Annotated in this window: 63 protein-coding genes and 3 tRNA genes (1 of these 66 cut by a window edge); 56 read left to right on the forward strand and 10 right to left on the reverse strand. The window is 71.4% G+C overall.

Going from position 1 to position 54,607, the window contains the following annotated elements; genetic code table 11:
• Positions 1–2,438, reverse strand: a 2,438-nt coding sequence (locus KIK08_RS06720) for an ATP-binding protein (RefSeq protein ID WP_214402134.1), incomplete at its 3' end; no start/stop codon positions are given.
• A gap of 20 nt (positions 2,439–2,458) precedes the next feature.
• Entirely contained in the window at positions 2,459–2,722 is a 264-nt protein-coding gene (locus tag KIK08_RS06725) for a hypothetical protein (RefSeq protein WP_214402135.1), read from the reverse strand.
• Positions 2,723–3,482: 760 nt separating this feature from the next.
• On the opposite strand from KIK08_RS06725, the gene rpsR reads away from it, so the two are divergent.
• The 11 genes from rpsR (at position 3,483) to rplA (ending at position 7,823) form a co-directional block, all read left to right on the forward strand.
• Positions 3,483–3,728 carry a 30S ribosomal protein S18 gene (gene rpsR / locus KIK08_RS06730; protein WP_214402194.1) on the forward strand — a complete coding sequence of 82 codons (246 nt, stop codon included), beginning with the start codon at positions 3,483–3,485 and terminating at the stop codon, positions 3,726–3,728.
• A 53-nt stretch (positions 3,729–3,781) separates the two neighbouring features.
• Positions 3,782–3,857: transfer RNA gene (locus tag KIK08_RS06735), tRNA-Thr, on the forward strand.
• A gap of 25 nt (positions 3,858–3,882) precedes the next feature.
• Positions 3,883–3,955, forward strand: a tRNA-Met gene (locus KIK08_RS06740).
• Between the two features lie 46 nt (positions 3,956–4,001).
• A complete protein-coding gene (rpmG, locus tag KIK08_RS06745) occupies positions 4,002–4,169 on the forward strand; it encodes a 50S ribosomal protein L33 (RefSeq protein WP_214402136.1) in 168 nt (55 codons plus the stop codon).
• 2 nt (positions 4,170–4,171) lie between these two features.
• Positions 4,172–4,618 (forward strand): FAS1-like dehydratase domain-containing protein, encoded by a 447-nt coding sequence (locus KIK08_RS06750; protein ID WP_214402137.1) that lies wholly within the window; start codon positions 4,172–4,174, stop codon positions 4,616–4,618.
• Positions 4,615–5,040, forward strand: coding sequence for a MaoC/PaaZ C-terminal domain-containing protein (locus KIK08_RS06755; RefSeq protein WP_214402138.1), 426 nt, complete (start codon positions 4,615–4,617; stop codon positions 5,038–5,040). The genes KIK08_RS06750 and KIK08_RS06755 overlap by 4 nt, the downstream gene beginning before the upstream one ends.
• Positions 5,041–5,160: 120 nt before the next feature.
• Positions 5,161–5,236 (forward strand) — tRNA-Trp (locus KIK08_RS06760).
• Positions 5,237–5,271: 35 nt separating this feature from the next.
• The gene (secE, locus tag KIK08_RS41585; RefSeq protein ID WP_214402139.1) at positions 5,272–5,607 is read left to right on the forward strand and encodes a preprotein translocase subunit SecE; all 336 of its coding nucleotides are present in this window, start codon (positions 5,272–5,274) and stop codon (positions 5,605–5,607) included.
• A 38-nt stretch (positions 5,608–5,645) separates the two neighbouring features.
• Positions 5,646–6,533 (forward strand): transcription termination/antitermination protein NusG, encoded by an 888-nt coding sequence (gene nusG, locus KIK08_RS06770; RefSeq protein ID WP_214402140.1) that lies wholly within the window; start codon positions 5,646–5,648, stop codon positions 6,531–6,533.
• Between the two features lie 51 nt (positions 6,534–6,584).
• Positions 6,585–7,019, forward strand: coding sequence for a 50S ribosomal protein L11 (gene rplK, locus KIK08_RS06775; RefSeq protein ID WP_214402141.1), 435 nt, complete (start codon positions 6,585–6,587; stop codon positions 7,017–7,019).
• A gap of 84 nt (positions 7,020–7,103) precedes the next feature.
• Complete coding sequence (gene rplA / locus KIK08_RS06780) at positions 7,104–7,823, forward strand: 50S ribosomal protein L1 (RefSeq protein WP_214402142.1); 720 nt, start codon at positions 7,104–7,106, stop codon at positions 7,821–7,823.
• A 31-nt stretch (positions 7,824–7,854) separates the two neighbouring features.
• On the opposite strand, the gene KIK08_RS06785 is transcribed toward rplA, so the two are convergent.
• A complete protein-coding gene (locus KIK08_RS06785) occupies positions 7,855–8,265 on the reverse strand; it encodes a DUF6010 family protein (protein ID WP_214402143.1) in 411 nt (136 codons plus the stop codon).
• 83 nt (positions 8,266–8,348) lie between these two features.
• Between KIK08_RS06785 and KIK08_RS06790 the strand changes: the two genes are divergently transcribed.
• Positions 8,349–9,281 (forward strand): GlxA family transcriptional regulator, encoded by a 933-nt coding sequence (locus KIK08_RS06790; RefSeq protein ID WP_214402144.1) that lies wholly within the window; start codon positions 8,349–8,351, stop codon positions 9,279–9,281.
• Between the two features lie 63 nt (positions 9,282–9,344).
• Positions 9,345–10,265, forward strand: a complete 921-nt coding sequence (locus KIK08_RS06795; RefSeq protein ID WP_214402145.1) for a hypothetical protein — start codon at positions 9,345–9,347, stop codon at positions 10,263–10,265.
• 7 nt (positions 10,266–10,272) lie between these two features.
• On the opposite strand, the gene KIK08_RS06800 is transcribed toward KIK08_RS06795, so the two are convergent.
• Entirely contained in the window at positions 10,273–11,370 is a 1,098-nt protein-coding gene (locus KIK08_RS06800; protein ID WP_214402146.1) for a CaiB/BaiF CoA transferase family protein, read from the reverse strand.
• Between the two features lie 378 nt (positions 11,371–11,748).
• Here KIK08_RS06800 and rplJ point away from each other — a divergent pair, with 378 nt between their 5' ends.
• Both rplJ and rplL read left to right on the forward strand, forming a co-directional pair.
• A complete protein-coding gene (rplJ, locus tag KIK08_RS06805; protein ID WP_214402147.1) occupies positions 11,749–12,330 on the forward strand; it encodes a 50S ribosomal protein L10 in 582 nt (193 codons plus the stop codon).
• Positions 12,331–12,370: 40 nt separating this feature from the next.
• Entirely contained in the window at positions 12,371–12,757 is a 387-nt protein-coding gene (rplL, locus tag KIK08_RS06810; RefSeq protein ID WP_214402148.1) for a 50S ribosomal protein L7/L12, read from the forward strand.
• Positions 12,758–12,849: 92 nt separating this feature from the next.
• Here the strand turns inward: rplL and KIK08_RS06815 are convergent, their stop codons facing one another.
• Positions 12,850–14,502 (reverse strand): class I adenylate-forming enzyme family protein, encoded by a 1,653-nt coding sequence (locus tag KIK08_RS06815; RefSeq protein WP_214402149.1) that lies wholly within the window; start codon positions 14,500–14,502, stop codon positions 12,850–12,852.
• A 642-nt stretch (positions 14,503–15,144) separates the two neighbouring features.
• Between KIK08_RS06815 and rpoB the strand changes: the two genes are divergently transcribed.
• From rpoB to KIK08_RS06830, 3 genes are all read left to right on the forward strand, one after another.
• A complete protein-coding gene (gene rpoB / locus KIK08_RS06820) occupies positions 15,145–18,669 on the forward strand; it encodes a DNA-directed RNA polymerase subunit beta (RefSeq protein WP_214402150.1) in 3,525 nt (1,174 codons plus the stop codon).
• Positions 18,670–18,709: 40 nt separating this feature from the next.
• Positions 18,710–22,624, forward strand: coding sequence for a DNA-directed RNA polymerase subunit beta' (locus tag KIK08_RS06825; RefSeq protein ID WP_214402151.1), 3,915 nt, complete (start codon positions 18,710–18,712; stop codon positions 22,622–22,624).
• Positions 22,625–22,916: 292 nt separating this feature from the next.
• On the forward strand, positions 22,917–23,885 hold the full coding sequence (locus tag KIK08_RS06830; protein ID WP_250556468.1) for a hypothetical protein: 969 nt from the start codon (positions 22,917–22,919) through the stop codon (positions 23,883–23,885).
• Positions 23,886–24,052: 167 nt separating this feature from the next.
• On the opposite strand, the gene KIK08_RS06835 is transcribed toward KIK08_RS06830, so the two are convergent.
• On the reverse strand, positions 24,053–25,279 hold the full coding sequence (locus KIK08_RS06835; protein ID WP_214402152.1) for an FAD-dependent monooxygenase: 1,227 nt from the start codon (positions 25,277–25,279) through the stop codon (positions 24,053–24,055).
• A 118-nt stretch (positions 25,280–25,397) separates the two neighbouring features.
• On the opposite strand from KIK08_RS06835, the gene KIK08_RS06840 reads away from it, so the two are divergent.
• The 33 genes from KIK08_RS06840 to KIK08_RS07000 all read left to right on the forward strand — a co-directional run bounded on the left by KIK08_RS06840 (position 25,398) and on the right by KIK08_RS07000 (position 47,705).
• Positions 25,398–25,991, forward strand: coding sequence for a TetR/AcrR family transcriptional regulator (locus KIK08_RS06840; protein WP_214402153.1), 594 nt, complete (start codon positions 25,398–25,400; stop codon positions 25,989–25,991).
• Between the two features lie 495 nt (positions 25,992–26,486).
• Positions 26,487–26,861 (forward strand): 30S ribosomal protein S12, encoded by a 375-nt coding sequence (gene rpsL, locus KIK08_RS06845; protein WP_094926672.1) that lies wholly within the window; start codon positions 26,487–26,489, stop codon positions 26,859–26,861.
• Positions 26,861–27,331, forward strand: a complete 471-nt coding sequence (gene rpsG, locus KIK08_RS06850) for a 30S ribosomal protein S7 (RefSeq protein ID WP_214402154.1) — start codon at positions 26,861–26,863, stop codon at positions 27,329–27,331. The genes rpsL and rpsG overlap by 1 nt, the downstream gene beginning before the upstream one ends.
• Before the next feature lie 41 nt (positions 27,332–27,372).
• Positions 27,373–29,472: an elongation factor G gene (gene fusA, locus KIK08_RS06855; RefSeq protein ID WP_214402155.1), complete on the forward strand. Its 2,100-nt coding sequence runs from the start codon at positions 27,373–27,375 to the stop codon at positions 29,470–29,472.
• A gap of 107 nt (positions 29,473–29,579) precedes the next feature.
• Positions 29,580–30,773, forward strand: coding sequence for an elongation factor Tu (tuf, locus tag KIK08_RS06860; protein WP_214402156.1), 1,194 nt, complete (start codon positions 29,580–29,582; stop codon positions 30,771–30,773).
• A 300-nt stretch (positions 30,774–31,073) separates the two neighbouring features.
• Positions 31,074–31,379 carry a 30S ribosomal protein S10 gene (gene rpsJ, locus KIK08_RS06865; protein ID WP_003938093.1) on the forward strand — a complete coding sequence of 102 codons (306 nt, stop codon included), beginning with the start codon at positions 31,074–31,076 and terminating at the stop codon, positions 31,377–31,379.
• 11 nt (positions 31,380–31,390) lie between these two features.
• The gene (gene rplC, locus KIK08_RS06870; RefSeq protein WP_214402157.1) at positions 31,391–32,041 is read left to right on the forward strand and encodes a 50S ribosomal protein L3; all 651 of its coding nucleotides are present in this window, start codon (positions 31,391–31,393) and stop codon (positions 32,039–32,041) included.
• A gap of 2 nt (positions 32,042–32,043) precedes the next feature.
• Positions 32,044–32,961, forward strand: coding sequence for a 50S ribosomal protein L4, sunset domain variant (rplD, locus tag KIK08_RS06875; protein WP_214402158.1), 918 nt, complete (start codon positions 32,044–32,046; stop codon positions 32,959–32,961).
• The gene (gene rplW, locus KIK08_RS06880) at positions 32,958–33,257 is read left to right on the forward strand and encodes a 50S ribosomal protein L23 (protein ID WP_214402159.1); all 300 of its coding nucleotides are present in this window, start codon (positions 32,958–32,960) and stop codon (positions 33,255–33,257) included. Before rplD ends, rplW begins: the two co-directional genes overlap by 4 nt.
• A gap of 11 nt (positions 33,258–33,268) precedes the next feature.
• Positions 33,269–34,102, forward strand: a complete 834-nt coding sequence (rplB, locus tag KIK08_RS06885; protein ID WP_214402160.1) for a 50S ribosomal protein L2 — start codon at positions 33,269–33,271, stop codon at positions 34,100–34,102.
• A 15-nt stretch (positions 34,103–34,117) separates the two neighbouring features.
• On the forward strand, positions 34,118–34,399 hold the full coding sequence (gene rpsS / locus KIK08_RS06890) for a 30S ribosomal protein S19 (RefSeq protein ID WP_020622935.1): 282 nt from the start codon (positions 34,118–34,120) through the stop codon (positions 34,397–34,399).
• A gap of 29 nt (positions 34,400–34,428) precedes the next feature.
• Entirely contained in the window at positions 34,429–34,848 is a 420-nt protein-coding gene (rplV, locus tag KIK08_RS06895; RefSeq protein ID WP_214402161.1) for a 50S ribosomal protein L22, read from the forward strand.
• Entirely contained in the window at positions 34,848–35,684 is an 837-nt protein-coding gene (gene rpsC / locus KIK08_RS06900; protein ID WP_214402162.1) for a 30S ribosomal protein S3, read from the forward strand. The genes rplV and rpsC overlap by 1 nt, the downstream gene beginning before the upstream one ends.
• 3 nt (positions 35,685–35,687) lie before the next feature.
• Positions 35,688–36,107: a 50S ribosomal protein L16 gene (rplP, locus tag KIK08_RS06905; protein WP_214402163.1), complete on the forward strand. Its 420-nt coding sequence runs from the start codon at positions 35,688–35,690 to the stop codon at positions 36,105–36,107.
• The gene (gene rpmC / locus KIK08_RS06910; protein ID WP_214402164.1) at positions 36,107–36,346 is read left to right on the forward strand and encodes a 50S ribosomal protein L29; all 240 of its coding nucleotides are present in this window, start codon (positions 36,107–36,109) and stop codon (positions 36,344–36,346) included. Before rplP ends, rpmC begins: the two co-directional genes overlap by 1 nt.
• Positions 36,343–36,609 carry a 30S ribosomal protein S17 gene (gene rpsQ / locus KIK08_RS06915; RefSeq protein WP_214402165.1) on the forward strand — a complete coding sequence of 89 codons (267 nt, stop codon included), beginning with the start codon at positions 36,343–36,345 and terminating at the stop codon, positions 36,607–36,609. The genes rpmC and rpsQ overlap by 4 nt, the downstream gene beginning before the upstream one ends.
• Positions 36,606–36,974, forward strand: a complete 369-nt coding sequence (gene rplN / locus KIK08_RS06920; protein WP_214402166.1) for a 50S ribosomal protein L14 — start codon at positions 36,606–36,608, stop codon at positions 36,972–36,974. Before rpsQ ends, rplN begins: the two co-directional genes overlap by 4 nt.
• Before the next feature lies 1 nt (position 36,975).
• Complete coding sequence (gene rplX, locus KIK08_RS06925) at positions 36,976–37,290, forward strand: 50S ribosomal protein L24 (protein ID WP_214402167.1); 315 nt, start codon at positions 36,976–36,978, stop codon at positions 37,288–37,290.
• Between the two features lie 2 nt (positions 37,291–37,292).
• Positions 37,293–37,856, forward strand: coding sequence for a 50S ribosomal protein L5 (gene rplE / locus KIK08_RS06930; RefSeq protein WP_214402168.1), 564 nt, complete (start codon positions 37,293–37,295; stop codon positions 37,854–37,856).
• Between the two features lie 3 nt (positions 37,857–37,859).
• Positions 37,860–38,045 (forward strand): type Z 30S ribosomal protein S14, encoded by a 186-nt coding sequence (locus KIK08_RS06935; protein WP_214402169.1) that lies wholly within the window; start codon positions 37,860–37,862, stop codon positions 38,043–38,045.
• A 70-nt stretch (positions 38,046–38,115) separates the two neighbouring features.
• On the forward strand, positions 38,116–38,514 hold the full coding sequence (gene rpsH, locus KIK08_RS06940; protein ID WP_214402170.1) for a 30S ribosomal protein S8: 399 nt from the start codon (positions 38,116–38,118) through the stop codon (positions 38,512–38,514).
• A gap of 11 nt (positions 38,515–38,525) precedes the next feature.
• Entirely contained in the window at positions 38,526–39,065 is a 540-nt protein-coding gene (rplF, locus tag KIK08_RS06945; RefSeq protein WP_214402171.1) for a 50S ribosomal protein L6, read from the forward strand.
• On the forward strand, positions 39,062–39,481 hold the full coding sequence (rplR, locus tag KIK08_RS06950; protein WP_408004647.1) for a 50S ribosomal protein L18: 420 nt from the start codon (positions 39,062–39,064) through the stop codon (positions 39,479–39,481). The genes rplF and rplR overlap by 4 nt, the downstream gene beginning before the upstream one ends.
• Before the next feature lie 46 nt (positions 39,482–39,527).
• Positions 39,528–40,157, forward strand: a complete 630-nt coding sequence (gene rpsE, locus KIK08_RS06955; RefSeq protein WP_214402172.1) for a 30S ribosomal protein S5 — start codon at positions 39,528–39,530, stop codon at positions 40,155–40,157.
• A gap of 65 nt (positions 40,158–40,222) precedes the next feature.
• A complete protein-coding gene (gene rpmD, locus KIK08_RS06960; RefSeq protein ID WP_308257462.1) occupies positions 40,223–40,405 on the forward strand; it encodes a 50S ribosomal protein L30 in 183 nt (60 codons plus the stop codon).
• Complete coding sequence (gene rplO, locus KIK08_RS06965; protein WP_214402174.1) at positions 40,402–40,884, forward strand: 50S ribosomal protein L15; 483 nt, start codon at positions 40,402–40,404, stop codon at positions 40,882–40,884. Before rpmD ends, rplO begins: the two co-directional genes overlap by 4 nt.
• 137 nt (positions 40,885–41,021) lie before the next feature.
• Positions 41,022–42,332, forward strand: a complete 1,311-nt coding sequence (gene secY, locus KIK08_RS06970) for a preprotein translocase subunit SecY (RefSeq protein WP_214402175.1) — start codon at positions 41,022–41,024, stop codon at positions 42,330–42,332.
• Positions 42,333–42,384: 52 nt separating this feature from the next.
• The gene (locus KIK08_RS06975) at positions 42,385–42,936 is read left to right on the forward strand and encodes an adenylate kinase (protein WP_214402176.1); all 552 of its coding nucleotides are present in this window, start codon (positions 42,385–42,387) and stop codon (positions 42,934–42,936) included.
• 10 nt (positions 42,937–42,946) lie between these two features.
• Positions 42,947–43,771, forward strand: a complete 825-nt coding sequence (gene map, locus KIK08_RS06980) for a type I methionyl aminopeptidase (protein WP_250556469.1) — start codon at positions 42,947–42,949, stop codon at positions 43,769–43,771.
• Positions 43,772–44,058: 287 nt separating this feature from the next.
• The gene (locus KIK08_RS06985) at positions 44,059–45,174 is read left to right on the forward strand and encodes a Re/Si-specific NAD(P)(+) transhydrogenase subunit alpha (RefSeq protein WP_214402177.1); all 1,116 of its coding nucleotides are present in this window, start codon (positions 44,059–44,061) and stop codon (positions 45,172–45,174) included.
• On the forward strand, positions 45,174–45,497 hold the full coding sequence (locus tag KIK08_RS06990) for an NAD(P) transhydrogenase subunit alpha part 2 (RefSeq protein WP_214402178.1): 324 nt from the start codon (positions 45,174–45,176) through the stop codon (positions 45,495–45,497). The genes KIK08_RS06985 and KIK08_RS06990 overlap by 1 nt, the downstream gene beginning before the upstream one ends.
• A gap of 19 nt (positions 45,498–45,516) precedes the next feature.
• Entirely contained in the window at positions 45,517–46,899 is a 1,383-nt protein-coding gene (locus tag KIK08_RS06995) for an NAD(P)(+) transhydrogenase (Re/Si-specific) subunit beta (RefSeq protein WP_214402198.1), read from the forward strand.
• A gap of 524 nt (positions 46,900–47,423) precedes the next feature.
• Complete coding sequence (locus KIK08_RS07000) at positions 47,424–47,705, forward strand: hypothetical protein (protein ID WP_214402179.1); 282 nt, start codon at positions 47,424–47,426, stop codon at positions 47,703–47,705.
• Between the two features lie 75 nt (positions 47,706–47,780).
• Here KIK08_RS07000 and KIK08_RS07005 read toward each other — a convergent pair whose 3' ends face one another.
• The 4 genes from KIK08_RS07005 to KIK08_RS07020 all read right to left on the reverse strand — a co-directional run bounded on the left by KIK08_RS07005 (position 47,781) and on the right by KIK08_RS07020 (position 52,660).
• Positions 47,781–47,975 carry a YbdD/YjiX family protein gene (locus tag KIK08_RS07005; protein ID WP_214402180.1) on the reverse strand — a complete coding sequence of 65 codons (195 nt, stop codon included), beginning with the start codon at positions 47,973–47,975 and terminating at the stop codon, positions 47,781–47,783.
• On the reverse strand, positions 47,972–50,164 hold the full coding sequence (locus tag KIK08_RS07010; RefSeq protein WP_214402181.1) for a carbon starvation CstA family protein: 2,193 nt from the start codon (positions 50,162–50,164) through the stop codon (positions 47,972–47,974). The genes KIK08_RS07005 and KIK08_RS07010 overlap by 4 nt, the downstream gene beginning before the upstream one ends.
• A 248-nt stretch (positions 50,165–50,412) precedes the next feature.
• Positions 50,413–51,690, reverse strand: a complete 1,278-nt coding sequence (locus KIK08_RS07015; RefSeq protein ID WP_214402182.1) for an MFS transporter — start codon at positions 51,688–51,690, stop codon at positions 50,413–50,415.
• 67 nt (positions 51,691–51,757) lie between these two features.
• Positions 51,758–52,660: a TIGR03564 family F420-dependent LLM class oxidoreductase gene (locus KIK08_RS07020; RefSeq protein ID WP_214402183.1), complete on the reverse strand. Its 903-nt coding sequence runs from the start codon at positions 52,658–52,660 to the stop codon at positions 51,758–51,760.
• A gap of 86 nt (positions 52,661–52,746) precedes the next feature.
• Here KIK08_RS07020 and KIK08_RS07025 point away from each other — a divergent pair, with 86 nt between their 5' ends.
• The 5 genes from KIK08_RS07025 to rpsM form a co-directional block, all read left to right on the forward strand.
• The gene (locus KIK08_RS07025; protein WP_214402184.1) at positions 52,747–53,322 is read left to right on the forward strand and encodes a TetR/AcrR family transcriptional regulator; all 576 of its coding nucleotides are present in this window, start codon (positions 52,747–52,749) and stop codon (positions 53,320–53,322) included.
• A 59-nt stretch (positions 53,323–53,381) separates the two neighbouring features.
• On the forward strand, positions 53,382–53,828 hold the full coding sequence (locus KIK08_RS07030; RefSeq protein WP_308257458.1) for a DUF1707 SHOCT-like domain-containing protein: 447 nt from the start codon (positions 53,382–53,384) through the stop codon (positions 53,826–53,828).
• Positions 53,829–53,993: 165 nt separating this feature from the next.
• Positions 53,994–54,215, forward strand: coding sequence for a translation initiation factor IF-1 (infA, locus tag KIK08_RS07035; RefSeq protein WP_028929190.1), 222 nt, complete (start codon positions 53,994–53,996; stop codon positions 54,213–54,215).
• A gap of 32 nt (positions 54,216–54,247) precedes the next feature.
• Positions 54,248–54,361 (forward strand): 50S ribosomal protein L36, encoded by a 114-nt coding sequence (rpmJ, locus tag KIK08_RS07040; RefSeq protein ID WP_214402186.1) that lies wholly within the window; start codon positions 54,248–54,250, stop codon positions 54,359–54,361.
• A 151-nt stretch (positions 54,362–54,512) separates the two neighbouring features.
• Positions 54,513–54,607, forward strand: partial view of a 30S ribosomal protein S13 gene (gene rpsM, locus KIK08_RS07045; RefSeq protein WP_214402187.1) — the 5' portion only. 286 nt of this gene lie beyond the right edge of the window; the window shows 95 of its 381 coding nt (coding positions 1–95); the start codon lies at positions 54,513–54,515; its stop codon lies off the right edge, out of view.

Raw genomic sequence — 54,607 nt, forward strand, 5'->3', positions numbered from 1 at the left:
TGGCCGGCCCGCGGCATGCCGTCGTGGGCGGTGCGCTCGGCGTCGGCCAGCAGCTCGCGGGCGGCCCGGCCGGCCTCGGCCGCGGTCTTGCGGCCGGCGGCGGCCGCATCGGCCTCGGCGCCGATCGCCAGCGCGTCGAGCATGATCCGGCCGAGCTGCGGGGCGAGATCGGGGTAGAGCCCGCCCAACCCGTCCAGCGCCCGGCCCAGCAGCTCGGCGGCCCGCTCCGGCTGCCCCTGCCACAGCGCCGCCTCGCCGCTGGCCTGCCCGACGAACAGGATCACCTGCTCGTCGACCGAGTCGAAGTCGCGCAGCTCCGCCAGCCGGCGCTCGGCCTGCTCGAAGCGGCCGCGGGCGACCACCGGCAGCATCCCGGCCGCGGAGAGCCGGGTGGCCACCGCGGCCGACACCGACTCGCCGGCGATCTCGGCCGCCGCCTCGGCGGAGTCCCAGTCGCCGCGCAGGAAGCGGGCGACGACGTGCGCCACGCGCAGGTCGAGGCCCTCGCCGCTCCAGGTGAGTCCGGTGGCGGCGGCGCGCGCCTCCCCCTCGGCGAACTCGTCGCCCGCCTCGGTCAGCCGGCCGGCGTCCAGCAGGGACATCCCGGTGACGTAGTAGACCCGCAGCTCCACCGACAGGTTGCCGGAGCTGCGGGCCAGCGGCTTGGCCCGGCCCAGCCGGGCCCTGGCCCGCTCCGCGTCGCCGCGGAACTCGTCGTAGGAGGCCAGGGTGGTGAGCGCGAACGCCTTGGCCGAGGCCATCGCCGAGGTCGGGTCGGGATCGGGGCCGGTGACCTCGATGGCGGCCCGGGCCGCGTCGTGCGCCTCGCTCAACCGGTCGAGCCGCATCAGCGCCCGGGCGAGCACCGCGTTCGCCCAGGCCGCGTGCTCGCCCGGCGGCTCGTCGGCGATGACCTCCAGGGCCCGCTCGGCCGCGGCCAGCGCCTCCTGCTCGCGGCCGGCCAGCTCCAGCAGCCGCAGGGCGTAGCGGCGCGCGATCGCGGACGTGCGGTACGGGTCGCCCGCCTCCTCGGCCAGCTCCAGCGCGCGCAGGCCCAGCGCGATCCCGCGGTCGGGGTCGCCGGTGGCGCTGGCGCCCCACGCGGCCCAGCGGGTCAGCGTGCCCTCGTCGACGCCGGCGACCCGCTCGGCGTCGGGCACGGCCGACCACAGCTCGATCGCCCGCTCGGCGTGCTGCAACATCTCCGCGGGGGCCTCCCGCTCGTTGGCCTCGCGGGCGGCCTGCACGGACGCGGTGAGCGCGAGCGGCAGGTCGTGGCCGGCCATCGCGTGGTGGGCCAGCTCGGCCGCCCGGTTGCCGGTGCCCGGCGGCAGCTGGGCGAGCAGCGCGGCGTAAGCGGCGTGCAGCCTGCTGCGCTCGCCGGGCAGCAGCTCGTGGTAGATCGCCTCGCGCAGCAGCTCGTGGCGGAAGAGGTAGGTGTCGCCCCTGGTCGGCGAGCTCTCCTCGGCGATCAGGACGTGGTGCGCCGCGGCGTCGCGCAGCGCCTGCTCCAGCTCGTCGACGTCGAGGCCGGACACCGCGGCCAGCTGGTCGTGGCGGACCCGGCGGCCGGCGACCGAGGCGATCCGCAGCACCCGCTGGGTGGCGGTGGGCAGGCCCTCGACGCGGGCCACCAGCACCTCGGCTAGCCCGTGCGGCATGCCGTCGGCGGAGGCGGAGACCAGCTCCTCGGCGAAGAACGCGTTGCCCTCGCTGCGCCGGGCCGCCGTGCGCATCACCTGCTCGGAGAGCGTGCCCGCGGCCAGCTGGCGGACCAGCTGCAGCGCGTCGGCCCGGTCGAGCGGGGGCAGCTCGATCCGCTCGACGGCCGGCAGCCGGATGAGCTCGGACAGCACCGCGCGCAGCGGGTGGCGGCGGTGCAGGTCGTCGGAGCGGTAGGTGGCCAGCACGACCAGCCGCTGCCCGGTCAGCCGGGACAGCAGGAAGACCAGCAGGTCGCGGCTGGAGCGGTCGGCCCAGTGCAGGTCCTCCACGACGACGAGGGCCGGCCCGTCGGCCGTCAGCTCGGCGAGCGCGGACAGCACGGCGTCGAACACCTGCAGCTGGCCCAGCTCGCGGTGCTCGCCGTCCTGCTGCTCGGCGCGCGGGACCCCGCCGGGCAGCAGGTGGCGCAGGGCGACGTGCTCGGCCACCAGCTCCGGGCGGGTGGCCGCCAGCGCCCCGACGATCTCGGTGAACGGCAGGTACGGCAGCGCGGACTCGCCGGTGTCGAGGCAGCGCCCGACCAGGACGCTGAACCCGGCCGCGGCGGCGCGCTCGCTGGCCTCGGCGACCAGCCGCGACTTGCCCACGCCCGCGTCGCCGGACAGCAGCACCCCCGTCGGCCGCCCGGCCGCGGCGCGCTCCAGCGCCGCGGCCAGCGCCTTGATCTCGACGTGCCGCCCGACCAGCTCGATCCCGACCCCCAACCGCCCCACGCCGCTCATCGTGACACGGGTTACCGACGGTTTCCGTCGAGTTCGCCGACGGTGCACATCTTCGCCGCCCCGCCGCTCCGGCCCGCGGGCTCCGACGGCGGGGAGTACCGGTCGTGGCGGCCCTCCCGCGCCGCCATCTGCGCCACAGCCTCGTCGGCGGCGCGCCGCAGGGCCCGGCGCCCGGCGCGCGCGAGCGAGGCGAGGCGGTACTCGCGGGCCTCGGCCATCAGCTTCCCGCGGCGGTGGTCGGTCTCGACGGTGGTCATGGTCATGTCGATGAACATGCTCCGAGGTTCGCCCTGAGGCCGGGGGGTCGGCATCGGACGATCACGTCGGGGTGGTGGGGGGTGCGGGGGGCTGGGGGCTGAGGGGTAAGGGGCTGGGGGGTGGGGGTAAGGCATTGCCGCAGTCGGGTGGGCTCCGAGGTGGGTACGCGATTTGAGGGGCCTCCGGCGGCTCCTACGCGGAGGGCGACCTCTGATCGAGCAGGGGCTTCCGGGGTGTGGTGTGGCCGCTTCGCGGCCGAGCGGGGCGGGCGGGTGTCCTCGCAGCGCCGGGGTGGGTGTCGCAGCGCCGGGTGGGTGTCCTCGCAGCGCCGGGTGGGTGTCGCAGCCCGCCGTGGGTCGTCGCAGCCCGCCGGCGGGCTGCGAGGACACCGCCGGGTCTGCGAGGACCCCGACTCACATGATCGACTCAGCCGGGGAGGGTGACCACGCACCCCGGCTGGCCTCTTCGCAGGGTCCTCGTGATCCGCGCAGGGTCTACGGCACCTGCGAGGACCACGCCGCCCCTGCGAAGACGACCCACCCCCAACCGCGGACCGAACGGGAAGCCCCGATCCGGGCGGCGTGGGCGGTCCACGGCACTGGCGCGGCGCTACCGGAGGCCCGAAGGCGTGTCCGGGGCCACTGCCGGAGCTGCACCGGCTGACAACCGGCCTCCCACAGCCTCGGACCCCTGCCCGCCTGCACCTCCGCCGCCCGACGGCGTTACCGTTGACACGTCCGGCGGTAGCCGGCACCGATGCGACGAGGAGGAGAGCAGATGCCCCCCGCCGGCAAGCCCGTTCGGGCGCCGCGTAAGAAGGTCAACCCGCTGCACGCGAAGCGGATCAAGGAAGTGGACTGGAAGGACGTGACGCTGCTGCGGCAGTTCATCTCCGACCGGGGCAAGATCCGGGCCCGCCGGGTCACCGGGCTGACCCCCCAGCAGCAGCGCCAGGTGGCTGTCGCCATCCGCAACGCGCGGGAGATGGCCCTGTTGCCCTACCCCCGCGCAGGCCGCGGCTGAGGCCGTGTAGAGTTGTCGACGCCGCCCGGGAGTGACCGTCCGAGCGGCCGGCCGCCCCTTTAGCTCAGTCGGCAGAGCGTCTCCATGGTAAGGAGAAGGTCTACGGTTCGATTCCGTAAAGGGGCTCCAGCGGAGTGCATCGTCCACTCCGCGCAGCGGTGTAGCTCAGTTGGTAGAGCAAGCGGCTCATAATCGCTGTGTCGCCGGTTCAAGTCCGGCCACCGCTACCCGGCACCCGCTCCACTCGTTAGTCGTTCACAGGAGGCACCCGCGATGGCGAAGGCCACGGACGTCCGGCCGAAGATCACGCTGGCGTGCGAGGTGTGCAAGCACCGCAACTACATCACCAAGAAGAACCGGCGCAACGACCCCGACCGGCTCGCGCTGAAGAAGTTCTGCCCGAACTGCAGCGTGCACCGCGAGCACCGCGAGACCCGCTGAGGGTGGTCGACCAGTCGCTGGTCGGCCGCACGCTGCCGCCGACCGCGCCGTACCTGGTCGGACGGCAGAAGGTCACGGAGTTCGCCCTCGCCATCGGTGAGGGCGATTCCGTGTGTCTGGACGTCGACGCGGCCCGCGCCGCGGGTCACCCCGATGTCGTCGCGCCCCCCACGTTCACCATCGCGTTCGTGCTGCCGGCGATCGAGGCGTTCCTGCGCGACCCCGAGGTCGGGTGGGACTACGCGCACATGGTCCACGCCGAGCAGTCGATCTCGCTGCACCGCCCGGTGCACGCCGGCGACGAGCTGGCCACCACCATCCACGTCGACGACCTGCGCACCCGCGCCGGCAGCCACATGTTGACGCTGCGCTGTGAGGTCGCCGACACCGCGGGCGCGGCGGTCGCCACCTGCAAGGCCGTCCTCGTCACGCAGGCGGGTGCGGAGTGAGCGCGCAGGCCGGGCCCGGGACGGCCAAGGGCGACGAGATCGCCCCCACCACGGTCCGGGTCACCCGGGCCGACCTCGTCCGCTACGCGGGGGCCTCCGGCGACTTCAACCCCATCCACTGGAGCGACCGCGTCGCCGGTGAGGTCGGGCTGCCCGGGGTCATCGCGCACGGGATGCTCACCATGGCCCTCGCCGGGCGCTTCGTGAGCGCCTGGGCGGGCGGGCCCGCCGCCGTGCGCGGGCTGGGAGTGCGGTTCACGCGGCCCGTCGTCGTCCCGGACGACGACACCGGCGCCGCGATAGAGCTCTCGGGCACCGTCTCGGGGGTCGAGGACGGCGTCGCCACCGTGGTCGTGACCGCGAAGTTCGACGGCCGCACGGTGCTGGGCAAGGCCACCGCTCAGGTGCTGCTCCCGTCCTGACGCGCCCGCCGGGGGTACGCGTTGGAGGTCGCGGATCGGGGTGCCGTACACTCGATCTGCTGGGTGCGTCGCTGAGTGACGCGCTCCGCCGGTGGGCCACTGGCCCGCGGCGGATGGCACAGGGGTGTAGCTCAACTGGCAGAGCAGCGGTCTCCAAAACCGCAGGTTGCAGGTTCAAGTCCTGTCACCCCTGCCATTTACGCACGACCGTCGGGACGAGCTGGAGGATGCGTGGCTGAGGAGCGCGAGGGGGACGAGGCCGGGCGCGAGCGCCCCACCTCGGCCGCCGACCGTCGGGGCCGGCGCTCCGGCTCGGCACCCGACGCGGGAAGGGGTAGGTCCACGGCGGTCCGCGAGGGCAGGCAGGCCAAGCTCTCGCCGCCCGCCCGGCTCGCGCGCTTCATGCGCGAGGTCGTCGCCGAGCTGCGGAAGGTCATCTGGCCGTCCCGCAAGCAGCTGGTCACCTACACCATCGTCGTGCTGGTCTTCGTGTCGTTCATGGTCGCGCTCGTGTGGCTGCTGGACCTCGTGTTCGCCCAGGGTGTGCAGTACCTGTTCGGCACCTGACCGGCCACCACCTCCGGATCCAAGGAAGCGAGACCACAGTGACCTCCCAGGACGGCGGCCAGCGGCCGACCGACGTCGACCGGGTCGACGGCGTGCAGGACGAGGACGCCGCCGCGGAGTCCACGCACGCCGCTGAGGCCGACATCGACGCGGCCGTCGACGCGGAGGCCGCGGGTTCCGCCGAGGCCGCCGACGCCCTCGAGGACGTCGCCGACGACACCGCCGATGAGGCAGTGGACACCGACGAGGTCGTCGAGGCCTCCGACGCGGCGGGCGCCGCCGAGGCGGTCGCCGAGCCCGAGCCCGACGTCGAGGCCGACCCGGTCGAGGAGATGCGCGCGGCCCTACGCCGCGCCCCGGGCGAGTGGTACGTCATCCACTCCTACGCCGGCTACGAGAACAAGGTGAAGACCAACCTCGAGACCCGGGTGCAGACCCTGGACGTCGAGGACTACATCTTCCAGGTCGAGGTGCCCACCGAGGAGGTCACCGAGATCAAGAACGGCCAGCGCAAGCAGGTGCAGCGCAAGGTGCTGCCCGGCTACATCCTGGTCCGGATGGATCTCAACGACCAGTCGTGGGGCGCGGTGCGCAACACACCGGGCGTCACCGGGTTCGTCGGCGCGACCTCGAAGCCCTCGCCGCTCACGATCGACGACGTGCTGAAGTTCCTGATGCCGCGGGTCGAGCAGAAGCAGGCCACCGGCGGGGGCAAGGCCGACGTCGCCGCGTCCCCCGGCAAGCCGACGATCGAGGTCGACTTCGAGGTCGGCGAGTCGGTCACCGTGATGGACGGCCCGTTCGCCACGCTGCCGGCCACCATCAACGAGGTCAACGTGGACGCCCAGAAGCTCAAGGTGCTGGTGTCCATCTTCGGCCGCGAGACGCCCGTCGAGCTGGCGTTCAGCCAGGTCTCGAAGATCTGATCCCACCGCGGTCGCCATGGCCGCGCGCTCAACCACGAACAGGGAATAGCGATGCCCCCCAAGAAGCGGAAGCTCTCCGCGATCATCAAGCTCCAGATCAAGGCCGGGGCGGCCACCCCGGCCCCGCCGGTCGGTCCCGCGCTGGGTCAGCACGGCGTGAACATCATGGAGTTCTGCAAGGCCTACAACGCCGCCACCGAGGCCCAGCGCGGCGACATCGTGCCGGTCGAGATCAAGGTCTACGAGGACCGCTCGTTCGACTTCACCCTCAAGACCCCTCCGGCGGCGCGCCTGCTGCTGAAGGCGGCCGGTGTGGAGAAGGGCAGCGGCGAGCCGCACGTCAAGAAGGTGGCCACGGTCACCATGGAGCAGGTCCGCCAGATCGCGCAGACCAAGCTGGCCGACCTCAACGCCACCGACATCGACCAGGCCACGAAGATCATCGCCGGCACCGCCCGGTCGATGGGAATCACGGTCGCGGGCTGACGCGTTCCCTCCCTGTCACACCCTGATCGCGTGGGAGAGCCGAGCGCGGCTCGCACCACGACCTGACCCGCAGAGGACAGTTCCATGGCACAGCGCAGCAAGGTCTACCGCGAGGCCGCCGAGAAGATCGAGGCCGGACGGCTCTACACCCCGCTGGAGGCGGCCAACCTCGCCCGCGAGACCTCCAGCAGCAAGATGGACGCGACCGTCGAGGTCGCGATGCGCCTCGGCGTCGACCCCCGCAAGGCCGACCAGATGGTCCGCGGCACGGTCAGCCTGCCGCACGGCACCGGCAAGACCGTCCGCGTGATCGTCTTCGCGACCGGCGACAAGGCCGCTGAGGCCGAGGCGGCCGGCGCCGACGCGGTGGGCGCCGAGGACCTGATCGAGCGCATCCAGGGCGGCTGGCTGGAGTTCGACGCCGCCATCGCCACCCCCGACCAGATGGCCAAGGTCGGCCGGATCGCCCGCATCCTGGGCCCGCGCGGCCTGATGCCGAACCCGAAGACCGGCACCGTCACCCCGGACGTCACCAAGGCCGTCCAGGACATCAAGGGCGGCAAGATCAGCTTCCGGGTCGACAAGCAGTCGAACCTGCACCTCATCATCGGCAAGGCCTCCTTCCCCACCGAGAAGCTGGTGGAGAACTACGGCATCGCCCTCGACGAGATCCTGCGGGCCAAGCCGTCGGCGGCCAAGGGCCGGTACATCAAGAAGATCACCATCTCGACCACCACGGGCCCGGGCATCCCGGTCGACCCGAACCGCACCCGCAACCTGCTGGTGGACGAGACCTCGGCCTGACCGAGCGCACGACCCCGCGCCCCGTCACCGCTCAGGTGGCGGGGCGCTGTCGTGCCCGGACCCGCCGGACGACGTCCGCGACCGACGGCCCGCCGGCCAGGCACCACAGCGCGATCACCGGGTCGCAGATCGCGCAGCCCAGCGAGGACTGCTCGGCGAACGGGATGATCGGGGCGGCGTGCAGGTGGTGCAGCACGTCCCAGCCGGTGTGCAGCAGCCAGCCGATCCCGATGAACGTCCACGACTCCAACCCCCGGTACGCGCACCAGGTCACGGCGGCGGTGAAGGCGAACTCCCAGCCGCCGAGCCCGCCGCCGCTCAGGTAGGCCGCGCCCGCGCCCGCGACGACCACCGCGTTCAGCCGCCGCCGCTGGGGTTCGGGCGGCAGCGACGCCAGGACGCAGTAGAGGACACCGATCAGCAGCGGGACGAGCACGGTCATGACCGCGGACGCTAGGGCGCGGTGATCGACCCCGGCAGTGGCCGGACGGACGCGCACCGACGGATCCGCGCCAGGATGGGGACGTGCATCGCGTCGCGGTCCTGGCCTTCGACGGCGTCGTCCCGTTCGACCTGGCCCTCCCGGTCGAGGTGTTCGGCCGCGCCCGGCTCGCCGGCGGGGAGCCCGCCTACGAGGTGCTCGTGTGCGCCGCCGCCCCCGAGGTCGCCGCCGGGCCCGTCTCCCTCCGGGTGCCGCACGGCCTCGACCTGCTGGCCACGGCCGACACGGTCGTCGTACCCGGCGTCGACGACGCCGAGCGCACCGTCCCGGCCGTCGTCATCGACGCGCTGCGGGCGGCCCCCGGCCGCAAGGTGTCGATCTGCGCGGGCGCGTTCGTGCTCGCCGCGGCCGGCGTCCTCGACGGGCGCCGGGCCACCACGCACTGGGCCGCTGCCGCCGAGCTGGCCCGCCGCCACCCCGCCGTGCGCGTCGACCCCGACGTGCTCTACGTCGACGAGGGCGACGTGCTCACCTCGGCAGGCGCGGCCGCGGGCCTCGACCTGTGCCTGCACCTGGTGCGCCGCGACCACGGCGCGGCGGTGGCCGTCGAGGCCGCCAGGGCGTCGGTCATGCCGCTGGAGCGCGCCGGCGGGCAGGCCCAGTTCGTCGCCCACGAGCCGCCGGGCCCGCAGGGCAGCTCGCTGGGGCCCCTGCTGGACTGGCTCGCGCGGAACCTGCACCGCCCGCTCACCCTCGACGACATCGCCGCCAGGGCCGTGATGAGCACCCGGTCGCTGAGCAGGCGCTTCCGCGAGCAGACCGGCAGCACGCCGGCGCTCTGGCTGCGCCGCCACCGCGTGCGCCGGGCCCAGCTGCTGCTGGAGAGCACCGACCGGCCGGTGGAGCGGATCGGCGCCGACGTCGGGTTCGCCTCGCCGACCGCGTTCCGCCAGCGGTTCCGCGAGGTCGTCGGCGTCAGCCCGCGCGACTACCGCCGCGCGTTCCGCGCGTCCTGAGGTCCGATCGTCCTATGTGGTGGATCACGGTATCGGTCACGCCGGGTGACCGGTCTTCTCCTCATGGGGGATGAGGACGGGAACAGCACGAGGTTGGACGCGCTGGTCGGGTACGCGGTGGCGCGCTACGACGAGGGCGACTACGAGCCGGTGCTGGTGGTGGAGAAGCGGGCGGGCCACCCGTCGGTCGTCAGCCGGGGCGCCTGGCCGCTCGACGTCCACCGGCTCACCCGGACGCTGGAGGTCCGGACCAGGTTCCGGAAGTGGTGGGGTGCGCTGGTCTGGAGCGACCGCCCGACGGAGTACGGGTCCGCCCACCCCGTGCGCTACGTCTACTGCACGAACCCCGACCACCGGGCGGGCCTGCTGCTGGCGCAGCGCTACGACGCGTCGGGTCCGGTGGGGGAGCCGGAGCCGGTCGACCGGCACGACGAGCCCATCGGGTGGTCGCTCCCACCCCTGTCGACGGAGCGGTCACCGATCGAGCGGTTCAGATCGCGCGGCATCCTCCTCTTCCCCTTCGTCGCGGCCCTCGTCGGCCTCTTCTTCTCGAACGCCCTCGTCTGGTTCGCCGACCGGCTCGGCGGGACCACCTCGGCCGGCGCGACGGTCGTCCACCACGAGTTCGACCCGAAGCCCCGCGGCGCCGACCACGAGGTCCGACTCGTCACCGACGGCGGCGGTCGGGTGGAGCTGGACGGCGGGGACCTGCGGCACGTCTACGAGCACACCGCCCTCGGCGACCACGTCGAGGTGCTGACGTCCGGGTTCACCGGGCGCACGGTGGGGGTGCGGACCCCGAGCGCCTACCTCGACGTGGCCGGCGGCTGGGGCGAGCCGGTGGCCTGGACGCTCCTGGCGGTGGCCCTCGCCTGGCTGCTGGCCAAGCTGCTCACCTGGCGGACGTACCGCTGGTGGCTGGCGATCTCGACGCCGGTCGGCGTCGTGGCCGGCCTGTGGCTGACCCTGAACGGCCCGGGCTGAGCCCCGGTCAGCGCCAGTCGGCCAGGACCGCCTCGACCGGCTCCGGCTCCCCGGCCCGCTCCGGGACGGTGGTCGCCGTGCGGGAGAAGCGGGGGGCCGGGGCGGCCTGCGCGACGCCGTCGCGTTCGACGATGGTGGCGCGCGCGTCCAGGTGGGGGTGCGCGGCGACCTCGCCGAACGCCAGCACCGGCGTCACGCACGCGTCCGTGCCGGCGAACACCTCGGCCCACTCGTCGCGGCTGCGGGTGGCGAAGACCTCGGCGAGGCGGGCCTTGAGCTCCGGCCAGCGGTCGCGGTCGAGCTGGCCGGGCAGGTCGGCGTCGGTGAGGCCGAGCCCGGCCAGCATCGCGGCGTAGAACTGCGGCTCGATCGCCCCCACGGCCACGTACCGGCCGTCGGCGCAGGTGTAGGTGTCGTAGAACGGGGCGCCGCCGTCGAGCATGTTGACGCCGGGCTGGTCGACCCAGGCCTTCTGGGCCAGCATCCCCCAGAACATCTGCCCGAGCGCCGATGCGCCGTCGACCATCGCCGCGTCGACCACCTGGCCCTGCCCGGAGCGCTGCGCCTCCCACAGCGCCGACAGCACGCCGACCAGCAGGAACATCGAGCCGCCGCCGAAGTCGCCGACGAGGTTCAGCGGGGGGACGGGGCGCTCGCCCGGCCGGCCGATGGCGTGCAGCAGGCCGGTCAGCGAGATGTAGTTGATGTCGTGCCCGGCCCGCTGGGCCAGTGGGCCCTCCTGGCCCCAGCCGGTCATCCGGGCGTAGACGAGCTTCGGGTTGCGGGCGTGGCAGTCCCGCGGGCCGAGGCCGAGCCGCTCGGTGACGCCGGGCCGGAAGCCCTCGACCAGCACGTCGGCCTTCTCGACCAGGCCCAGCACGGCGTCGCGCCCGGCCGGGTCCTTGAGGTCGACGGCGATCCGGCGGCGCCCGCGCAGCGACGGGTCCGCGACGGCGCCCGGCCCCGGTCCGGGCCCCTTCGCGGGCCGGTCGACCCGCACGACCTCGGCCCCGAGGTCGGCCAGGATCATCGCGGCGTGCGGGCCCGGACCGATCCCGGCCAGCTCGACGACCTTCAGTCCGGCCAGTGGCCCGCTTCGTTGCACCCGACACCTCCGTGGATCGACCGGTCGTCACCATACGGTCGGTGCTGACCGTTACACCATCGTCGGCGGCCGTGGTCTCAACCACCGAGCGCCCCACCGCGCCTCCCGGCCGGTACCGGGGCCGCGTGCGGGGACGCCGGCGCGGGTGGCGTACCCTGGTCAGCAGTTCCACCGAAGACCGCAGGTCTGCCCACCCGGCCCCGCCGGGAGGGCACGAAGGTCCCGCCGACGGCGGGCGACCCGCGCAGGAGGACGAGGTCAGCCGGGCGCACCGCGCCCGCCACGCCCCGTGCGCTCCTGCGCTCGGGGCGTCCGTCTTCTCCGGGGTCGTCGCGGTGGGTCTTCCCCACGAGCACGACATCCGGAGAGGAGGCAAGGATGGTCAGACCCGACAAGATCACGGCCGTGGAGGACATCTCCAGCCGGTTCCAGGGCTCGACCGCCGCGGTGGTCACCGAGTACCGCGGCCTGACGATGGCCCAGCTGACGACGCTGCGCCGCTCGCTCGGCGACACCGCGACGTACCGCGTCGCGAAGAACACGCTGGTCAAGCGCGCTGCCGACGACGCGGGCGTCACGGGCATCGAGTCACTGCTGGTCGGCCCGACGGCGATCGCGTTCATCACCGGTGAGCCCGTCGACGCCGCCAAGGCGCTGCGCGACTTCGCCAAGGCCAACCAGGGCCTGGTGATCAAGGGCGGCTACATGGACGGTCGCGCCCTGACCGTCGCCGAGGTCAACCAGCTGGCCGACCTCGAGTCCCGCGAGGTGCTGCTGGCCAAGCTGGCCGGCGCGATGAAGGGCACCATGGCCAAGGCCGCCGGGCTGTTCGCCGCCCCGGCCTCCCAGGTCGCCCGCCTGGCCCAGGCGCTCGCCGACAAGCGCGCCGAGGAGGGCGGGGCCGAGGCTCCCGCCGCCACCAGCTCCGACGACGCGGCCCCGGCCGACGCCGAGAGCTGACCCCACCCCCCTTTTTTCTGCAGTAGAGAGGAACGCCACCATGGCGAAGCTGTCCACCGACGAGCTGCTCGACGCCTTCAAGGACCTCACCCTGATCGAGCTCTCCGAGTTCGTGAAGAAGTTCGAGGAGACCTTCGACGTCACCGCGGCCGCCCCCGTCGCCGTCGCCGCCGCCGGCCCCGCCGGCCCGGCCGCCGAGGCCCCCGAGGAGAAGGACGAGTTCAACGTCGTCCTCGAGGCCGCGGGCGACAAGAAGATCCAGGTCATCAAGGTCGTCCGCGAGCTCGTCTCGGGCCTGGGCCTGAAGGAGGCCAAGGACCTCGTCGAGTCCGCCCCGAAGCCGATCCTGGAGGCCGTGGCCAAGGACGCCGCCGACGCCGCCAAGGCCAAGCTCGAGGAGGCCGGCGCCAAGGTCTCCCTGACCTGAGTCGCCGCACCCGCAGCGGGGCCCGTCGCCGTTCCGGCGACGGGCCCCGCTCGCGTTCCGCCCCCAACGGCCCCCTGGGCCGGGGCGCAGGCTTACCGGCCCCGCAGCTCCCGGCGCAGCAGCTTCCCCGTCACCGTCTTCGGGATCTCGTCGAGGAACTCCACCTGGCGCGGGTACTTGTAGGCCGCCATCCGGGCCTTGCAGAACGCGATCAGCTCCGCCTCGTCGGCCGTGCGCCCGGGCCGGAGGCTGACGAAGGCCTTCACCGTCTCGCCGCGGTAGGGGTCGGGCACCCCGACGACCGCGGCTTCGCGGACGGCCGCGTGCTCGTAGAGGACGTCCTCGACCTCGCGCGGCCAGACCTTGTAGCCGCCGGCGTTGATCTGGTCCTTCTTGCGGTCGACGATGTAGAACCAGCCCTGCTCGTCCATGTAGCCGACGTCGCCGGTGTGCAGGGCGCCGCCGGGGATCGCCTTGTCGGTCTCCTCCGGCTTGTTCCAGTAGCCGGCCACGACCTGGGGTCCGGAGGTGACGATCTCGCCGATCTCGCCGACGGGGAGGTCCCGGCCGTCCTCGCCGACGATCCGCACGACGGTGTTGTAGATGGGCACGCCCACCGACAGCGCCCCGGAGGCCTCGTCGACGGGGGCCTCGGCGCCGCCGGGCACGAAGTGCGAGGGCGACGTGGTCTCGGTGAGGCCGTAGGCGTTGTGGATGTACTGGCCGAACGTCTCGGCGAACGCCTTCACCGAGGCCGGGGGGATGGGCGCCCCGCCGGACCAGATCTTGGTCAGCGATGCCAGCGCGTCGCGCTCGGCGTTCGGGGCGTTCATCAGGGCGATGAACACGGTGATCGAGCCGATGGTGAACGTGGGCCGCTCGGTGCGGATGACCTCGATGGCGGCCGCCGGCTCGAAGCGGTGGAACAGCACCAGCGGGGCCCCGGTCAGCAGGGCCACGCCGATGTGGCCGATCAGCCCGGTGATGTGGAAGAGCGGGGCCACGCCGAGGACGACGTCGGAGCCGCCGACGTCGCACCACTCGCGGTAGGCCTGGCTGTTGAACACCACGTTGGCGTGGGTGTTCATGGCGCCCTTCGGCGGGCCGGTGGTGCCCGAGGTGTAGGTCAGGAACGCCGTGTCGCCCGGCCGGAACGACACCGGTGGCGGCTGCTGGCCGCGGAAGCGCTCCAGCAGGCCGGCCATGTCGACGGTGTCGGGCAGGTCGATGCGTTCCGCGCCGCCGACGAGGCGCTCGTCGGGGTCGGTGGCGTACTCCAGTTCGGAGGTGGTGAGCACGGTGCGCACGTCGGTGCCGGCCACGACGGCCGCGGCGACGTCGCGGTGGAGGCTCTGGAGGCACACGAGGACGGTGGCGCCGGAGTCGCGCAGCAGGAGCTCCAGCTCGCGCTCGCGGTTCATCGGGTTGATCGACACCGCGATGCCGCCGGCCTTCCAGGTGCCGAGCAGGCCGATCACGAACTGCGGCACGTTCTGCAGGTAGAGGGCGACCCGCTCACCCGCGGTGAAGCCGCCGTCGAGCAGGCCGGCGGCGAACGCGTCGGAGAGCGCGTCGAGCTCGCGGTAGGTGATGCGCCCGCCCAGGTAGCGGACGGCGTCGGCGTCCGGCGCGCGGGCCGCGGTGGCCGCGAACATGCCGAGGGCGTCCGGGAACTCGGGGCTGATGTCGTGCGGCTGGCCCGCGTCGTAGCGGGGGAGCCACGGGCGTGCGGCGTAGTCGGTCATCGGTGACCCTCCGGCGTGTCGTGGCGGTCGACCGGACGATGATCAGCTAGGGTTCTCCGTCCGATGCCGGGTGATCGTTCGACGGCGCCGCGGGCCAAGTCAAGGAGACCTGACGAGTCGGAGTTCGTGACGAGATACCGCCGGCCGATGTGCGTGCGCCCGGCGGTGGGATGTGGTAGGGCGTCACCGCCGGTGGGCGGTCGTCGGCGTGCGTCGAAACCCGCTTGCTCATCGACGTGCGCAGGAGAAGTGCACGTCGGAGGCCCGGTCGTCCCGCGAAAAGCGCCACTTACCGACGCGTAGCGTCTTGACTGGATGCGGCAGTCAGGTCACTCTTAGGTCTCGGCGGACACCTCTGGTGACCCGCCTCGACAGCAGCTGCGTTTGCAGCTAGACTGCCTCTTTGCGCTGCCTACGTCCAGCTTCGCGTGCGCGCAGGGGGGTTCCTGTCGCAGGGAGTGTTCTCCCTGCGCTCTCGCGAGGACTGGTCGTGGGCCGCGCCATGACAACAGACGGCGTGCACCGCAAGCCCGCATCCGCGCGTTCGCCGACCCGGACCTCCCGCCCGGGTCGAACGGACGCACGGTAGCGCGCGGGACCGGCGCACGCCAGACGAGAGCGCAGTTCTCGGAAGGACGCATCTTGGCTTCGTCCAGCGCCACCACCTCGCCCACGGCACCCCTCGCCGCTGTTTCGGCCAACCCGAACTTCCCGGGAGCGCCCACTCGGGTCACCTTCGCGAAGATCCGCGAGCCTCTCGAGGTGCCGGACCTCCTCGACCTCCAGATCCAGTCCTTCGAGTGGCTGGTCGGGAACGAGGCCTGGTTCCAGCGGCGGATCGACGCCGGGGACGAGAACCCGATGGGCGGGCTGGAGGAGGTCCTCGCGGAGATCTCTCCGATCGAGGACTTCTCCGGCTCGATGTCGCTGTCCTTCTCCGACCCCCGCTTCGACGAGGTCAAGGCCTCCGTCGAGGAGTGCCGGGACAAGGACATGACCTACGGCGCCCCGCTGTTCGTCACCGCGGAGTTCACCAACAACACCACCGGCGAGATCAAGAGCCAGACGGTGTTCATGGGCGACTTCCCGGTGATGACCGACAAGGGCACGTTCATCATCAACGGCACCGAGCGTGTCGTGGTGTCCCAGCTCGTCCGGTCCCCGGGCGTGTACTTCTCCCACGACATCGACAAGACGACCGAGAAGGACGTCTACTCGGTGCGCGTCATCCCCAGCCGCGGCGCCTGGCTGGAGTTCGACGTCGACAAGCGCGACACCGTCGGCGTCCGCATCGACCGCAAGCGCCGCCAGCCGGTGACGGTCCTGCTCAAGGCCCTCGGCTGGACCGCGGAGCAGATCCAGGCCCGGTTCGGCTTCTCCGAGACGATCATGGCGACGCTGGAGAAGGACCACACCGCCGGCCAGGACGAGGCCCTGCTCGACATCTACCGCAAGCTGCGCCCGGGCGAGCCGCCGACGCGGGAGAGCGCGCAGACCCTCCTGGAGAACCTGTTCTTCAAGGACAAGCGCTACGACCTGGCCAAGGTCGGCCGCTACAAGGCCAACAAGAAGCTCGGCCTGAAGATCGACAACTCGGTCGGCATGCTGACCGAGGACGACATCGCCACCACCATCGAGTACCTCGTCCGGCTGCACGCCGGCGAGACCGAGATGACGGTGGGCGCCGACGCCGAGGGCAACGGCGGCATCACGGTGCCGGTCGAGATCGACGACATCGACCACTTCGGCAACCGGCGCCTGCGCACGGTCGGCGAGCTGATCCAGAACCAGGTGCGGGTGGGGCTCTCGCGCATGGAGCGCGTCGTCCGCGAGCGGATGACCACCCAGGACGTCGAGGCGATCACCCCGCAGACCCTGATCAACATCCGGCCGGTCTCGGCCGCGATCCGGGAGTTCTTCGGCACCTCGCAGCTCTCGCAGTTCATGGACCAGCACAACCCGCTGGCCGGGCTGACGCACAAGCGCCGGCTGTCCGCGCTGGGCCCGGGCGGTCTGTCCCGCGAGCGGGCGGGCTTCGAGGTCCGCGACGTGCACACCAGCCACTACGGCCGGATGTGCCCGATCGAGACGCCGGAAGGCCCGAACATCGGCCTGATCGGCTCGCTGTCGACGTTCGCGCAGGTCAACCCGTTCGGTTTCATCCAGACCCCGTACCGCAAGGTCGTCGAGGGCCGGGTCACCGAGCAGATCGACTACCTCACCGCGGACGAGGAGGACCGCTTCGTCATCGCGCAGGCCAACGCGCCGCTGCTGGAGGACGGCTCCTTCTCCGAGGAGCGGGTCATGGTCCGCCGCAAGGCGGGCGAGGTCGACTACATCCCGCCGACGGGCGTCGACTACATCGACGTCTCGCCGCGCCAGATGGTGTCGGTCGCGACCGCGCTGATCCCGTTCCTCGAGCACGACGACGCGAACCGCGCGCTGATGGGCGCCAACATGCAGCGCCAGTCGGTGCCGCTGCTGCGCAGCGAGTCGCCGCTGGTCGGCACGGGCATGGAGCTGCGGGCCGCGGTCGACGCCGGCGACGTGCTGGTGGCCGAGAAGGCCGGTGTGGTCGAGGAGCTCTGCGCCGACTACATCACCGTCATGGCCGACGACGGCACCCGCACCACCTACCGGCTGAACAAGTTCCGCCGCTCCAACCAGGGCACCTGCAACAACCAGAAGCCCATCGTGGACGAGGGCCAGCGGGTCGAGGTCGGGCAGGTCATCGCCGACGGGCCGTGCACCGAGAACGGTGAGATGGCGCTGGGCAAGAACCTGCTCGTGGCGATCATGCCGTGGGAGGGCCACAACTACGAGGACGCGATCATCCTCTCGCAGCGCCTGGTGCAGGACGACGTGCTCACGTCGATCCACATCGAGGAGCACGAGATCGACGCCCGCGACACCAAGCTGGGCGCCGAGGAGATCACCCGGGACATCCCGAACGTCTCCGAGGAGGTGCTGGCCGACCTCGACGAGCGCGGCATCATCCGGATCGGCGCCGAGGTCCAGCCCGGCGACATCCTGGTCGGCAAGGTCACCCCGAAGGGCGAGACCGAGCTGACCCCGGAGGAGCGCCTGCTCCGCGCGATCTTCGGCGAGAAGGCGCGCGAGGTCCGCGACACCTCGCTGAAGGTGCCGCACGGCGAGAACGGCAAGGTCATCGGCATCCGGGTCTTCTCCCGCGACGACGAGGACGAGCTCGCCCCCGGCGTCAACGAGCTGGTGCGGGTCTACGTCGCCCAGAAGCGCAAGATCCAGGACGGCGACAAGCTCGCCGGCCGGCACGGCAACAAGGGCGTCATCGGCAAGATCCTGCCCGCCGAGGACATGCCCTTCCTGGCCGACGGCACCCCGGTCGACATCATCCTCAACACCCACGGCGTGCCCCGCCGGATGAACATCGGCCAGGTCCTGGAGACCCACCTCGGGTGGATCGCCAAGTCCGGCTGGGAGATCGAGGGCCAGCCGGAGTGGGCGTCGAAGATGCCCGAGGACCTCTACGCGGTCCCGCCGGGCACGAAGACGGCGACGCCGGTCTTCGACGGCGCCCGCGAGAACGAGATCACCGGTCTGCTCGGCTCCACCCGCCCCAACCGCGACGGCGACCGCATGGTCGGCCCGGACGGCAAGGCGCTGCTGCTCGACGGGCGTTCCGGGGAGCCGTTCCCGTTCCCGGTCGCGGTCGGCTACATGTACATCCTGAAGCTGGCCCACCTGGTCGACGACAAGATCCACGCACGGTCCACCGGTCCGTACTCGATGATCACGCAGCAGCCGCTGGGCGGTAAGGCCCAGTTCGGTGGCCAGCGGTTCGGCGAGATGGAGTGCTGGGCGATGCAGGCCTACGGCGCGGCCTACACGCTGCAGGAGCTGCTGACGATCAAGTCCGATGACGTCGTGGGCCGCGTGAAGGTCTACGAGGCCATCGTCAAGGGCGAGAACATCCCCGAGCCGGGCATCCCGGAGTCGTTCAAGGTGCTCCTGAAGGAGCTCCAGTCGCTGTGCCTGAACGTCGAGGTGCTCAGCAGCGACGGCGCGGCGATCGAGATGCGCGACACCGACGACGAGGACCTCGAGCGCGCCGCGGCGAACCTGGGCATCAACCTGTCCAGCCGCCCCGGCTCCGACTCGATGACCGTCGACGACGTCGTCAACTGATCCCGCCCGAGCGAGCGACAAGAAGGAACTGAGGACACACGTGCTCGACGTCAACTTCTTCGACGAGCTTCGCATCGGTCTGGCCACCGCGGAGGACATCCGCCAGTGGTCGCACGGCGAGGTGAAGAAGCCCGAGACCATCAACTACCGCACCCTCAAGCCGGAGAAGGACGGGCTCTTCTGCGAGAAGATCTTCGGCCCGACCCGTGACTGGGAGTGCTACTGCGGGAAGTACAAGCGCGTCCGCTTCAAGGGCATCATCTGCGAGCGCTGCGGCGTCGAGGTCACTCGCGCCAAGGTGCGCCGTGAGCGGATGGGCCACATCGAGCTGGCCGCGCCGGTCACCCACATCTGGTACTTCAAGGGCGTCCCGAGCCGGTTGGGCTACCTGCTCGACCTGGCCCCCAAGGACCTCGAGAAGATCATCTACTTCGCCGCGTACGTCATCACGTCGGTGAACAAGGACCTGCGCCACGAGGACATGTCCAATCTCGAGAACGAGATGGTCGTGGAGCGGCGCAAGGTCGAGCAGGAGCGCGACGTCGAGCTGGAGAAGCGCGCCCAGAAGCTCGAGGCCGACATCGCCGAGCTGGAGGCGGAGGGCGCCAAGAGCGACGTCCGCCGCAAGGTCAAGGAGGGTGGCGAGCGCGAGATGCGCCAGCTCCGCGACCGGGCCCAGCGCAAGCTGGACCAGCTCGAGGAGATCTGGAGCACCTTCACCAAGCTCGACGTGCAGCAGCTCATCGCGGACGAGACCCTCTACCGCGAGCTGTACGACCGCTACGGCGACTACTTCACCGGGGCGATGGGCGCCGAGGCGATCCAGACCCTGCTGCAGAACTTCGACATCCCGGCCGAGGCGGAGAACCTCCGCGAGACCATCCGCTCCGGCAAGGGCCAGAAGAAGCTGCGCGCGCTCAAGCGGCTCAAGGTCGTGGCGGCGTTCCAGGTCACCGGCAACAGCCCGATGGGCATGGTGCTGGACTGCGTCCCGGTCATCCCGCCGGACCTGCGCCCGATGGTGCAGCTCGACGGTGGCCGCTTCGCCACGTCCGACCTGAACGACCTGTACCGCCGCGTGATCAACCGGAACAACCGGCTCAAGCGGCTGATCGACCTCGGCGCGCCCGAGATCATCGTCAACAACGAGAAGCGGATGCTGCAGGAGGCCGTCGACGCGCTGTTCGACAACGGCCGCCGCGGCCGGCCGGTCACCGGCCCGGGCAACCGCCCGCTCAAGTCGCTGTCCGACCTGCTCAAGGGCAAGCAGGGCCGGTTCCGGCAGAACCTGCTGGGCAAGCGCGTCGACTACTCCGGCCGTTCGGTCATCGTGGTCGGCCCGCAGCTGAAGCTGCACCAGTGCGGCCTGCCCAAGCAGATGGCGCTGGAGCTGTTCAAGCCGTTCGTGATGAAGCGCCTGGTCGACCTGAACCACGCGCAGAACATCAAGTCCGCCAAGCGGATGGTCGAGCGCGGCCGCTCGCAGGTGTGGGACGTGCTCGAAGAGGTCATCTCCGAGCACCCGGTGCTGCTCAACCGCGCGCCGACCCTGCACCGGCTGGGCATCCAGGCCTTCGAGCCGCAGCTGGTCGAGGGCAAGGCGATCCAGCTGCACCCGCTGGTCTGCGAGGCCTTCAACGCCGACTTCGACGGCGACCAGATGGCCGTGCACCTGCCGCTGTCGGCCGAGGCGCAGTCCGAGGCCCGCGTGCTGATGCTGTCGTCGAACAACATCCTGTCCCCGGCGTCGGGCCGGCCGCTGGCCATGCCCCGCCTGGACATGGTCACCGGCCTGTACCACCTCAGCCGCGAGCGCCCCGGCGCGAACGGCGAGGGCCAGGTCTTCTCCTCGCTCGCCGAGGCGATCATGTCCTACGACCGGCGCGCGCTGCACCTGCAGGCGCCGATCAGGATCCGGCTGCAGGGGGTCACCCCGCCGGCGAACATCGCCGCGGAGCTGGGCTGGGAGCCGGGTCAGCCGTGGCTGGCCCAGACCACCCTGGGTCGGGTGCTGTTCAACGAGCTGCTCCCGGCGGACTACCCGTTCGTCAACGAGCCGCTGCCGAAGAAGCGCCAGGCCGCGATCATCAACGACCTGGCCGAGCGGTACTCGATGACCGAGGTGGCCCAGGTCCTGGACCGCCTCAAGGACGCCGGCTTCTACTGGGCCACCCGGTCCGGTGTCACCATGGCGATCTCCGACGTGGTCGTGCCGCCGAACAAGCAGCAGATCCTCGACGGCTACGAGGCCAAGGCCGACCAGGTCAACAAGCGCTACCAGCGGGGCGCCCTGTCCCACCAGGAGCGCAACGACGAGATGGTCAAGATCTGGAACCAGGCGTCCGAAGAGGTCGCCCGGGCCATGGAGGCGAACTTCCCCGAGGACAACCCGATCCCGACGATCGTGAAGTCGGGCGCGGCGGGCAACATGACCCAGGTCCGGCAGCTGGCCGGTATGCGTGGTCTGGTGGCCAACCCGAAGGGCGAGTACATCCCCCGTCCGATCAAGGCCAACTTCCGCGAGGGCCTGTCGGTGCTGGAGTACTTCATCTCCACGCACGGCACCCGCAAGGGCCTGGCCGACACCGCGCTGCGGACCGCCGACTCGGGCTACCTGACCCGGCGCCTGGTCGACGTCTCCCAGGACGTCATCGTCCGCGAGGTCGACTGCGGCAGCGAGCGCAGCATCACGATGCCGGTCACCGAGGAGACCGCGGACGGGCGCCTCATCCCGCACCGCTTCATCCGGACCAGCATCTACGCCCGCTGCTCCGCCGAGGAGGTGCGCGGCCCGGACGGCGAGGTGATCGTCGCCAAGGGCGGCGACCTGGGCGACCCGGCGCTCGACGCGCTGGTCGCCGCGGGTGTCCGGCAGATCAAGGTGCGCAGCGCCCTGACCTGCCAGTCGTCCACCGGCATCTGCGGCATGTGCTACGGCCGCTCGATGGCGACCGGCAAGCTGGTCGATGTCGGCGAGGCCGTCGGCATCGTGGCCGCGCAGTCCATCGGTGAGCCCGGCACGCAGCTGACGATGCGCACCTTCCACACCGGCGGTGTGGCCGGCGACGACATCACCACCGGTCTGCCGCGCGTCACGGAGCTGTTCGAGGCCCGCGTCCCGAAGGGCAAGGCGCCCATCGCCGACGTCGACGGCCGCATCTCCATCGAGGACGGCGACCGCTTCTGGAAGATCACCCTGACCCCGGACGACGGGGCCGAGGAGATCGTCTACGAGAAGCTGTCGAAGCGGCAGTGGCTGGCGATGACCGTGGTCGACGGCCAGGAGCGCCCGCTCGCGGACGGCGACCACGTGCACGTCGGGCAACTGCTGCTGGAGGGCACCGCCGACCCGCACGAGGTGCTGCGCGTCATGGGTCCGCGCGAGGTGCAGCTGCACCTGGTCCGCGAGGTCCAGAAGGTGTACCGCACCCAGAGCGTGGACATCCACGACAAGCACATCGAGGTGATCGTCCGGCAGATGCTGCGCCGGGTCACGATCATCGACTCGGGCGCCACGGAGTTCCTGCCGGGCGCGCTGGCCGAGCGGGGCGACTTCGAGGCGCAGAACCGCCGCGTCGTCGCCGAGGGCGGCGAGCCCGCCTCCGGCCGCCCGGTCCTGATGGGGATCACGAAGGCCTCGCTGGCCACGGAGTCGTGGCTGTCCGCGGCCTCGTTCCAGGAGACCACCCGGATCCTCACCGATGCCGCGATCAACGGGAAGCGCGACAAGCTCGTCGGGCTGAAGGAGAACGTGATCATCGGCAAGCTGATCCCGGCCGGCACCGGGATCAACCGCTACCGCAACATCCAGGTCCAGCCCACGGAGGACGCCCGCACGGCGGCCTACGCGCTGCCGAGCTACGACGACGGCTACTACAGCCCCGACGTGTTCGGCACGGGCACCGGCGCCGCGGTGCCGCTGGACGACTACGACTTCGGCCGCGACTACCGCTGAGGTAGCCGCCCGGAGGTCCCTCGACGGGGCCGGTCACCGCTCTCCCGTGGCGGTGGCCGGCCCCGTCGGCGTGTCCGGACACGAGCGAACGGCGCGTTGAGCCAACGTGCGTGGCCGGCCGCGCCGCTCGGTCCCGAACAGCACTGACGCCGAGCGAGCGGCGCGTCGGGCCAACCTGGTTGAGCTAGTGCACCGTTCGCTCAGGGCGGTGGGTTGTCCACATTCGCGGAGTTGTCCACAGGAGCGCGGATGACGGGGGTGCGGTCAGGCGGCCCCGCTCACCATCGCGGGCATGACTCCTCCACGGATCGATGACGTCGCCGCCTTCTTCGGCAGCCACGTGGTGAGGGCGAGGGCGCTGCACCAGTGCGGCTTCGCCCGCAGCACCGTCACCTACCGGTGCCGCAGCGGCGGCCCGTGGCAGTTGCTGCTGCCCGGGATCGTCCTGCTCCACAACGGGCCGCCCACTCGCGCCGACCGGCGTCGCGCAGCTCTGCTGTACTGCGGCGAGCGGGAGGGTGGGCCGCCGGGGCGGGGGTGCCGGGCGGTGCTCACCGGGCTGGACGCGCTCGAGCTGCACGGGATGCGTCGCATGCCCAGCCCGTCGGGGCCGGTGCACGTCCTGGTCCTCGCCGAAGTGCGACGAGCGGGTTGCGGGCGGTTGCTCGTCGAGCGCACCGAGCGGCTGCCCGATCCCGGGAGCGCGCGGTGGCCGATCGCCCCGGTGGCGCGGGCGGCGCTGGACTTCTCGCGCCGCAGCCGCGACCGGAGTGTCGTGCGGGCGCTGCTGGCGGAAGCCGTGCAGCGCGGGCTGTGCGACGTGCCGGAGTTGGTCGCGGAGCTCGAAGCCGGGAGCGGTCGGGGGAGCGCGCTGCCGCGGGAGGTCCTCGCGGAGGTGGGTGCGGGCGTGCGGTCGCCCGCCGAGGCGGAGGCCCGGGCGCTGGTGCTGCGCAGCGGGTTGCCCGAGCCGTTGTGGAACCCGCGCCTGCACGACGAGCGTGGCCGCTTCCTGGCGATGCCCGACGCCTGGTTCGGCGACGTGGGCCTGGCGTGGGAGATCGACTCGCTGGAGTGGCACCTCGGGCCGAGCGACTACGCCGCCACCGTCGACCGCCGCAACCGGTTGATGACCGCCGGCGCGGTTGTGGTGCACCACCTGCCCCGCGATGTGCGGCACCATCCGGCCCGGGTACTCGCCGATCTCCGCGCGAACTACGCTCGCGCGGCTCAGCGGCCCCTCCCCGTACTGCATGCCGTCTGACCGGATGCCTGCGAGCGAACGGCGCGTTGGGCCAATGCGGTTGGCCGGACGCGCCGTCCGCTCAACGCGGTGGGGCGCGGGCGGCTCACCCGGCGGCGAAGGCGGCCCAGCGGCCGCACATCTCGTCGGGGCTGGGGAGGTCGAGCGTCACCAGGGCCGTGTGCCGATCATGCGCGGCGGCTCGGCCGTCCCGTCGAAGGGGCGGGGTCGTCGGTGCGGGGGTAGGCGTCGAGGGTGACGGCGTTGGCCGCGCCGCCGACGATGCGGCGGAACAGGCCCTCCATGGGCCGGCTCGACAGCACCTTGTAGGTGCGGTTGCGGCGGCGGATCTTCCGGTCCGTCGGCGGGGCGAGGAACTCGCCGGCGCCCTTGGCCTGCCACCGCCCCTTCGCCGCCGCCTTGGCCAGGACGTCCTGGTAGCGGGCGAAGGCGGTGGTGTGGTCGCCGCCGGCGGCGTCGAGCTCCGCGGCCAGGACGTAGGCGCCCATCATGGCCAGCCCGGTCCCGGAGCCGCCCGGGCCGGCGCACCAGGCGGCGTCGCCGAGCAGGGCCACGCGGCCGGACGACCAGCGTTCGAGGTTGATCTGCTCCAGCGGGTCGAAGTACAGGTCGGTGGCGTCGTCGCGCAGCGACTCGAGCAGCCGCTGGGTCTCCCAGCCGACGCCGGCGAAGTGCGTGGCCACGACCTCGCGCACCTGGGCGGTGTCGTGGCGGTCGTGGTCGAGGCGGTCGGCCTTGAACACCAGCCCCACGTCGAGCACCGACCGGTCGCGTCCGCTGCTGACCATGACGGCCCGGCCGGGCTCGTTGTAGAGCAGCCCGGCGTGGTCCAGCCCGAGGTGGTTCGGTGCCCGGAAGCCCGCCGAGTAGTAGCCGTTGAAGGTGGCGAACCGCGACTCGGGGCCGAAGGCGAGCGCGCGCACTCCCGAGTGCATCCCGTCGGCCCCGACCACCAGGTCGAAGCGGCGGGCGGGGGAGCGCCGGAACTCGACGTCGACGGCGTCGCCGGTGTCGGACAGGGCGGTGACGGCGTCGCCGAACACGTACTCGACGTCGTCGCGGGTGCCGTCGTGGAGGATCCGGGCCAGGTCGCCGCGGGCGATCTCGACCTCGCCGCTGAAGAACACCGACGGCATCTCGACGACCGGGCGCCCGGCGGCGTCGACGATCGTCTGGGTGCCCATCCCGGTCTCGCGGGCCCGGACCTCGTCGGTGATGCCCATCCGGTCCAGCAGCTCCATCTGCGCGCCCCGGAAGTCGACGCCGTGCCCGCCGTCGCGCAGCGCGGGCGCCTGCTCGACGACGGTGACCTCGGTGCCGCGGCGGGCCAGCCAGTGGGCGAGCGTCGGGCCGGCGATGCTCGCGCCGGAGACCAGGACCTTCGTGCCGTTCATGCGGACCCCCTCGATTCGGTGGGGTCGACGATGGCACGGGCTTGCACGCTTGGTCAATCCAAATGGTCAAACCAAGCGGCTCAACCATCTGGTCAAGCCGTCGGCTAGGGTGGGGCGCATGGGCAACCGGGAGGACCTGCTGGCCGGAGCGGCGCAGTGCCTGCGCGAGCGCGGCTGGGCCCGCACGACCGTGCGCGACATCGCCGCCGCGGCGGGCGTCAGCCACGCCGCCATCGGCTACCACTTCGGCTCGCGCGACGCCCTGCTGATCGCGGCGTTCGTGCGCGCGATGGAGGAGTGGGGCGACGAGGTCGCCCGGGCGATGACCGCCGCCGGCGCGCACGGGTCCGACGACCCCGCGGTGGCCGGCTGGGTCGAGATGGTCACGTCGTTCCGCGAGCAGCGGCACCTGTGGATGGCGTCGATCGACGCGTTCGTGCAGGCCGAGCACACCCCCGAGCTGCGCGAGCGGCTGGCCGACGCCCAGCAGGAGGGCAGGCGCGGCTCGGCGGCAGGCCTGATCGGGGTGCCCGAGTCCGAGGTTCCCGACGACGTGGTCCGCTCGGTCGGCTCGGTGCAGATGGCCCTGATCTCCGGCGTGGCGATGCAGTGGCTCATCGACCCGGAGCGCGCGCCGTCGGGTGCGGACGTCGTCGCCGGGCTGCGGGCGCTGGCCGCCGCGGTGGGTCCGGCGCCGTCCGACATCGCTTGATCCACAGCCCTGCGCGGGGGTCCGCACCGCCCTGCGGGTGCGGGGCGGTTGCCCGGCGTGACGCGCCGGAATGCCAGCGGTCACACCGGTGTTGTACCGGTGGATCACCGAGGAGTCCGCGACGAGCGGGCGCCCCGGAGCGCTGAACGGGCGGGTCCCCTTGCGGAGCGCACGTCCTTGCGGCACCCTGCCCGTACCGGCAGGCGCCGACCGAGGACCCGTTTTGACCCCCTTTCGGAGGGCCGGGTACTCTGTGGTCTTGCGCTCGACTACGGTCGGGCCGATCCGCGTGCCTACGCGCCTGTGGATGCCCGCACCGTGGTGCGTGCCCACCGGCGCCTGGGGCCCGCGGGCCCCCAGGCCCTCCGCGAGGTTTCGACATCGTGTGGTGCCCACGGCGGCGACACGCCCGACCTCGGGTACCGAGCACGACCCCCAGTACGAGACCCACAGCAGTTCCGATAGAGCACACCGACGGGAAGAAGTAGACGGTTCATGCCCACGATCCAGCAGCTGGTCCGCAAGGGCCGTCAGGACAAGGTCGGCAAGACCAAGACCGCCGCGCTGAAGGGGAGCCCCCAGCGCCGAGGGGTGTGCACCCGCGTGTACACCACGACGCCCAAGAAGCCGAACTCGGCGCTGCGCAAGGTCGCCCGCGTCCGGCTCAGCAGCGAGATCGAGGTCACCGCCTACATCCCCGGTGAGGGCCACAACCTGCAGGAGCACTCGATCGTTCTGGTCCGTGGCGGCCGGGTGAAGGACCTGCCGGGCGTCCGGTACAAGATCATCCGCGGTTCGCTGGACACCCAGGGCGTCCGCAACCGCAAGCAGTCGCGCAGCCGCTACGGCGCCAAGAAGGAGAAGAGCTAATGCCTCGCAAGGGCCCTGCGCCGAAGCGGCCGCTGGTCAGCGACCCGGTGTACAGCTCGCCGCTGGTCACCCAGCTGGTGAACAAGGTCCTCAAGGACGGCAAGCGCTCGCTGGCCGAGCGCATCGTCTACGCGGCGCTCGAGGGCACGCGCGACAAGACCGGCACCGACCCGGTGGTCACGCTCAAGCGCGCCATGGACAACGTGAAGCCGGCCCTCGAGGTCAAGAGCCGCCGCGTCGGTGGCGCGACCTACCAGGTCCCGGTCGAGGTCCGCACGGTCCGGCAGACCACGCTGGCGCTGCGCTGGCTGGTGTCGTTCGCGGCCGCACGCCGCGAGAAGACCATGGTCGACCGGCTCATGAACGAGATCCTCGACGCCAGCAACGGGCTGGGCGCCAGCGTCAAGCGGCGCGAGGACATGCACAAGATGGCGGAGTCGAACAAGGCCTTCGCCCACTACCGCTGGTGACGGGCCGATCGTCCGCGCCAACTTGTTGAGGGAGATCTGAAGTGGCACGGGACGTGCTGACGGACCTGACCAAGGTCCGCAACATCGGCATCATGGCCCACATCGACGCCGGCAAGACCACCACCACCGAGCGGATCCTGTACTACACCGGGATCAACTACAAGATCGGTGAGGTGCACGACGGCGCCGCCACGATGGACTGGATGGAGGAGGAGCAGAAGCGCGGCATCACGATCACGTCCGCCGCGACGACCTGCTTCTGGAAAGACCACCAGATCAACATCATCGACACCCCGGGGCACGTCGACTTCACCGTCGAGGTGGAGCGCAACCTGCGGGTGCTCGACGGCGCTGTCGCGGTCTTCGACGGCAAGGAGGGGGTCGAGCCGCAGTCCGAGCAGGTCTGGCGGCAGGCCACCAAGTACGACGTCCCCCGCATCTGCTTCGTCAACAAGATGGACAAGCTGGGCGCGGACTTCTACTTCACCGTCCGCACCATCCAGGACCGGCTCGCGGCCAAGCCGCTGCCGATCCAGCTGCCGATCGGCTCCGAGAACGACTTCATCGGCGTCATCGACCTGGTCGAGATGCGCGCGCTCACGTGGCGCGGCGAGGTGGCCAAGGGCGAGGACTACACCGTCGAGGAGATCCCGGCCGACCTGGCCGACCGCGCCGCGGAGTACCGCACGGCGCTGGTCGAGGCCGTGGCCGAGACCGACGACGAGATGATGGAGCTCTACCTCGGTGGCGGGGAGCTGTCGGTCGACCAGATCAAGCACGGCATCCGGGAGATCGTGCGCACGCGCGCGGCCTACCCGGTCCTGTGCGGGTCCGCGTTCAAGAACAAGGGCGTCCAGCCCATGCTCGACGCGGTCATCGACTACCTGCCGGCGCCGTACGACCTGCCGCCGGTCGAGGGCACGCTGACCGACGGGGAGACCCCGGCGGTCCGCAAGCCCAGCAAGGACGAGCCGTTCTCGGCGCTCGCGTTCAAGATCGCCGCGCACCCGTTCTTCGGCAAGCTCACCTACATCCGGGTCTACTCGGGTCGGGTGGCCGCCGGTTCCCAGGTCATCAACTCGACCAAGGACCGCAAGGAGCGCATCGGGAAGATCTTCCAGATGCACGCCAACAAGGAGAACCCGGTCGATGAGGCCCTCGTCGGTCACATCTACGCGGTCATCGGGCTGAAGGACACCACGACCGGCGACACGCTCAGCGACCCGCAGGCGCCGATCGTGCTCGAGTCGATGACCTTCCCGGAGCCGGTGATCCAGGTCGCGGTCGAGCCGAAGACCAAGGCGGACCAGGAGAAGCTCTCCACGGCGATCCAGAAGCTCGCCGAGGAGGACCCGACCTTCCAGGTCTCCACCGACGAGGACTCCGGCCAGACCATCCTCGCCGGCATGGGCGAGCTGCACCTCGAGGTGCTGGTCAACCGGATGAAGAGCGACTACAAGGTCGAGGCGAACATCGGTAAGCCGCAGGTGGCCTACCGCGAGACGATCCGCAGGACCGTCGAGAAGTACAGCTACACGCACAAGAAGCAGACCGGTGGCTCCGGCCAGTTCGCCAAGGTGATCATCACCCTGGAGCCGCTGGACACCGCCGACGGTGCGCTGTACGAGTTCGAGAACAAGGTCACCGGCGGTCGCATCCCGCGGGAGTACATCCCGTCGGTCGACGCGGGTGCGCAGGACGCCATGCAGTACGGCGTGCTCGCCGGCTACCCGCTCGTCGGGGTCAAGCTGACCCTGGTCGACGGCGCCTACCACGAGGTCGACTCGTCCGAGATGGCGTTCAAGGTCGCCGGATCGATCGCCTTCAAGGAGGCCGCCCGCCAGGCCAGCCCGGCCCTGCTGGAGCCGATGATGGCCGTCGAGGTCACCACGCCCGAGGACTACATGGGCGACGTGATCGGCGACCTCAACTCTCGCCGTGGTCAGATCCAGGCCATGGAGGAGCGGGCCGGGGCGCGCGTCATCAAGGCGCTCGTGCCGCTGTCCGAGATGTTCGGCTACGTCGGCGACCTCCGGTCGCGGACCCAGGGCCGGGCGAACTACACCATGGTCTTCGACTCCTACGCGGAGGTCCCGACCAACGTGGCCAAGGAGATCATCGCCAAGGCCACCGGCGAGTAAGAGTCGCCGCCCCGCGGGCCCGGACCACCCGGGCCCGCGGTGGTACCCATCACCACAGACCTGCCGTCAGCACGGCGGAGAAGTCACAGTTCCAGGAGGATCCCCCAGTGGCGAAGGCGAAGTTCGAGCGGACCAAGCCGCACGTCAACATCGGCACGATCGGTCACATCGACCACGGCAAGACCACGCTGACGGCGGCCATCACCAAGGTCCTGCACGACAAGTACCCGACCCTGAACAAGGCGTCGGCGTTCGACCAGATCGACAAGGCTCCCGAGGAGCGCCAGCGCGGCATCACGATCTCGATCGCGCACGTCGAGTACGAGACCGAGAAGCGCCACTACGCGCACGTCGACTGCCCCGGGCACGCCGACTACATCAAGAACATGATCACCGGTGCGGCGCAGATGGACGGCGCCATCCTGGTGGTCGCGGCCACCGACGGCCCGATGCCGCAGACCCGCGAGCACGTGCTGCTGGCCCGCCAGGTCGGTGTGCCCTACATCGTGGTCGCGCTGAACAAGGCCGACATGGTCGACGACGAGGAGATCCTCGAGCTCGTCGAGCTGGAGGTCCGCGAGCTGCTGTCGTCGCAGAAGTACCCGGGCGACGACCTGCCGATCGTGCGCGTCTCCGCGCTGAAGGCGCTCGAGGGCGACGCCGAGTGGAGCGAGAAGCTGCTCGGCCTGATGGACGCGGTCGACGAGTCCATCCCGGAGCCGGAGCGCGACATCGAGAAGCCGTTCCTCATGCCCGTCGAGGACGTCTTCACCATCTCCGGCCGCGGCACCGTGGTCACCGGTCGCATCGAGCGCGGCATCGTGAAGGTCAACGAGGAGGTGGAGATCGTGGGTATCCGCGAGCCCTCCTTCAAGACCGTCACGACCTCGATCGAGATGTTCAAGAAGTTCCTGGACCAGGGCCAGGCCGGCGACAACGCCGCCCTGCTGCTGCGCGGCGTCAAGCGCGAGCAGGTCGAGCGCGGCATGGTCGTCACCAAGCCGGGCACGACCACCCCGCACACCGAGTTCGAGGCGCAGGTCTACATCCTGTCCAAGGACGAGGGCGGCCGCCACACGCCGTTCTTCAACAACTACCGCCCGCAGTTCTACTTCCGCACCACGGACGTGACGGGCGTCGTGACCCTGCCCAGCGGCACCGAGATGGTCATGCCGGGCGACAACACCAAGATGAGCGTGAAGCTGATCCAGCCCATCGCCATGGAGGAGGGCCTGCAGCTGGCCATCCGCGAGGGTGGTCGGACCGTGGGCGCCGGCCAGGTCACCAAGATCATCAAGTAGGACCCCCCGGGTCGAGGCTGCCCACCGCGGTGTGGCATCCTTGACGGGTTGCGCGTACAGGTGGGCGCACGCGGATGTTTCGTGTGCGCCCACCTGGGCGCCAGCCCCCGAGCACAGTGACCCCCCAGGGGGCACGGGTGATCCGGGGAGGGGTCTGAGGGTCGGTTGCGACACGCCCGACCTCGTGGACCGGCGCCACCTTGGACGGTACGGCCGAGCACAGCTCGGTGGCGACCACCTGTGCGCGTCACCCGGAGCATCCGTCAACGAGCGGCAGGAAGAGAAGGACGACCGACGACCATGGCGGGACAGAAGATCCGCATCAGGCTGAAGGCCTATGACCACGAGGCCATCGACGCCTCCGCGCGCAAGATCGTCGAGACGGTCACCCGCACGGGTGCGCGGGTCGTCGGGCCCGTGCCGCTGCCGACGGAGAAGAACGTCTACTGCGTCATCCGCTCGCCGCACAAGTACAAGGACTCGCGCGAGCACTTCGAGATGCGCACCCACAAGCGGCTGATCGACATCCTCGACCCGACGCCGAAGACGGTCGACGCGCTCATGCGCATCGACCTGCCGGCCTCGGTCGACGTGAACATCCAGTAGGGCTTGGACTGATGACCGAGAGGCAGATCACCGGGATCCTGGGCACCAAGCTCGGGATGACCCAGGTCTTCGACGAGAACAACCGGGTGGTTCCCGTCACCGTGGTCCAGGCGGGCCCGAACGTGGTGACGCAGGTCCGCACCCCCGAGAAGGACGGCTACCGCGCCGTCCAGCTCGCCTTCGGCGCGATCGACCCGCGCAAGGTGAACAAGCCGCGCACCGGCCACTTCGCGAAGGCCGGCACCACGCCGCGCCGCCACGTCGTCGAGCTGCGCACCTCCGACGCCGGCGAGTACGAGGTCGGCCAGGAGATCGGCGCCGACGTCTTCGCCGCCGGCGCGCTGGTCGACATCGTCGGCACCAGCAAGGGCAAGGGCACCGCGGGTGTCATGAAGCGCCACGGCTTCAAGGGCCTCGGCGCCAGCCACGGCACCCAGCGCAAGCACCGCTCGCCGGGTTCCATCGGCGGCTGCGCCACCCCGGGCCGGGTCTTCAAGGGCCTGCGCATGGCCGGTCGGATGGGCAACGCCCGCACGACCACCCAGAACCTCACCGTGCACGGCGTCGACTCCAGCAACGGGCTGCTGCTCATCAAGGGTGCCGTCCCCGGCCCCAAGGGCGGCCTGCTGCTGGTCAAGAGTGCCGCGAAGGGTGGTGCCTGAGCATGACCACCAGCCTGGAGAAGAAGAGCTCCGTCGAGCTCCCCGAGCACGTCTTCGACGTGCCCGCGAACATCCCGCTGATGCACCAGGTCGTCACCGCCCAGCTGGCGGCGGCCCGCCAGGGCACGCACTCCACCAAGACCCGCGGTGACGTCCGCGGCGGTGGCAAGAAGCCCTACCGGCAGAAGGGCACCGGACGCGCCCGCCAGGGCTCGACCCGCGCGCCGCAGTTCACCGGTGGTGGCGTGGTCCACGGGCCGCAGCCCCGCGACTACTCGCAGAAGACCCCCAAGAAGATGAAGGCCGCCGCCCTCCGCGGCGCGCTGTCCGACCGCGCCCGCCACGGCCTCGTGCACGTGGTCCCGGGCCTGGTCGACGGCGAGACCCCGTCGACCAAGAAGGCGCGCACCGCCCTGGTCGACCTGGTCGGTGCCGACGTCCGCGCGCTGGTCGTGCTGGGTCGCGAGGACGTGGTCAGCTGGCTGAGCCTGCGCAACCTGCCCACCGTGCACCTCATCGAGCCGGGCCAGCTCAACACCTACGACGTGCTCGTCAACGACGTCGTCGTGTTCACCGAGGACGCGCTGAACGACTTCCTCGAGGGCCCCATCGGGACCCCGGGCAAGCGGTCGGCGAAGGCCTCCGCCCGCGAGGGTGAGGTCGTCGAGGGCACGGAGACCAAGTACGGCTCGCAGAGCCACGCGCCGCTGGCCGACGGTTCGCAGCCGGAGGGCTTCCCGGTCAAGGGCAACGAGGACTCGATGCTCTACCACGTGCCGGGCAGCTCGTTCTACGCGCGCACCGTCGCCGAGGTGTGGTTCACCGACGCCGAGGCGGCCGAAGCGGCGGGGTTCTCCCTGCCGCCGTCCCAGCGCGCCGAGAAGAAGGCCGCTGACCAGATCACGGAGGAGGAGGAATGATCCCGGATCCGCGGGACATCCTGCTCGCGCCGGTGGTCTCGGAGAAGAGCTACGGCCTGCTCGAGGAGCGGCAGTACACCTTCGTCGTGCACCCCGACGCGAACAAGACCCAGATCAAGATCGCGGTCGAGAAGGTGTTCGGCGTCAAGGTGCTCAGCGTGAACACCCTGAACCGCCCCGGGAAGCGCAAGCGCTCCCGCACCGGCTACGGGAAGCGCAAGGACACCAAGCGCGCGATCGTCACGCTCTCCCAGGAGAGCCGGACGATCGACGTGTTCGGCGGCCGGGCGAGCTGAGGGGCTGACCAATGGGCATCCGCAAGTACAAGCCGACGACGCCGGGCCGCCGCGGCTCCAGCGTCTCCGACTTCGCCGAGATCACCCGGTCCACGCCGGAGAAGTCGCTGATCCGCCCCCTGCACAGCAAGGGCGGTCGCAACGTGCACGGGCGGGTCACCACCCGGCACCAGGGCGGTGGGCACAAGCGCGCCTACCGGCTGATCGACTTCCGGCGCAACGACAAGGACGGGGTGCCGGCCAAGGTCGCGCACATCGAGTACGACCCGAACCGCACCTCGCGGATCGCGCTGCTGCACTACGCCGACGGCGAGAAGCGCTACATCATCGCGCCGGCCCGGCTCAAGCAGGGCGACCGCGTCGAGTCGGGGCCGCGCGCGGACATCAAGGTGGGCAACAACCTGCCGCTGCGCAACATCCCGACCGGCACCGTGGTGCACGCGATCGAGCTCCGCCCCGGTGGCGGCGCCAAGATCGCCCGCTCGGCGGGCGCCGGCGTCCAGCTGGTCGCCAAGGACGGGCCGTACGCGCAGCTGCGCATGCCGTCCGGCGAGATCCGCAACGTCGACGTGCGCTGCCGCGCCACCGTCGGCGAGGTCGGCAACGCCGAGCACTCCAACATCAACTGGGGCAAGGCGGGCCGCATGCGGTGGAAGGGCAAGCGCCCGACCGTCCGCGGTGTCGCCATGAACCCGGTCGACCACCCGCACGGTGGTGGTGAGGGCAAGACCTCCGGTGGTCGCCACCCGGTCAACCCCGCGGGCAAGCCAGAGGGCCGCACCCGCCGCACCAAGCCGTCCGACAAGTTGATCGTCCGCCGCCGGCGTACCGGCAAGAAGCGCTGAGCAGGGAGGTAACCAATGCCGCGCAGCCTGAAGAAGGGCCCGTTCGTGGACGACCACCTGCTCAAGAAGGTGGACGCCCTCAACGAGTCGGGCAAGAAGACCGTCATCCGGACCTGGTCCCGTCGGTCCACCATCATCCCCGACATGATCGGCCACACGATCGCGGTGCACGACGGCCGCAAGCACGTGCCGGTCTTCGTGTCGGACTCGATGGTCGGCCACAAGCTGGGGGAGTTCGCCCCCACGCGGACCTTCCGGGGCCACATCAAGGACGACCGCAAGGCACGTAGGCGCTAGAGCGGGTCGGAAGAGCAGAGGAGAGATTCATGGCTGTCACAGCCGAGAGCTCTGCCGCCGCGCCCGTTCGGGCGCGCGCGGTGGCGCGGTACGTGCGCATGTCGCCGACGAAGGTGCGGCGGGTACTGGCCCTGGTGAAGGGCCGCCCGCTGCAGGAGGCTCTGGACATCCTGCGGTTCTCGCCGCAGGCCGCCGCCGAGCCGGTCTACAAGGTCATCGCCAGTGCCGCGGCGAATGCCGAGAACAACCTCGACATCGACCGCGACACGCTGGTGGTGTCGATGGTGACCGCCGACGAGGGCCCGACGCTCAAGCGCATCCGGCCGCGCGCCCAGGGGCGCGCCTACCGGATCCGCAAGCGGACGAGCCACATCACCGCAGAGGTCGAGTCCGTCCCGGAGAAGTCCGGCGGCCGGGGCGCCCGCGGTGCGAAGGGGAGGGCCCGCTAATGGGTCAGAAGATCAACCCGCACGGTTTCCGGCTCGGGATCACCACCGACTGGAAGTCGCGCTGGTACGCCGACAAGCAGTACTCCGAGTACGTCAAGGAGGACGTCGAGATCCGCCGCATGCTCTCCAAGGGCATGGAGCGGGCCGGCATCTCCAAGGTCGAGATCGAGCGCACCCGCGACCGGGTGCGGGTCGACATCCACACCGCCCGGCCGGGCATCGTCATCGGCCGCCGCGGCGCGGAGGCCGACCGGATCCGCGGCAATCTCGAGAAGCTGACCAAGAAGCAGGTCCAGCTGAACATCCTCGAGGTCAAGAACGCCGAGTCCGACGCCCAGCTGGTGGCGCAGGGCGTGGCCGAGCAGCTGTCCAACCGGGTGGCGTTCCGCCGCGCGATGCGCAAGGCCATCCAGTCGGCCATGCGCTCGCCGCAGGTCAAGGGCATCCGGGTGCAGTGCTCCGGTCGCCTCGGCGGCGCCGAGATGTCCCGCTCGGAGTTCTACCGCGAGGGTCGCGTCCCGCTGCACACGCTGCGCGCCGACATCGACTACGGCCTGTTCGAGGCCCGCACCTCCTTCGGCCGCATCGGCGTGAAGGTGTGGATCTACAAGGGCGACGTGGTCGGCGGCCGCCGCGAGGGTGCGCCGGCTTCGGCCCCCAGCGCGGACCGCGCGCCGCGGCGCGAGCGTCCGCAGCGCCGCCGCTCGGGCTCCTCGGGCACCACCGGCAGCGGCACCACCGAGGCCGGTCGGGCCGCCGCCGAGAACTCCGGGGCGAACCAGGGCGGGATCGCCACCATCGAGGCCGACCAGGCCGCGCAGGGCGGGGAGAGCTGAGCCGTGTTCATCCCGCGCAAGGTCAAGCACCGCAAGCAGCACCGGCCGCACCGCACCGGTGCGTCCACCGGCGGCACGCGCGTCACCTTCGGCGAGTTCGGCATCCAGGCGCTGGAGCCGGCCTACGTGACGAACCGGCAGATCGAGTCCGCCCGTATCGCCATCAACCGGCACATCCGCCGCGGTGGCAAGGTCTGGATCAACGTCTTCCCGGACCGCCCGCTGACCAAGAAGCCGGCCGAGACCCGCATGGGGTCCGGCAAGGGTTCGCCCGAGAAGTGGATCGCGAACGTGAAGCCGGGTCGGGTGCTGTTCGAGATGAGCTACCCGAACGAGCAGACCGCCCGCGAGGCGCTGCGCCGGGCGATCCACAAGCTGCCCATGAAGTGCCGGATCGTGACCCGTGAGGGTGGTGACATCTGATGGCCACGACGACCGCGGCCGAGCTGCGCGAGCTCACCGACGAGGAGCTCACGCTCCGGGTCCGGGAGGCCAAGGAGGAGCTGTTCAACCTCCGCTTCCAGATGGCGACCGGGCAGCTGGACAACAACCGGCGGCTGCGTACCGTCCGGCACGACATCGCGCGGATCTACACGATCATGCGCGAGCGCGAGCTGGGCCTCTCGGCCGCCCCCGACGACAACGACGAGGGTGCGGCATGAGTGAGAACGCGACCCGCGGGGAGCGGAAGGTCCGCGAGGGCTACGTCGTGTCCGACAAGATGGACAAGACGATCGTGGTCACACTCGAGGACCGCGTGAAGCACCCGCTGTACGGCAAGGTCATCCGCCGGACGAGCAAGGTCAAGGCGCACGACGAGGCCAACACGGCCGGCGTCGGCGACCGCGTCCGGCTGATGGAGACCCGCCCGCTGTCGGCCAGCAAGCGCTGGCGGCTGGTGGAGATCCTGGAGAAGGCGAAGTGATCCAGCAGGAGTCGCGGCTGCGCGTCGCCGACAACACCGGTGCCAAGGAGATCCTGTGCATCCGGGTGCTGGGCGGTTCGGCGCGTCGGTACGCGGGCATCGGCGACACCATCGTCGCCACCGTGAAGGACGCCATCCCGGCTGCCGGGGTGAAGCGCGGTGACGTGGTCAAGGCCGTCATCGTGCGCACGGTCAAGGAGCGGCGCCGTCCCGACGGCAGCTACATCCGGTTCGACGAGAACGCCGCTGTGCTGATCAAGGACAACGGTGAGCCGCGGGGTACCCGCATCTTCGGCCCGGTCGGTCGCGAACTCCGCGACCGCCGGTTCATGAAGATCATCTCGCTGGCCCCGGAGGTGCTCTGACATGAAGATCAAGAAGGGCGACACCGTGCAGGTGATCGCCGGCAAGGACAAGGGCGCGAAGGGCAAGGTCATCCACGCCTACCCCGACCGCGACCGGGTCCTGGTCGAGGGCGTGAACCGGATCAAGAAGCACACCCGGGTCAGCCAGAACCAGCGCGGCGCGCAGTCCGGCGGCATCGTCACGCAGGAGGCCGCGATCCACGTCTCCAACGTGATGCTGGTCGACGGCGACGGCAAGCCGACCCGCGTCGGCAAGAAGGTCGGCGAGGACGGCAAGCGCGTGCGGGTCTCCAAGCGTTCCGGGAAGGAGATCTGAGCATGACCACCACGGAGAAGGTGGCGCCGCGCCTCAAGCAGCGCTACCGCGACGAGATCGCGGGTGAGCTGCGCGAGCAGTTCAAGTACGCGAACGTCATGCAGATCCCGGGCGTCACCAAGGTCGTCGTCAACATGGGTGTCGGCGACGCCGCCCGCGACGCCAAGCTCATCGACGGCGCCGTGCGCGACCTGGCCACCATCACCGGCCAGAAGCCGCAGGTCCGCCGGGCCACCAAGTCCATCGCGCAGTTCAAGCTGCGCGAGGGCATGCCGATCGGCGCGAAGGTCACCCTGCGCAACGACCGGATGTGGGAGTTCCTCGACCGGCTCCTGACCATCGCCCTGCCCCGCATCCGCGACTTCCGCGGCCTGTCGCCGAACCAGTTCGACGGCCGGGGCAACTACACGTTCGGCCTCAACGAGCAGTCCATGTTCCACGAGATCGACCCGGACACCATCGACCGTCCGCGCGGCATGGACATCACGGTCGTCACCACCGCCACGACCGACGAGGAGGGCCGGGCTCTGCTGCGCAAGCTCGGCTTCCCGTTCAGGGAGGCGTGAGTAATGGCCAAGAAGGCTCTGATCATCAAGGCCGCGGCCAAGCCGAAGTTCAAGGTCCGCGGCTACACCCGGTGCCAGAAGTGCGGCCGCCCGCGCGCCGTGCTGCGCAAGTTCGGCCTGTGCCGGATCTGCGTCCGCGAGATGGCGCACGCGGGCGAGCTGCCCGGCGTCAGCAAGAGCAGCTGGTAGCTCTCACCAGCACGCCCTCAATCGCCGAAGGCCCCTCCGGGGAACCACGGCGGGAAAGCAGTGACGTCACATGACGATGACCGATCCCATCGCAGACATGCTCACGCGTCTGCGCAACGCCAACTCGGCGTACCACGACCAGGTGGTCATGCCGCATTCCAAGCTCAAGGTCGCGATCGCTGAGATCCTGCAGCGCGAGGGCTACATCGCGGGCCACCGCACCGAGGACGCCGAGGTCGGCAAGTCCCTGGTCATCGAGCTCAAGTACGGGCGCAACCGCGAGCGCAGCATCGCCGGTCTGAAGCGGATCTCGAAGCCGGGCCTGCGGGTCTACGCGAAGTCCACCAGCCTGCCCCGGGTCCTCGGCGGCCTCGGCATCGCGATCATCTCGACGTCGGGCGGCCTGCAGACCGAGCGCCAGGCGTACAAGAACGGCGTGGGCGGGGAAGTCCTCGCCTACGTCTGGTGAGGGGTTAAAACATGTCCCGCATCGGGAAGCTGCCCATCACCGTGCCGTCCGGGGTCGACGTGGCCATCGACGGCCGCACGGTGACCATCAAGGGACCCAAGGGCACCCTTTCGCACACCGTGATCGAGCCGATCACCGTGGAGCGCGACGACGCCGGCGCCGTCCTGGTCAAGCGACCGGACGACGAGCGCAAGACGAAGGCCTACCACGGCCTGTCGCGCACGCTGCTCAACAACCTCGTCGTCGGCGTCACCGCCGGCTACGAGAAGAAGCTGGAGATCCACGGGGTCGGCTACCGCGTGGCGCTGAAGGGCTCCTCGCTGGAGTTCGCGCTCGGGTTCAGCCACCCGGTCGTGATCGAGGCGCCGGAGGGCATCACCTTCACGGTCGAGACCCCGACCCGGTTCTCGGTCTCCGGCATCGACAAGCAGTTGGTCGGCGAGGTCGCCGCCAACATCCGCAAGCTGCGCAAGCCCGACCCCTACAAGGGCAAGGGCGTGCGGTACGCCGGCGAGGTCATCCGCCGCAAGGTCGGGAAGACGGGTAAGTGATCATGGCAGACACCACTTCTTCGATCTCGAACGCGGCCCGCAAGCGGCAGGCCTCCCAGGTCGGGCGCAAGCGCCGGGCCTCGGTCAGCCGCCGCCACGCGCGGCTGCGCAAGAAGGTCGTCGGCTCCGCGGCCCGCCCGCGGCTGGCGGTCAAGCGCAGCTCGCGCCACATCGTGGTCCAGCTCATCGACGACACCCTCGGCACGACGCTGGCCGCGGCCTCCAGCCTGGAGGCCGACGTCGCGGCGGTCGACGGCGACAAGAAGGCCCGCGCGGCCAAGGTCGGCGAACTGATCGCCGCCCGCGCCCGCGAGGCGGGCGTCACCGCGGTCGTGTTCGACCGCGGCGGCAACGACTACCACGGGCGGATCGCGGCGCTGGCCGACGCCGCCCGTGAGGGCGGCCTGGAGTTCTGATGAGCGGCCGCATGTTCCAGATCAAGCACAGTGAAGGGATCGTCTGATGCCGGGACGTACACGGCGTGACGGCGGGGGCCCGGGTGGCGGCGACAACCGCGACCGCCGGGACCGCCGGGACGGAGGCCGTGGCGGGGCGGCCCAGGACAAGACCCCGTACATCGAGCGGCTGGTCACGATCAACCGCGTGGCCAAGGTCGTCAAGGGCGGTCGGCGCTTCAGCTTCACCGCCCTGATGATCGTGGGCGACGGCGACGGCCTGGTCGGCGTCGGCTACGGCAAGGCCAAGGAGGTGCCCGCGGCGATCGCCAAGGGTGTGGAGGAGGCGAAGAAGAACTTCTTCCGCGTCCCCCGCATCGGCGGCACGATCGTCCACCGGGTGCAGGGCGAGGCCGCCGCCGGCGTGGTGCTGCTGCGCCCGGCGAGCCCCGGTACCGGTGTCATCGCCGGTGGTCCGGTGCGCGCGGTCCTGGAGTGCGCCGGCGTGCACGACGTGCTCTCCAAGAGCCTCGGCAGCGACAACGCGATCAACATCGTGCAGGCGACCATCGCCGCGCTGAAGATGATCCAGCGCCCCGAGGAGGTGGCGGCCCGTCGCGGGCTGCCGCTGGAGGACGTCGCCCCGGCCTCGATGCTGCGCGCCCGTGCGGCCGCGGCGCAGGGGGCGCGTTCGTGATGGCCACCAAGACCAAGGGCGACGCGAACGACGCCACCGCGCAGTCCACGCCGGTCAGCGGCACCGTGCTGCGGGTCACCCAGCTGCGCAGCAGCATCGGGTGCAAGCAGAACCAGCGCCAGACGCTGCTCGCGCTGGGCCTGCGCAAGATCCGGCAGACCCGTGACTGGCCCGACACGCCGCAGGTCCGCGGCATGATCCACACCGTCCGGCACCTCGTGGCGGTGGAGGAGGTCGAGTCGAAGTGAGCGAGAACGACGAGAAGGCGACCACCAAGGTCCGCCCGATCAAGATCCACCACCTGCGTCCGGCCCCCGGCGCGAAGACCGCCAAGACGCGGGTCGGTCGCGGTGAGGGCGGCAAGGGCGGCAAGACCGCCGGCCGCGGCACCAAGGGCACCAAGGCCCGCAAGACCGTGTCGGCCGCCTTCGAGGGCGGGCAGATGCCGCTGCACATGCGGCTGCCCAAGCTCAAGGGCTTCAAGAACCGGTTCCGCGTCGAGTACCAGGTCGTCAACATCGGCGACCTGGCCCAGCTGTTCCCGTCCGGCGGTACCGTCGGACCGGACGAGCTGGTGGCCGCGGGTGCCGTCCGCCCGCGCAAGCCGGTCAAGGTCCTCGGCGACGGCGACCTCGACGGCATCGCGCTGACGGTGTCGGCGCACGCCTTCTCCGGCTCCGCCCGCGACAAGATCGCGGCGGCTGGCGGGACCACCACCGAGCTGTAGTCGGGCCCGTTCGGTGCGGGCCGGCGCCATCGCGCCGGCCCGTGCCGTGCGGGTCGCGCTACCGCGTAGAGTCGTTCGGGGCCGCAGCGTTGTGCCAACAGCGCTGGTGAAGCCCATCAGTACAGGAGGATCACCGAGTGCTCAGCGCTTTCCGTTCGGCACTGACCACCCCGGATCTCCGGAAGAAGATCCTCTTCACGCTCGGGATCGTGGCGGTCTACCGGCTGGGGGCGGCCATCCCGTCGCCCGGGGTGTCGTACCCCAACGTGCAGCAGTGCATCCGCCAGGTCGAGGGCGGCGAGAACTCCAGCGTCTACTCGCTGATCAACCTGTTCTCCGGTGGCGCGCTGCTGCAGCTGTCGATCTTCGCGCTGGGCATCATGCCCTACATCACGGCGAGCATCATCGTCCAGTTGCTCACGGTCGTGATCCCGCGGTTCGAGCAGCTGAAGAAGGAAGGGCAGTCGGGTCAGAACAAGCTGACCCAGTACACCCGCTACCTGACGATCGCGCTGGCCATCCTGCAGGCCACCGGCATCATCGCGCTGGCCGACCGGGGCCAGCTGTTCGGCGAGTGCAGCCTGCCGGTCATCCCGGACTCCAGCGTCTACAACCTGCTGATCATCATCATCGTGATGACCGCGGGCACCGCGGTGATCATGTGGCTGGGCGAGCAGGTCACCGAGCGCGGCATCGGCAACGGCATGTCCCTGCTGATCTTCGCCTCGATCGCGGCCCGGATCCCCATCGAGGGCGAGAACATCCTGACCAACGGCGGCCCGCTGGTGTTCGGCGGCGTCTGCCTGTTCGGCCTGGCGATCATCGCCAGCGTGGTGTTCGTCGAGCAGGGCCAGCGCCGCATCCCGGTCCAGTACGCCAAGCGCATGGTCGGCCGCCGCATGTACGGCGGCACCTCGACCTACCTGCCGCTGAAGGTCAACCAGGCCGGCGTCATCCCGGTCATCTTCGGCTCGTCGCTGCTCTACCTGCCCGACCTGATCTCGCGCCTCGCCGGCGCCGCGGACAGCGGCTTCAGCCAGTTCGTCCAGACCTACCTGGTCGACCAGTCGAACTGGGTGCACATCACCCTGTACTTCGCGCTGATCATCTTCTTCACGTACTTCTACGTCGGCATCACCTTCAACCCGGAGGAGCGCGCCGACGAGATGAAGAAGTTCGGCGGCTTCATCCCGGGCATCCGCCCGGGGCGGCCCACCGCCGAGTACCTGAACTTCGTGCTCTCCCGCATCACCCTGCCCGGCTCGCTGTACCTGGGCCTGATCGCCGTCCTGCCGAACTTCTTCCTCGGCATCACCGGCAGCGGCCAGAACCAGAACTTCCCGTTCGGCGGCACCGCGGTGCTGATCATGGTCGGTGTGGGGCTGGACACGGTCAAGCAGATCGAGAGCCAGCTCATGCAGCGGAAATACGACGGTTTCCTGCGCTAACGTCAGGCGTCGGGGGTGGGAACGGTCGGGGTCGTGGAGTTCAGGAGGATCTGTGGTGCGTCTGGTTCTGGTCGGTCCGCCGGGGGCGGGTAAGGGTACGCAGGCTGCTCGGCTCGCCGAGGAGCTCGACGTCCCGCACATCTCGACGGGCGACCTGTTCCGGGCGAACCTGCAGCAGCGCACGCCCCTCGGCGTCGAGGCCAAGCGCTACATGGACGCCGGCGACCTGGTGCCCGACTCGGTCACCGTCGAGATGGTGCGCGACCGGCTCACCGCCGACGACGCCACCAAGGGCTTCATCCTCGACGGCTTCCCGCGCACGGTGAGCCAGGCCGAGGCGCTGGCCGACATGCTCACCGACCGCGGCGAGGCGCTCGACTCGGTCGTCGAGTTCCGGGTCCCGGAGGAGGAGCTGGTCACGCGCCTGCTCGGCCGCGGCCGCTCCGACGACACCGAGGCGGTCATCCGCAACCGCCAGCAGGTCTACCGCGACGAGACCAGCCCGCTGCTGGAGTTCTACGCCGACCGGCTGGTCAGCGTCGACGCCGTCGGCTCCGTCGACGAGATCACCGCCCGCGTGCTGGCGGCCCTGCGGTCCAGCTGAGGGACGAGTGATGGGACGCGGCGGGGTGCGCACCATGCTGGCCAAGTGGCGGGGGCGCGACATCGAGCTCAAGACGCCCGGCGAGCTGGACGCGATGCGCGCGGCCGGCGCCGTGGTCGCCGACGCGCTGGCCGCGGTGACGGCCGCGACGCGGGCCGGGGTCAGCACGAAGGAGCTCGACGCCGTCGCGGAGGAGGTCATCCGCGCGGCCGGCGCGGTGCCGTCGTTCCTGGGCTACCACGGCTTCCCGGCCACCATCTGCGCATCGGTCAACGAGCAGATCGTGCACGGCATCCCGTCGGCGACGGCCGTCCTGTCGGACGGCGACCTCATCTCGGTCGACTGCGGGGCCATCCTGGAGGGCTGGCACGGCGACGCCGCGGTGACGCTCCCCGTCGGCGAGGTGTCGGCGGCCGACCTGGCGCTCTCGGCGGCCTGCGAGGCGGCCCTGCACGCGGGCATCGCCGCGATCGGGCCGGACGTGCGCCTGTCGGACATCTCGCACGCCGTGCAGCGCTCGTGCGAGGAGTCGGCGCGCCGCGACGGGGCCGACTACGGGATCGTTGCCGAGTACGGCGGGCACGGCATCGGCACGTCGATGCACATGGACCCGTTCCTGCCGAACTACGGCGAGCCGGGCCAGGGCCCGCGGCTGCGCCCGGGCATGGCCCTCGCGGTCGAGCCGATGCTCACCGCGGGCGACCCGGAGACCCGCGAGCTGGACGACGGCTGGACGGTCGTCACCGCCGACGGCGCGCGGGCGGTGCACTGGGAGCACTCGGTGGCGGTCACCGAGGACGGCCCGCGCATCCTCACGCTCCCCGCCGGTTCCTAGCGCTCTCGGCGCCCACTCGACGATCGTCGTCGCAGCGCGCTGGTGCTGTGACCATGTGTCCGAGTGGTCGTCGCAGCGCCGGGTGTGTCCTCGCAGCCCGCCGGCGCGGCGAGCTCGACGCTGGTGCTGCGAGACGTGCAGACCTCCGGGATCAAGCGCTCCACGCTGTGTCCGGGCGAGTGCGCTGCGTCGGACGCCGACTCTGAATCGGTTCCGACGTGCGGCGGCCCCCCGGACCGGTCACAAGAACGGCGTGCCCGCGCGTCCGCTGCTCTATCTTCCCCAACATGAGTTCCGAAGGCGCGGCTCGACCGCCCGCTGTCCTGGGGGTTCCCCGTGAGACGGGGAACCAGGAGCGGCGGGTGGCCCTGGTTCCCAAGATCGTCGAGAGGCTGCGGACGAAGGGGGTCGAGGTCGTCGTCGAGTCCGGCGCCGGGCTCGGCGCGCTGATCCCCGACGAGCTCTACACCGCGGCCGGCGCGACGATCGGCGACCCGTGGTCCGCCGACGTCGTGGCGAAGGTGAACCCACCGACCGCCGACGAGATCGGCAAGCTGCGGCGGGGTTCGACGCTGATCGGGTTCCTGGCCCCGCGGACCTCCCCGCAGACCATCGAGGCGCTGCGCGCGGCCGGCGTGCGGGCGTTCGCGATGGAGGCGATCCCGCGGATCTCCCGGGCCCAGTCGATGGACGCGCTGTCCTCGCAGGCCAACGTGGCCGGCTACAAGGCCGTCCTGCTCGCCGCCGAGAAGTCCACCCGGTTCTTCCCGATGCTCACCACCGCCGCCGGCACCGTGAAACCGGCCAGCGCGCTCGTGCTCGGCGTCGGGGTGGCCGGGCTGCAGGCGCTGGCCACGGCCAAGCGGCTGGGCGCCCGCACCACCGGCTACGACGTGCGCCCCGAGGTCGCCGACCAGGTCCGCTCCCTCGGCGCGCAGTGGCTCGATCTGGGCATCGACGCCGCAGGCGAGGGCGGCTACGCCCGCGAGCTCACCGACGACGAGCAGGCCCAGCAGCAGAAGCGGCTGGAGGAAGCGATCACCGGCTTCGACGTGGTCATCACGACCGCGCTGGTGCCCGGCCGCAAGGCGCCGACGCTGGTCACCGCGACCGCCGTCGAGGGCATGCGCCCGGGCAGCGTCGTCGTCGACCTGGCCGGCGAGGCCGGCGGCAACTGCGAGCTCACCGAGCCCGGCGAGGTCGTCGTGAAGCACGACGTCACCATCGCCTCGCCGCTCAACCTGCCGGCGACCATGCCCGAGCACGCCTCGGAGCTGTACGCGCGCAACGTGTCCGCGCTGCTGGAGCTGATGCTCGACAAGTCCGGCGCGCTCGCGCCGGACTGGGACGACGAGGTCCTCGCGAAGTCCTGCGTGACCCGGTCGGAAGGGGAGGGGGCCTGATGGAGAGCGGTCTGCTGGCGAACATCGCGATCCTGGTGCTGGCCGGGTTCGTCGGGTTCGCGGTCATCTCGAAGGTGCCCAACACGCTGCACACGCCACTGATGTCGGGCACCAACGCGATCCACGGGATCGTGCTGCTCGGCGGGCTGATCGTGCTCGGCCACCTGGAGGACCCGTCGGTGGTCGACGCCATCATCCTGGTCGTGGCCATCGCCTTCGGCATGATCAACGTGATCGGCGGGTTCCTGGTGACCGACCGGATGCTCGGGATGTTCAAGCCGCGCCCGGAGCCGGTCGAGCGCGACACCGACGGGCGGGGCTGAGCCGGTGGACGTCGCCGCGTTGGACGTCATCGTCCCGATCCTCTACATCATCTCCTTCGGCCTGTTCATCTACGGCCTGATGGGCCTGACCGGTCCCAAGACCGCGGTGCGCGGCAACTGGATCGCCGCCGTCGGCATGACGATCGCCGTCGTCGCGACGCTGCTGCAGGTCCGGCACAACTGGCTGCTGATCATCGTCGGGCTCGTCGTCGGCGCCGCGCTCGGGATCCCGTCGGCCCGCCAGGTCAAGATGACCGCGATGCCGCAGATGGTGGCGCTGTTCAACGGCGTCGGCGGCGGCGCGGTCGCGCTGATCGCCTGGTCGGAGTTCCGCACCAGCGACGGCTTCGCCACCGAGGCCGGCTACGTCGTCGTGGCGTCGATGTTCGCCGCGATCGTCGGCTCGATCTCGTTCTGGGGCTCGCTGATCGCGTTCGGCAAGCTGCAGGAGATCCTGCCCGGGCGCCCCATCGGGCTGGGCGCGGCCCAGCAGTTCGTCAACGGCCTGCTGCTGCTCGCCGCGATCGCCTGCGCGGTCGTGGCCGGCCTCGGCGGCGCCCCGGAGATCTGGATCGTGGCGCTGCTCGTGCTGGCCGCCGTGCTGGGCGTGCTGGTCGTGCTGCCGATCGGCGGCGCCGACATGCCGGTCGTCATCTCGCTGCTCAACGCCATGACGGGCCTGTCGGCCGCGGCCGCCGGCCTGGCGCTGGACAACACCGCGATGATCGTCGCCGGCATGATCGTCGGCGCGTCCGGCTCGATCCTGACCAACCTCATGGCCAAGGCCATGAACCGCTCGATCCCGGCCATCGTGGCCGGCGGCTTCGGCGGCACGACCACGCTCCCCGGCGCCGACGACGGCGTCGACCGCACGGTCACCTCCACCTCGGCCGCCGACGCCGCCGTGCAGATGGCCTACGCGTCCCAGGTGATCGTGGTGCCCGGCTACGGCATGGCCGTCGCCCAGGCCCAGCACGCCGTCAAGGACATGGCGAAGCTGCTGGAGAGCAAGGGCGTCGAGGTCAAGTACGCGATCCACCCCGTGGCCGGGCGCATGCCGGGGCACATGAACGTCCTGCTGGCCGAGGCCGACGTCTCCTACGACGCGCTCAAGGAGATGGACGAGATCAACGACGAGTTCGCCCGCACCGACGTCACCCTGGTGATCGGCGCGAACGACGTCACCAACCCCGCCGCCCGCACCGACCCCAGCTCGCCCATCCACGGCATGCCGATCCTCAACGTCGACGAGAGCCGCTCGGTGATCGTGCTCAAGCGCTCGATGAGCAGCGGGTTCGCCGGCATCGACAACCCCCTCTTCTACGCCGAGAACACCTCGATGCTCTTCGGCGACGCGAAGAAGTCGGTCACCGAGGTGACCGAAGAACTCAAAGCCCTCTGACCCCCTCCCGTCGAGAACGAAGTTGTCGTGATTCACAAGCCCTGTCGATCACCACAACTTCGTTCTCGACGGTCTGGTGGGGACGGCGTTCGGCGACACCGGGGCCCGGGTGCACGCCGGCCGGCAGGCCCTGGCCGGCTGCTACTCCGCCCCGGAGGCCCCGGCTTCGGCCCTGGAAGCGGCGGGGGCCGGCATGGTCGGAGTCGAGCTCGACCCCGATCCGCGGTTCGCCGACGCCCGGACGCTGACCGTCGGGCAGGCGGCCGGGGTCGGGGCTGCGCTGGGGCGGGCGACCCTGGTCGCGGCCCTCGACGTGGCCGGCGACCCGGCACGGGTCGTGCAGACGATCGCGGCGGTCGGGGCAGCGCTGGTCCAGCCCATCGGGGGCGCGCTTCCCGCGCCCGTGCTGCGGACCGCGCTCGACGACGCCGGCATCGGCGTCGTGCACGCCGGCATCGAGATCGCCACGACGACGACCCGTCGTGGGTGTTCAGCCGGTACGGCGAGGGCGGGGCGTTCTTCCAGTGGATGTGCTGACCGAGTACCGCGATGCCTGGGCGTTCCTGCGGGACCGGGCGCCCGAGTACGACGAGGAGTTCCAGATCGCCGACCTCGTCGAGCTGGGCCGGCAGCGCCCGCTCGTGGTGGGGCTGGACTTCAGGCCCGACAACGTCAGCGGGATCGTCGCCGCCCTTCCGGGGGTGCGCGGTATCGCGCTCACCCTCGCCGACGGCGTACGCCGCGAGGACGTGCACGTCCACTCCTACGCCGAGGCCCTGCGCGTCGTGCGCGCCGTCGGCCGGTAGGCGCCCGTCGAGAACGACGTTGTCGTGATCAACAGGGCCAAACGATCACGACAACGTCGTTCTCGACGGGGCGGGTCAGCAGCAGCGGGACTGGGGGTGCTCCTGGGCCCGGTCCATCCGCCGCTTCTCGAACTCGCGCCGGGTGATCGGCGGGGCGTCGGGGTGCTCGCGCGCGTGGCGGGCGAGGTAGCGGTCGTAGTCCGCCTCCCCGCTCACCTCGCGCAGGTACCAGAGCACTCCGGCCCCGGCCCGCCGCAGCGCCGCGATCATTCGCGGCTCCCGGCCGCGGCCATGGCCCGCTTCTCCGCCGGGGTGGCGATGAGCCCGGCCGGGGCCACGATCCTCGACTCGACGGCGGGTGCCTCGCTGCTGCCCAGCGGTTCGTCCGAGGTCAGGGCGCGGTACCAGACGAACATCGCGTTCACCACCACGATGATCACCAGCAGCGCGAACACGATGGACAGCACGCCGTCGACCGTCGAGTTCACCACCACCGTGCCCATCTGGTCGATGTCCTTGGCCGGGGCGAGCACCTCGCCCCGCTCCAGGGCCGCGGAGTAGCGGGCCCGCTGGGCGAAGAAGCCGAGGGTCGGGTCGGACGAGAACACCTTCTGCCAGCTCGCGGTCAGGGTCACCGCGACGTCCCAGGCCAGCGGGACGGCCGTCACCCAGGCGTAGCGCGCCCGCCCCGTCTTGATCAGCAGCGTGGTGCAGACGGTCAGCGCGATCGCCGCGAGCAGCTGGTTCGCGATGCCGAACAGCGGGAACAGCTGGTTGATGCCGCCCAGCGGGTCGTTGACGCCGGCCCACAGGAAGTAGCCCCACGCCCCGACGACGACGGCGCTGGTGATCCACAGGCCGGGCTTCCAGTTCACGTCCCGGAAGGGCTTGTGCACGTTGCCCAGGGTGTCCTGCAGCATGTAGCGCCCGACCCGGGTGCCCGCGTCCACCGTGGTCAGGATGAACAGGGCCTCGAACATGATCGCGAAGTGGTACCAGAACGCCTTGAGCGCGGCCCCACCGAAGACGCCGGCGAAGATCTCCGACATGCCGACGGCCAGCGTCGGGGCGCCGCCGGTGCGGGCGACGAGCGTGCTCTCCTGCACGGCGGCGGCCGCGGCCGTCAGCGCCTCCGGCGTGATGGTGAACCCGAAGTTGGCCACCGCCGCGGAGGCCGTCTCCACCGTCGGGCCGAGCACCCCGGCCGGGGCGTTCATGGCGAAGTACAGGCCGGGGTCGAGCACCGAGGCCGCGATCAGCGCCATCACGGCGACGAACGACTCGGTGAGCATCGCCCCGTAGCCCACCATGCGGACCTGGGACTCCTTCTGGATCAGCTTCGGGGTGGTGCCCGAGGCGATCAGCGCGTGGAAGCCGGACAGCGCACCGCAGGCGATCGTGATGAACACGAACGGGAACAGCGCGCCGGCGAACACCGGGCCCTTGCCGCTGGAGGCGAACTCGGTCAGCGCCGGGGTCTTCATCATCGGTGCGGACAGGATCACGCCCAGCGCCAGCAGCACGATCGTGCCGACCTTCATGAACGTCGACAGGTAGTCGCGCGGGGCCAGCAGCATCCACACCGGCAGCACCGAGGCCGCGAACCCGTAGATGACCAGGGCGATGACCAGCGCCTGCGGCGACAGGGTGAACGCCGGGGCCCAGGACGACTCCTGCACCCAGCCGCCCGCCACGATGGCCAGCAGCAGCAGCGCGACGCCGATGAGGCTGGTCTCCATGACCCGGCCGGGTCTGATCATCCGCAGGTAGAAGCCCATGAAGATGGCGATGGGGATGGTCATCGCGATGGAGAACGTGCCCCACGGCGACTTGGCCAGCGCGTTCACCACGACCAGCGCGAGCACCGCCAGCAGGATGATCATGATGGTGAACACGCCGATGAGGGCGGCCACCCCGCCCACCGGGCCGATCTCGTCGCGGGCCATCTGGCCGAGGCTGCGCCCGTCGCGGCGCATCGAGAAGAACAGGACCACCATGTCCTGCACGGCGCCGGCGAAGATGACCCCGACGATGATCCAGATCGTGCCGGGCAGGTAGCCCATCTGGGCGGCCAGTACCGGCCCGACCAGTGGGCCCGCTCCGGCGATGGCCGCGAAGTGGTGGCCGAACAGCACCCGGCGGTCCATCGGCTGGAAGTCGGTGCCGTTGTCGAGCCGCTCCGCCGGGGTGGCGCGGGTGTCGTCGACCTCCAGCACCTTCTTCGCGATGAACCGCGCGTAGAACCGGTAGGCGATGGCGTACGAGCCGAGGGCCGCGACGACCAGCCAGATCGCCGAGATGCTCTCGCCGCGCGACAGCGCGATGACGCCCCACGCCACCGCGCCGACGACCGCGACGGCGCCCCAGACGAGCGCGGAGCGCACGGTGAAGCGGGAGCCGCGGTCCGGTGTCGGGCTGCTCGGCGGGCTGTCCGGGGCCTCGGGGGTCTCGGTGCTCATGATGGTGCTCCCCGTCCGGTTCCGAGTAACGGTCGGTCGGCTGGTCTGGTCGACATCGGCTCTCCTCGCTCCCGCCCACGGCGCCTTCGCCGCGGTCCCCGTACCCCGGTCCCCGGTGGTCACCGGGTTCGCACCGGGGGGTTTACCTGCGTCACGGATCAAGCGCATCCGCTGACCGAGTGCTCTCGGTCCACGCATGGTGCGCAACCGGCGCCGCCGGGTCCAGGGTGTTGCGGTGGAGCGACCGGTCAGGGCGCGGCGGGCGCGTCGAGCGGGTGGGCGATCTCGTCGCGCGGCAGCCGCCAGGCGACCAGGGCGATCACCGCCAGGAACACCGGGACGACCCCGATGACCAGGAGGACGAGCGGGATGCCCACGACCTCGCCGACCGGCCCGGCGATCGCCATCGACACCGGCATGAAGGCCAGCGAGACGAAGAAGTCGAGGCTGGAGACCCGCCCGAGCAGGCGGGTCGGTACCCGCCGCTGCAGCAGGGTGCCCCAGATGACCGTGGCCGCGGCGTCGGTGATCCCGACGACGGCGCTCGCCGCGACCATCAGCCACAGCTGGTCGGTGGCGCCGATGACGGCCAGCGGCAGCACGCCCGCGCCCCAGCACAGCAGCATGACCGTCAGGTAGCGCCGGGGCAGGCGCATGGTCGAGACCAGGATCGAGCCGACCGCCCCGCCGATCCCGTAGCCCGCGACGACGACGGCGAACTCGGTCGGCCCGCCACCGGCCTGATCGCGCACCGCGAACGGCAGCAGCACCTCGATCGGACCGATGATCAGCAGGACGTAGACGGTGGCGAAGGCGAGGGTGGCGAACAGCCAGCCGGTGCGCACCAGGTAGGCGAAGCCCTCCGTGAGGTCGCGCAGCGGGGAGGAACCGCCGCCGGGCTCGACCGCCACCGGAGGCATCCGCAGCAGGGCGAGCATCGCCAGCAGGTAGCTGCCGGCGGCGACGAGCACGGCGACGGCCGGCAGCAGCGCCCCGACCACGAGGCCGGCCAGGGCGGGGCCGGCCGCCCGCTGCGCGATCGGGCGCAGCGCCCCCTCCACGCCGTTGGCGGCCAACAGGTCGTCGGCCGGGAGCAGTCGGGGCAGCAGCGCCGAGTACGCGGGGTAGAAGAACGCGTCGGCGGCCCCGAGGACCAGCGAGATCGCCGCCAGCTGCCACAGCTGCAGCGCGCCGGTCAGCCCGAGCACGGCCACCGCGCCCGCGCCGACGGTCTTGACCGCCTCGACGCCGATCATCAGCGCGCGCTTGGGCAGCCGGTCGGCGGCCACCCCGCCGATCAGGACGCTGCTGAGCAGCCCGACGCTGAACGCGGTGGCCACCGTGGACAGCTCGGTGGGGCCGCCGCCGAGCGCGATGACCTGGTAGACGACCGCGACCATCCACACCCCGCTGCCCAGCAGCGAGAGGGCCATCGAGGCCACGAGCAGCCGGTACCCCCGGCTGCGGAACGGGCGCAGCGGACGGGGGAGCGCGCGGACCGCGGTCGTGCCGTCGTCGGGCCTCACCGCCGGACGGTAACCCGCGCGGGCGCGGTGGCGCGTCGGGTTTAGCCGGTCCCGGCGGACCGCCGGCTCACCGCCGGAACGCCGGGTCGGTGAGCGCCCGCACGGTCAGCCGCTGCTCGGCGGGCGTGCCCACCGGGGCGGCCAGGAACTCGGTGGCGCCGGCGTCGCGCAGCCGGTGCAGCTGCCGCAGGACGGCGTCCTCGTCGCCGACGACGGCGACCCCGCCCGGGCCGTCGACGCCCTCGCGGTCGAGCACCGCGCGGTACTCGGGCACCTGCCCGGCCGGCGCGAACCGCTCGGCGATGCGGGCGCGCGCCGCGTCCGCATCGGCGGTGACGCAGACGGGCAGGCCGGCGACCACCCGCGGGGCGGGCCGGCCGGCGGCCGCGCGCGCCAGCCGCGGCACGACGTGCTCGTGCAGGGTCCGGGGCCCGGCCATCCAGGTGACGGCGCCGTCGGCGAGCTCCCCGGCCACCCGGAGCATGGCCGGCCCGAGCGCGGCGAGCAGGACCGGTGGCGGGGTGGTGCCCGGTACGTCGACGGCCCCGACGGCGGTGAGCGTGGGGCCGTGGTGGTCGACGGCCTCGCCGCGCAGCAGCGGGCGCAGCACGCCGAGGTACTCCCGCATGCGCAGGGCGGGCCGGTCGTGGGGCACGCCGTACATCGCCCCCAGCATCGCCCCGATGCCGGCGCCGACGCCCAGCCGCAGCCGGCCGCCGACCGCGGCCTGGGTGCTCAGTGCCTGCCCGGCGAGCACCAGCGGGTGGCGCTGCAGGACGGGCACCACGGCCGTGCCCAGGCCGACGCGGGGGACCCGCCCGGCGGTCGTGAGGGCGGTGAGCGCGTCCCACCCGAGTGCCTGGCTCACCCACACGGTGCCGAACAGGTCGGCCGCCTCGGTCACCTGCTCCACCAGGAGGTCGGCGGTGGTGGGTCCGCGCAGGTCGCCGACGGCTATTCCGATGTCCACGCTGCTCCGTCCATAAGTGGGGCGGTACCCCGTTTCGGTCGCCGTACGATACGGGGGGCAACCCCACTTACGCAAAGGAGCACGTCGTGACCGGTCCCCGGGACGGACGCCCGCGGCGCGCGGACGCCCGGCGCAACCGTGAGCGCATCGTCGCCGTCGCCGCCGCCGTCGTCGCCGAGCAGGGGGCCGACGCGTCGCTGGAGGAGATCGCGCGGCGGGCCGGGGTGGGGTCGGCGACCCTGCACCGGCACTTCGCCGGCCGGCAGGAGCTCCTGCGCGCCGTGTTCGCCGGCCACGTCGACGCGCTGTGCGCGAGGGCCGAGGAGCTGGTGGGCGCCGCGGATCCCGGCGAGGCCCTGGTCGTCTGGCTGCGGGCGGTCCTGGCGCACGCCACGACCCACCGCGGCCTCGGCGCGGCCCTGCTGGCCGGCCTCGACGACCCGACCCCGGTCGCCGCCTTCCACGGTCGCATCGTGGCGGCGGGAGACGCGCTGCTCGACCGCGCGCGGAGCGCGGGAGCGGTGCGCGACGGGATCCTGGTCACCGAGTTGCTGCAGCTGGCCAACGCCGTCTCGGCGGCGACCGAGGGTCGCCCCGGCGGCCCGCGCCGCGCCGAGCGGCTGCTCGACATCGCGCTCGACGGCATCCGCCCCCGCGGCTGACGCCCCGGGCGCCGTCTCGGCCTGTGCGCTCCGGGCCGCGGTGGCGCATCATGGTGAAGGTGGACGGCGAACCCGACGGAGCCGAGTGGCCCGTCGTGCGCCCGGAGGATCTGCGCGCCGGCGACGCCGACCGCGAGCGCGTGCTCGACAGGCTCCGCGCGGCGCACGTCGAGGGCCGGCTGGACGTCGAGGAGTTCGACGAGCGCATCCGGGCCACCCTGGCCGCCCGCACCTACGGCGAGCTCGCCGCGCTGACCTCCGACCTGCCGCCCGCCGCCGCCCCGCCCGCGGTCCCGGTAGCCATGTCGCCGGAGGACGACGCGGCCGGCGAGTTCCGCTCCGGGGTCGCCGCCTGGGCCGCCGCCAGCGTCACGACGATGGCCATCTGGGCCATCAGCTGCGTCGCGTCCGGGCTGTTCATCTACCCGTGGTTCCTGTGGGTCGCCGGCCCGTGGGGCACCGTGCTGCTGGTGGCCTGGCTCGGGATGCGGCTGCAGGGGCGCTGATCAGGACCCGGCGGCGGGCGCGCGGGCGAGCGACGTACACTGGTATTTCGGCGCGTTCTGTGGCGCCGGTTCCGTCGTGCCTCCCGCAGGTCCCGGTCCCGGAGCTGCGATGCGCCTGACGTACGGAACCGAGAGTACGCACACCTGTCACGGAACGCGGAGGACATGGCCAAGAAGGACGGGGCGATCGAGGTCGAGGGCCGGGTCGTGGAGCCCTTGCCGAACGCGATGTTCCGCGTGGAACTGGAGAACGGACACCGGGTCCTCGCGCACATCAGCGGCAAGATGCGTCAGCACTACATCCGGATCCTGCCCGAGGACCGGGTCGTGGTCGAGCTGTCGCCGTACGACCTGACCCGCGGCCGCATCGTCTACCGCTACAAGTGACGTAACCACCAGCGAAGAGAAGAGCGACGGACGTGAAGGTCCAGCCGAGCGTCAAGAAGATCTGCGACAAGTGCCGGGTGATCCGCCGGCACGGTCGCGTGATGGTGATCTGCGAGAACCTGCGCCACAAGCAGCGCCAGGGCTGATCACCCGGACGCAGCGACACCAGAGGACCCCCGCGCACCAACCGGGCCACACGGGCCCGGTCGACCCCCGGAACCAGGCCGGGGCCCGGACAGCGGACCGGGACGGGCGTGGGGAAGACCTGGCACACCGAACAAGGAGAACACCGACCGCATGGCACGTCTTGCCGGCGTAGACCTCCCCCGCGACAAGCGGATGGAGATCGCGCTCACCTACATCTTCGGGATCGGCCGCACCCGGTCCAAGGA

This window comes from Pseudonocardia lacus (assembly GCF_018531445.1).
Classification (GTDB): domain Bacteria; phylum Actinomycetota; class Actinomycetes; order Mycobacteriales; family Pseudonocardiaceae; genus Pseudonocardia; species Pseudonocardia lacus.

Bases quoted from the DNA above. Each gene is read 5' to 3' on its own strand.
- KIK08_RS06785 (WP_214402143.1), bottom strand. From the start codon at position 8,265: ATGACCGTGCTCGTCCCGCTGCTGATCGGTGTCCTCTACTGCGTCCTG.
- KIK08_RS06830 (WP_250556468.1), top strand. From the start codon at position 22,917: ATGACTCCTCCACGGATCGATGACGTCGCCGCCTTCTTCGGCAGCCAC.
- rpsQ (WP_214402165.1), top strand. From the start codon at position 36,343: ATGAGTGAGAACGCGACCCGCGGGGAGCGGAAGGTCCGCGAGGGCTAC.
- KIK08_RS07005 (WP_214402180.1), bottom strand. From the start codon at position 47,975: ATGATCGCGGCGCTGCGGCGGGCCGGGGCCGGAGTGCTCTGGTACCTG.
- KIK08_RS06935 (WP_214402169.1), top strand. From the start codon at position 37,860: ATGGCCAAGAAGGCTCTGATCATCAAGGCCGCGGCCAAGCCGAAGTTC.
- rpsE (WP_214402172.1), top strand. From the start codon at position 39,528: ATGCCGGGACGTACACGGCGTGACGGCGGGGGCCCGGGTGGCGGCGAC.
- rpmG (WP_214402136.1), top strand. From the start codon at position 4,002: ATGGCGAAGGCCACGGACGTCCGGCCGAAGATCACGCTGGCGTGCGAG.
- rplA (WP_214402142.1), top strand. From the start codon at position 7,104: ATGGCACAGCGCAGCAAGGTCTACCGCGAGGCCGCCGAGAAGATCGAG.
- map (WP_250556469.1), top strand. From the start codon at position 42,947: ATGGGACGCGGCGGGGTGCGCACCATGCTGGCCAAGTGGCGGGGGCGC.
- rpsR (WP_214402194.1), top strand. From the start codon at position 3,483: ATGCCCCCCGCCGGCAAGCCCGTTCGGGCGCCGCGTAAGAAGGTCAAC.
- rplF (WP_214402171.1), top strand. From the start codon at position 38,526: ATGTCCCGCATCGGGAAGCTGCCCATCACCGTGCCGTCCGGGGTCGAC.
- KIK08_RS06835 (WP_214402152.1), bottom strand. From the start codon at position 25,279: ATGAACGGCACGAAGGTCCTGGTCTCCGGCGCGAGCATCGCCGGCCCG.
- KIK08_RS07010 (WP_214402181.1), bottom strand. From the start codon at position 50,164: ATGAGCACCGAGACCCCCGAGGCCCCGGACAGCCCGCCGAGCAGCCCG.
- rplK (WP_214402141.1), top strand. From the start codon at position 6,585: ATGCCCCCCAAGAAGCGGAAGCTCTCCGCGATCATCAAGCTCCAGATC.
- rpsL (WP_094926672.1), top strand. From the start codon at position 26,487: ATGCCCACGATCCAGCAGCTGGTCCGCAAGGGCCGTCAGGACAAGGTC.
- rplV (WP_214402161.1), top strand. From the start codon at position 34,429: ATGGCTGTCACAGCCGAGAGCTCTGCCGCCGCGCCCGTTCGGGCGCGC.
- KIK08_RS06840 (WP_214402153.1), top strand. From the start codon at position 25,398: ATGGGCAACCGGGAGGACCTGCTGGCCGGAGCGGCGCAGTGCCTGCGC.
- rpsS (WP_020622935.1), top strand. From the start codon at position 34,118: ATGCCGCGCAGCCTGAAGAAGGGCCCGTTCGTGGACGACCACCTGCTC.
- KIK08_RS06815 (WP_214402149.1), bottom strand. From the start codon at position 14,502: ATGACCGACTACGCCGCACGCCCGTGGCTCCCCCGCTACGACGCGGGC.
- rplW (WP_214402159.1), top strand. From the start codon at position 32,958: ATGATCCCGGATCCGCGGGACATCCTGCTCGCGCCGGTGGTCTCGGAG.
- rplD (WP_214402158.1), top strand. From the start codon at position 32,044: ATGACCACCAGCCTGGAGAAGAAGAGCTCCGTCGAGCTCCCCGAGCAC.
- rplJ (WP_214402147.1), top strand. From the start codon at position 11,749: ATGGTCAGACCCGACAAGATCACGGCCGTGGAGGACATCTCCAGCCGG.
- KIK08_RS06725 (WP_214402135.1), bottom strand. From the start codon at position 2,722: ATGTTCATCGACATGACCATGACCACCGTCGAGACCGACCACCGCCGC.
- rpsJ (WP_003938093.1), top strand. From the start codon at position 31,074: ATGGCGGGACAGAAGATCCGCATCAGGCTGAAGGCCTATGACCACGAG.
- rpmC (WP_214402164.1), top strand. From the start codon at position 36,107: ATGGCCACGACGACCGCGGCCGAGCTGCGCGAGCTCACCGACGAGGAG.
- infA (WP_028929190.1), top strand. From the start codon at position 53,994: ATGGCCAAGAAGGACGGGGCGATCGAGGTCGAGGGCCGGGTCGTGGAG.
- KIK08_RS06985 (WP_214402177.1), top strand. From the start codon at position 44,059: ATGAGTTCCGAAGGCGCGGCTCGACCGCCCGCTGTCCTGGGGGTTCCC.
- rpsC (WP_214402162.1), top strand. From the start codon at position 34,848: ATGGGTCAGAAGATCAACCCGCACGGTTTCCGGCTCGGGATCACCACC.
- rplC (WP_214402157.1), top strand. From the start codon at position 31,391: ATGACCGAGAGGCAGATCACCGGGATCCTGGGCACCAAGCTCGGGATG.
- KIK08_RS06990 (WP_214402178.1), top strand. From the start codon at position 45,174: ATGGAGAGCGGTCTGCTGGCGAACATCGCGATCCTGGTGCTGGCCGGG.
- rplE (WP_214402168.1), top strand. From the start codon at position 37,293: ATGACCACCACGGAGAAGGTGGCGCCGCGCCTCAAGCAGCGCTACCGC.
- rplX (WP_214402167.1), top strand. From the start codon at position 36,976: ATGAAGATCAAGAAGGGCGACACCGTGCAGGTGATCGCCGGCAAGGAC.
- KIK08_RS06795 (WP_214402145.1), top strand. From the start codon at position 9,345: ATGGGGGATGAGGACGGGAACAGCACGAGGTTGGACGCGCTGGTCGGG.
- rplL (WP_214402148.1), top strand. From the start codon at position 12,371: ATGGCGAAGCTGTCCACCGACGAGCTGCTCGACGCCTTCAAGGACCTC.
- rplB (WP_214402160.1), top strand. From the start codon at position 33,269: ATGGGCATCCGCAAGTACAAGCCGACGACGCCGGGCCGCCGCGGCTCC.
- rpsH (WP_214402170.1), top strand. From the start codon at position 38,116: ATGACGATGACCGATCCCATCGCAGACATGCTCACGCGTCTGCGCAAC.
- rpsG (WP_214402154.1), top strand. From the start codon at position 26,861: ATGCCTCGCAAGGGCCCTGCGCCGAAGCGGCCGCTGGTCAGCGACCCG.